This window comes from Bradyrhizobium sp. th-b2 (assembly GCF_000426785.1).
GTDB lineage: Bacteria > Pseudomonadota > Alphaproteobacteria > Rhizobiales > Xanthobacteraceae > Bradyrhizobium > Bradyrhizobium septentrionale.
The window spans coordinates 1-55,780 of record NZ_AUGA01000028.1 but is presented as its reverse complement, the minus strand read 5'-3'; the positions used below and the strand labels follow the sequence as shown (position 1 = coordinate 55,780).

The following is a 55,780-nucleotide window of genomic DNA, read 5'->3' as shown; positions in this document are numbered from 1 at the left end:
GCGCGCATCTACGGATTCTTCGTGAGCGGTGTGTTCTTCTTAGTCTGGCTGGATCGCAAGCATCAGTGCTTTGAACAATAGTGGCCTATTTCGCATCTGCGAATGGCGTTGCCCTTGTACCTAGCGGTCCGCTACCCGACATACACAATACCGGGGCATTGCTCTTTCCGGGGCTAGCGCAGCGCCACCAAGCATCATTCAGCTTGGGGGCGTTGTTTGGTTTGGTGGCCTATTTTGAAATGGCGCTGCCACAACGCAAAAGCCCGGCGCGTTGGTCAGCGCCGGGCGAATGCTAATATGCTCCTAGGGGGCAAGGCATGATGAAGCGCCCCGACTAGACCGCCGTCCACTCGTAGTCATACGGCTTACTGAAGTGGCCGGTTTTGTTTTGTTGAGTGGCCTATTTCGGCCAGTACCGAGTCAAGCCGCCGTTTCAAGCCGCCATGGGCGTTGGTTCGGGAGAGTTCCGAATGCTACGTCGTCAGGGACGCCGACGGCGTGACGCTTGCATGGCTTTATTGCCGCGACGGCGCGCAGCGCTACAGTTTCGGCGTCGGCCAGCTTTCCTCGGATGAAGCGCGCCGGATCGGCAAGGCGATCGCGCGCATTCCCGAATTCCTGATGCCACGCCTGGGCCTTTATCCACGCGGGAGTGCGGTGGCGCACCGACCGCCCGTATCATTTCGCCCTGGAGGATCGCTATATCCGAGAGCATTGGGATGAGATTGACGCCCTCTGCAGGCTCAACAGCCTGCCCTGCAATGCGACGGGTGAGGTCATACAGAGCGAGGGTGTTTGGAGAGTCTATGAGTTCACTTGGCAGATGGACGCCATTCTGTTCTGGGATCGCTTCGAGGGGCGCTGGCTGCGCGGCACCGAGTTTCACTATCCCGAGCGGCCTGAGAACCTGCCATCATTGAAGCCGCTCGAGAACTGGCCGAAGCCCAACCCGCGCGATTTGCGCTGATCGCTGGAGCACCATGAGTAGATCCCGTGTCCTAGTCTTGATGCTCCTGTTGCTGTCGAGAGCGGCGGTAGCCGACGATTTTGTCGGGCAGGCCAGCGTCATTGACGGCGACACTCTGGAGATCCACGGTACGCGCATCCGGCTCTGGGGGATCGACGCGCCGGAGAACAGCCAGTTCTGCCGAGGCGAAGACAGCTTGCAATATCGCTGTGGCGCGCAGGCAGCGAATGACCTCGACGCTTTCATTGCCAGGCGCCCGGTTGACTGTTCACCGTTCAGCCTCGATCCATATGGCCGCACGGTGGCGACCTGTTCGGTCGGTGGTGCCGATCTCGGGGAATGGCTTGTGCGCAATGGCCTTGCATTGGATTGGCCCCGGTATTCGAAAGGCCGATACGACAGCGCTCAACGCGACGCCGAGCGCGCCGGCCGAGGTATCTGGAAGGGGAGCTATGTGGAGCCGTGGCTCTTTCGCGCCTGCATCCGCTCGAACGGAAAGCCGTCCTCGTGCTCGGACGACGCGACCTCGCATCCCTGATCGATAGAGGCGGACAATCCGGGCGTTGGCAGAAGTGACGCTAGCCTGGTTTGGGCGACTCACGCTACCAAATCGCTCTCGATTGCCTTCACTGCACGACAGGGACGACATGGTTGCAGCCACTCGTAAATTGCCAGCTTCGGGTTACGCGCTTGAAGTCGATGGCCGACTGAAAGTCGAATTTGCAACCCGGGCCGGCGCCAGGGCCGGTGCAGAAGAGCTTAAGAAGCGTTTTCCGAGACTTCAGATTAGAATCTATGACGCGGAAACCAAGGCCCGGGAAGAGATCCGGATTCCCTGAACTCGCGTCTTCTCGGATCTTGTTTGTGCGCGTGCGGCTGACGCCGCAGCGGGCCCTCGTGAACCGAGCCGCGCGGCGTCTCGGTAGGGTAGGCGTGGAACACCTCCGCGGAGGATGTTCCTACGCCTCCCCCCAAACCGTGCGGGCACCTTTGCGATGCACACGGCTTTCCATATGCGAGTGCTCTCGACCGGAAACGGTCGCCCGGCACGACGGGCACAAGACGATGGTCTTGCGCCGCCAGCCAGATCGTTTCCAGACTATCAGCGACCCACTTCGCAGGTCTCGAACACGGCGGAGGTGATGCATCTCGAACGGCCCTGTCGTGCCGCTGCATGCTTCGCATCGGCGAGCATTCAACCGGTCGATTAGGTCATTCGAGTTTCTGACCCACCACGCACCCCTTGTGACATCGTCAATTACTGGACTTATCCAGAAGGTTCGCGTGAGGTGCTTCAGTCTCCACAGTTTGATTGTGCGAAGCTTGCCCCGGACTACAGAACTAACCTCGTAGTCCGTGCCTTTCCACAGACGGGCCATGATCCGCGCCCTCGTCGTTCGATGTCGCAACGCCAGCGTCTTGATGAGGCTGCGGAACACAACAAGCTCCAACACTCCCAAGGCGCGTTTGTTGTCATCGGCAAACGAGTAATAGTTCGCAAAACCACGGAACTCTGAGTTGTAGGCGAGCACGGTCGCAGAGTCGCTGGTGACCAGGAACTGCTCACGAGCACGGCCGGTCTTCCTGGCGAGGTCGCCATAGCCGTTCCGTTTGCAGAACTCGGTTATCCGCTTTCGCGGCACACGTAGGCTAATATTACCGGTAGTCGGCCGGCGCGTGATACGCCATGTCCGTGCTGCCGGTCCCTTGCGGTTGGACCTTCGCCCACCCCCGTAGGACGTGTACGCTGCGATACGGTAACCGAGGAAGGTCACTCCCTTTGAAGCGGCCTGAATCCCACTCTTCTCGGGCGAGATCGCGAGCTTCAGCGTCTCCGTCAAGAATCGTTCGACAGAGGCCATGGCTTCACGAGCCTCCGCCTTGCTGCCGATAATGCCGATCAGGAAGTCGTCGGCGTATCGACAGTAGCGGAGCCTTTTGAAGTTGGGGTCCATTGGATCGACGGAAGGCACTTTCCGTCTCTCCTTGTTGATGGCTTTGATCTCTGCCATTGCGGCATTGATCTCGGCCAGCTCCGCGCCATCGGTGCGCAGCCGCTCAATCTTCCGGCGGAGACCAAGGACGCGCCTTTGCAGCGCCGCGTACGGCGGGAATGCGCGTCGGTCGCGACCTTTATCGAATCCCGCCTTCATTTTCTGCATGTGCTGGTCCAGCTCGTGCAGATAGATGTTGGCGAGCAAGGGCGATACTACTCCGCCCTGCGGCGTGCCGCTGTACGTGCGTCCAAGGACCCGATCTTCCATGTAGCCTGCTTTCAGCATTCCTTCGATCAGACCGATGAATCTATCATCATCGATCCGCTTCTTGAGAAGCGTGAGCAGAACGTCATGGTCGATGTTGTCAAAGAACCCACGCACGTCCACTTCGATCAGCCACTTGCAACCCGTCCAAGTCTTCTTGATGAGGTTTAGAGCGGTGTGACAGGACCTCCTCGGGCGGAACCCATGCGACTCATCGAGGAACACAGGTTCATAGATCGCTTCGAGGATGATCCTGACCGCCTCCTGAACGAGCCGGTCTTCCACCGTGGGAATTCCCAGCGGTCGTGTCTTGCCGTTGCCCTTCGGGATGTGAACCCGGCGGACTGGCCGGAAACGATAAGTGCCATCTGCTACGCGCCTGGCAATGTCGGCGAGCTTCGTCAGCGACATGCCGTCGAAGGTCTTGCCATCAACACCTGGCGTCAGTGCTCCCTTGTTGAGGGAGACCTTTTCGTAGGCCCGCTCGAAGAGATACGGAGATCTCATCAAGCGGTGAAGGCCATTTATGCGCTTACCCGACCGCGACAAAGTCGGCAGTGATTCAATTCTCCTCTGGATGATGACGGCCTGCATCAGCAGAACCTTTCCGTCGAAGAATCTTCTCTACGCATACTGCAAATGCCGTTATTGGCGGCATCGTCCTTCCCCCGATCGGAGGCGCTTTCAATCCGGTCACCCGGCCTTATACGCATGATCATCCGCCTTGCGGCGGCTGTCCCGGCCATTACGCTGGGCATTTGGGTACTACGACGGCTCCGTCGCCATACAGGTTCGCGAACGAACCTGCTGCAGGCGATCCCGTAGTTACGTGTGTGGGGAGTTGCGGTGTGTTTAGGTGTCCCATTCGCTTCCTTGACCCTCCGATGGAGGTCGTCCCACGCGGACTGGTGGCAGATCGCACTGGCCGGTGCGATTTGCCCCGCGTGGCGTAGCGTGTCAGCCGCGTTCGCTACCGCCAACCCTTTAGCAACTGGAAACTTGGATTCAGGCAATACAGCTTTCACCATGCACACCTTACTCTGTGCTCTCCACCGGGCTGCGGCGCCCGATTTCGAGACGTTTCCCGACATGCTCTGGTCCCGTTCCTCTTTCGAGGTCTCAGTCGTTTCCGACACCGGTAAGTCGGGCAAGTAAGAGCCAAACCAGTAGGCTCCATTCTTTCGAACACTCCCTTCTTCTTCACGCCACAACGGCGCACGCCATTCGGCTTCGATCCCTCGCGCAAGGACTTTCGGAGCTCCTCGCCGGGGGCACTCGGGCAAGGGGCTCGCCTTCGGCGATCGCTATCACTGCCCCGTTCCCGGGTGCCGCTGTTAACCGGTCTCGTCGCTGCACTCGGACCCGCGTGCCCCTTCGGGTCGCTATGCTCACGCTCTCCGGGTGCCATTTCCCGTCGAGGCGATGCGCCCTTGGCGCACGCCCGGTCGGGCCTGCGGCCCCAGGCATCTCAGTGCTTAGTTTTACGAAAACTTGGGACGGAAGGCGGACCGGGTCGCCCATGTCCCATTCTGAATTAGAGGCTGAGAGTAAGAGTGTCGCGCGGTTTTGCCATGACGGGTTACATGCTGCGAGAGAGGCTCGCGGCGCCCGTCGCGGAGATCCGCGATGTCCAGACAATATTCTCGGGCGCGCGCCGGTGAGGACCGGACAAGCCTTTATAACGAAATCACCCACAAGATCATCGACGAGCTGGAGGCTGGCCGAGTGCCGTGGGTGCAGCCTTGGGGCACCGCGGCGGCGAAGGCGCCTTTGGCCATGCCAAAGAGTGCTGCGACCGGCCATCAATATAGCGGCATCAACATTCTAATCCTCTGGGGGGCCGCCACTGAGCGCGCATTCACCGGTCAGAGCTGGCTTACCTTCCGCCAGGCGCTGTCCCTCGGTGGCCATGTCCGCAAGGGCGAGCGCGGCACGACCGTCGTCTATGCCGACCGATTTGTGCCGGTCGCCGAACAGCGCCGCGCACACGAGACCGGCGAGGAGGCACAAGCTGTTCCATTCCTCAAGCGCTTTACGGTCTTCAACACTGATCAGTGCGACGGTTTGCCTGCGGACATCGCAACAACGGCGCCGCCTCCGCCGCCAGGACTGATCGAGCCGCAGGTCGAAAAGCTCATCAAGGCGACCGGCATCGACTTCCGCATCGGCGGCAACCGGGCCTTCTATGTGCCGGCAGATGACTATGTCCAGGTGCCGCCACCGCAGGCCTATTTCGAACCGGTCAATTGGCACCGAACGGCCTTGCACGAGCTGGCGCATGCCAGCGGCCATCCGTCACGCCTCAATCGCGCCTTGTCGGGCAGCTTTGGTACCAAGAAGTATGCCTTTGAGGAGCTGGTTGCCGAGATCGCCTCTGCGTTCGGTTGCGCTTCACTCGGCATCGTGCCCACGGTGCGGCACGCCGACTATATCGGCTCGTGGCTTGAAGTCTTGCGCGAGGACAATCGTGCAATTGTCCGGGCCGCTTCCCACGCCAGCAAGGTCGCGGACTACCTGCTTGGCTTTCTCCCAAAATCCTCTGTCGATATGCCGGAGGACCAGCAGGCGGCCTGAGGTTCTGCTCGGTGGCCGCGGGCACGAGAGTGAGAGGCGGGCTCGTTTTCCGCGACGGGTTGGAGGCCGAGAGAGAGGCTCTCGGCTGCCCGTCGTGGAGAATCGATATGACGAAGGCTGTCCAAAAGATCACACTGTCCCCCTCACGAGACATTCCATTCAACAAGCTGGTGCTGAGCCAGTCCAACGTCCGGCATGTGAAGGCGGGCATTTCCATCGAGCAACTCGCCGAAAGTATCGCGCAGCGTACGCTCCTGCAAAGTCTCAACGTGCGGGCGGTTGTGGACGCCGAAGGCAATGAGACCGGCATGTTCGAGGTGCCGGCCGGCGGCCGGCGCTATCGCGCGCTGGAACTTCTCGTAAAGCGGAAGCGGATGGCGAAGACGCAGGCCGTTCCTTGTGTCGTGCGCGAGGGAGGCATCGCTGAAGACGACTCGCTTGCAGAGAATGACGAGCGGATAGGGCTTCATCCGCTCGATCAGTTCCGAGCATTCCAGACCTTGAGCGGCACCGGATTATCTGACGAGGATATCGCTGCCCGGCACTTCGTGACACCGGCCGTCGTGAAGCAACGACTCCGGATGGCGTCCGTGTCGCCAAAGCTGCACGATGTCTATGCCGAAGACGGCATGACTCTCGAGCAGCTCATGGCCTTCTCGGTCACGGCGGATCACACGCGCCAGGAGCAGGTTTGGGAAAACGTCAGCCGATCCGGCTATGACGAGCCCTATCAGATCCGACGAATGCTCACCGAAAATACCGTGCGCGTCACAGATCGCCGCGTTCAGTTCATTGGGCTGGATGCTTACGGGCAGGCAGGCGGCGGCGTTTTGCGGGATCTGTTCGAGCACGATGATGGCGGCTGGCTCCAGGACGTTGCTTTGCTCGACCGTCTTGTGACGGAGAAGCTCAAAGCCGAAGCCGAGACGATTGCTGCGGAGGCCTGGAAGTGGATTTCGGTCGCCGTCGATTTCCCCTACGGCCACACGGACGGCCTGCGTGAGCTGGAGGGCAAACCTGTCGATCTCTCCCCAGAGGAGCAGACCACCATCGACGCACTCAACGCCGAACAAGCCAAGCTTAAATCCGATTATCAGGATGCCGACGAGTTGCCCGATGAGGTCGATCAGCGTCTCGGCGAAATCGAGGCGGCACTGGGCGCGTTCGAAGACCGGCCGATGATTTACGATCCGGCCGAGATCGGCCGCGCTGGCGTCTTCGTCAGCATCGATTCCGAAGGGCGCCTCTCGGTGGACCGGGGTTACGTCCGGCCGGAGGACGACGTGTCGGCAGACGATCCTGATGTCGGGCAGCGCGCCGACACACAGCCGATCGAGGGAAAGGCGGCTGGTACTTCCGTCCAGCGCGCCGTCATCGCGGTCGCGGGTGACGCTGCTGATAATGAAGAAGGTGATGAGGACGGGACGAAACCTCTGCCGGATCGGCTGATTACTGAGCTGACAGCGCATCGCACGCTGGCGTTGCGGGATGCGTTGGCAGAAAATCCTGCGATTGCGTTCCAGGCGGTGCTGCACAACTTCGTGCTGACGGCCTTTTACCGGTTCGCATCATCCGGAAGCTGCCTTGAGATCGGCCTTCGCACGCCGACCTTTCCGGCTCAAGCGCCTGGCTTGAGGGAAAGCGCGTCCGCGAAGGCCGTTGAGACGCGGCATGAATCCTGGAAAGCACGGTTGCCGAAGGGCGAGCACGATCTCTGGAGTGCGCTCACAGCCCTCAATGGCACCGCACAGGCATCCCTGTTCGCTCACTGTGCGTCATTTGCGGTCAACGCTCTCTACGAGCCGGCCAACCGCTACAATCAGGGCCGCGTCTCCGCCCACGGCGTACGCACCAGGCTCGACCAAGCTGATGTGCTGGCAGGTGCCGTCGGCCTCGACATGGTTCAAGTGGGTTGGAAGCCCGCCGTCGACAACTATCTCGGCCGGGTCACCAAGCCTCGCATTCTGGAAGCAGTGCGGGAAGCAAGAGGCGAATCGTCCGCGCAATTGATCGACCACCTGAAGAAGGCCGACATGGCCAAGGAGGCTGAGCGTCTTCTCGATGGTTCGGGCTGGTTGCCGGAGCCGCTGCGTCTCGTCGATCCCAATGCGGCGTCAGGGGAGCAGGGGAGTGAAGCGGGCCCGCTGCCCGAATTCCTCGGCGAGGACGAGGATCGGGACAACGCGAACGACGATGATCCGCAGCAGGTCGACGCGGCTGAGTGACATCGTAGAAGGGACGGCTCCGGCCGTCCGGCAATTGCTTGGGGACCGGCGTGTCGCGCCGGTCCCATTCTTATGGGCGAGGGCTGAGAGGGAGAGCCGGGCCGGGAAGGGTTTGAATCGCCGTGGTCTTAAGGAGAGCGACCGGCGGTTCGACCCATTCCTGCTCTCCGAAAGAACCCTGTCATGACCGAATCTCTCGCCGGCGGCGCTGCCGCCGCGCCGCTCTCGATGCGCGCCGCTGCAACTCTCACCTCCGCCGCCGTCAGGGCCGCGCGACAGCTCGTGATTGATCTCGAGCGCGGCCGTCGCATCGATGCCGCTGTCCTGCGTAACGCCATGGAAGCTGCCTTCGGCGCTTCCGACGCCACTGGCGTCTGGAACTGGAAGACCGCCTATGATGTCTGCGAGGCGGCAACCGTTCTGTTCCTTCGCAAGTTTGGCCCGGCTATCCGTGTCAAGGCTGGCTCGACTGCCGCGATGCTGCCGATGCTCGCGAGAATCGCGCGCTGTCTGCCGACCCACACGCGGCGCTCCGAGGACAGCCAAGCCCTTCAACAATTCTCGACGCCGATTCCGCTTGGGCTCGCCGCATGCACCGCGGCCGGCATCACGCTGTCTGACCGGGTTTTGGAGCCTTCCGCCGGGACCGGCTTGCTCGCCATCTTTGCCGAGCTTGCCGGCGGCGCTTTGGTATTGAACGAGCTGGCCGAGGCTCGCGCGGCATTGCTCGATCAAATGTTCGCAAATGTTAAGATGACGCGATTCGACGCCGCCCAGATCGATGATCACCTCGATGCGGGTGTCGTACCGAGCGTCGTCCTGATGAACCCGCCGTTCTCGGCATTGGCGAACGTCGATCGACGGATGGCGGACGCGGCTTTCCGGCACATCGCCTCATCCTTTGCGCGTCTTTGCGACGGTGGGCGTCTGGTCGCGATTACCGGCGCGAGCCTTACGCCCGACAATCCGGCTTGGCGAGATGCCTTCGTTCGCCTCCAGGAGCGCGGGCGGGTGGTGTTTTCTGCCGGAATCGACGGCGCGGTCTACGCGAAACATGGAACGCAGACCGACACGAGGCTGCTCGTGATCGACAAGCAGCCCGCGACAGACCCGAGGATATTTCCGGCCTCGACAGGCATGGCGGCCGATGTCGCTACCTTGCTCGGCTGGGTGACCCAGCACGTGCCCCCGAGGCTGCCCATTGCCACCCTCCTCGCGCTCGACGCCGTCAGGCGCCCCGCGACGCCGCGGCCGGTCGGGGCCTTCGCGCCACGGCCGTCGTCCACTCCGAAAGATGGTGCGCCGGAGGGTATCGAACTCGCGTATGAGACCGTCGAGTGGACGCCTCCGGAAGGCGCTGGGCTCAGCGACGCGCTGTATGAGGAATACGCACTGCAGGCGATCCGTATTCTGGACGTGCATGCGCATCCGACCAAACTCGTGCAGTCCGCCGCGATGGCCTCGGTCGCGCCGCCGAAGCCATCTTACCGGCCACATCTGCCGGCCAATGTCGTGGCGGATGGCATCCTGTCCGACGCCCAGCTTGAGAGCGTCATCTATGCCGGAGAGGCGCACTCCGAATTTCTTGCGGGCTCCTGGACGGTCGATGCGACCTTTGATGTTGTGGCGGCCGCACGCGACGATGCAGAAAGTGCCGTGCGTTTTCGCCGCGGCTGGTTTTTGGGCGACGGCACCGGCGCGGGCAAGGGGCGGCAAGTCGCCGGCATCCTGCTCGACAACTGGCTCAAGGGCCGCCGTCGCGCGGTCTGGATCAGTAAGTCCGACAAGCTGATCGAGGATGCGCAGCGCGACTGGTCCGCGCTCGGCATGGAGCGGCTGCTCGTGACGCCGCTGTCACGTTTCCGGCAGGGCACACCGATCCGGCTCGCGGAAGGCGTCCTTTTCACCACCTACGCTACGCTGCGCACCGATGAGCGTGGCGAGAAGCTTTCGCGCGTGCGGCAGATCGTTGAATGGTTGGGCCCCGACTTCGACGGAGTGATTGTCTTCGACGAGAGCCACGCGATGCAGAACGCGGCAGGCCAGAAGGGCGAGCGCGGCGACCAGGCGGCCTCCCAGCAGGGGCGTGCGGGGCTCAGGCTCCAGCACGCGTTGCCGAATGGCCGCGTCGTCTATGTCTCGGCGACGGGCGCCACGACCGTGCACAATCTGGCTTACGCCCAGCGGCTGGGATTGTGGGGTGGAGATGATTTCCCGTTTGCCACCCGCGCCGAGTTTATCGAGGCGATCGAGGAGGGCGGCGTCGCGGCGATGGAGGTGCTGGCGCGCGACCTCAAGGCGCTCGGTCTCTACGCGGCGAGGTCCCTATCTTACGAGGGCGTCAAGTACGAGCTCATTGAGCACGAGCTCACGCCCGAACAGGTTCGCATCTACGACGCCTACGCCGGCGCGTTCAGCGTCATCCATAACAATCTCGATGCCGCGATGCGGGCCGCCAACATCACCGGCGAGACCGGCACGTTGAACGGCCAGGCCAAATCGGCCGCGCGATCCGCGTTCGAGAGCGCCAAGCAGCGCTTCTTTGGCCACCTCCTGACCTCGATGAAGACGCCGTCGCTGATCCGCTCGATCGAGTGCGACCTCGACGCCGGCCACGCCGCTGTCATCCAGATCGTCTCGACCGGCGAGGCGGTGATGGAGCGCCGGCTCGCCGAGATTCCGACCGAGGATTGGGGCGACGTCCAGGTCGACATCACCCCACGCGAGTATGTTCTCGACTATCTCGCCCACTCCTTCCCGGTCCAGCTCTACGAGCCCTTCACGGACTCGGAGGGCAACCTCTGCTCCCGGCCTGTCTATCGTGACGGGCAGCCGGTCGAGAGCCGGGAGGCGGTCGCCCGCCGCGACCGCTTGATCGAGAAGCTCGCCTCGCTGCCGCCGGTCCCTGGTGCGTTGGACCAGGTCGTCCAGCGCTTCAGCACCGACATGGTCGCGGAGGTCACAGGCCGCTCACGCCGCATCGTTCGCAAGGGTGACCGGCTGGTGGTCGAAAACCGGCCCGGTTCGGCCAACCTCGCCGAGACCTCGGCGTTCATGGATGACGTCAAGCGGATCCTCGTGTTCTCCGACGCGGGCGGCACGGGGAGGAGCTACCATGCCGAACTCTCGGCCCGGAATCGCCGCCTGCGGGTCCATTATTTGCTCGAGCCCGGCTGGAAGGCGGACGCCGCGATCCAGGGTCTCGGACGCACCAACCGGACCAATCAGGCGCAGCCGCCGCTGTTTCGTCCCATCGCGACCGACGTGAAGGCCGAAAAGCGCTTCCTTAGCACCATCGCCCGCCGGCTCGATACGTTGGGCGCGATCACGCGCGGCCAGCGCCAGACCGGAGGGCAGGGCTTGTTCCGGCCCGAGGACAATCTCGAAAGCCAATACGGCCGCGACGCCTTGCGCCAGCTCTATACGCTGCTGGCGCGCGGCAAGGTCGATGGCTGCTCGCTCGAAAGGTTCGAGGATTCGACCGGCTTGAAGCTCACGGATGCCAATGGGCTCAGGGATGACCTGCCGCCGATCACGACGTTCCTGAACCGGTTGCTGGCGCTCACGATCGATCTTCAGAATGTGCTGTTCACCGTCTTCGAGCAGCTGTCGACCGCTCGGATCGAGGGCGCGGTCGCATCTGGCACCTATGACGCCGGGCTGGAAACGCTCCGCGCCGAGAGCTTTGTCGTCACCGACCGGCGGACGATCTACGTCCATCCCGGCACAGGCGCCGAGACCCGGCTTCTCACGATCACCCAGCGCCAGCGCAATCATCCTGTGAATCTGGATGGTGCTCTCGCTCATCTTTCCGATCTTCGCGCCATCCTGTTGATCAATGAGCGCTCGGGACGAGCCGCGGTGCAGGTCCCAGCCCCGAGCTTCATGCTTGATGACGGCGAGATCGAGCAGCGCGTCCGCCTGATCCGGCCCATGGAACAGCATAGCGTTCCCTTGAAGATCATGGCGGAAAGCCATTGGGCCGAGGCGGATCGTAAGCGTTTTGCCGCAGTCTGGTCGGCGGAGCTTGCCGAGATCCCCGAGTTCACGGAAAGAACGATCCACGTCGTAGCCGGCTTGCTGCTGCCTATCTGGAAGCGGCTGCCGAACGAGTCGACCCGCGTCTATCGGCTGCAGACCGACGCGGGCGAGCGGATCATCGGCCGCAAGGTCTCGGCGACCTGGGTCGCGAACGTCCTTGCAGCGGACGCGCCGGTGTTGACGCCGGACGCTGCCTTTGCCGCGCTCGTGGAGGGACGGACCGTCCTCGAGCTTGCGGAGGGGCTCCAGCTTCGTCGCGTCCGGGTGATGGGCGCACACCGCATCGAACTCTCGGGTTTCAGCGACACCATGCGCGATCGATTGCGGGCCTACGGCCTCTTTGCAGAGATCATCTCCTGGAAGCTGCGCATGTTTGTGCCCAGGGACGCGAGCGGTGTCGAGATCCTGTCGAAGGTGCTCGACCGCTATCCAGTCGAGCGTGCCAGTGAGCGGGAGGCAGCCTGATGCCCCGCGATGCGTCCGAACTGGCACGCCGCCTCGCGCGCGAGGCCGAGGCGGTGTGCCGACACTATCTCTCCAATGGGAAGCGGGAGGGGCGGTACTGGCTGGTCGGCGACGTCCACAACACGCCAGGCCGCTCACTGTTCGTGCGGCTTCAGGAATCGCCGAAGGGCCCTGCGGGTAAATGGACGGACGCTGCGACTGGCGAGCATGGCGATCTCCTGGACGTCATCCGCGAAACCTGCGGCTTGCGCGAATTCCGCGAAGTCGCCCAGGAGGCAGAACGCTTTCTGAAGTTGCCTCGTATCGAGCCTGAATCGGTCTCGAAAGCCGATCGTCCAGCGGTGCTAGCCGGATCCCAAGAGGCCGCCCGCCGGCTCTTTGCGATATCTAGCCCGATCCACGGGACCGTGGTTGAGACATATCTGCAGCGTCGCGGGATCGCCCGCGTACATCATGGTGGCAGCTTACGTTACCACCCACGCTGCTGGTGAGATTCCACCGAAGTCAGCATTGGGGTCACAACCGGCTATGTCTGACTGTGCTGAGTGACATCCGCTCTACCTTGACGAGCTGACGTACCGATTGTCAAACCGACCTTCGGCTATGGGCCAAAACCGGCCCTGGGCAATCGCAGCAAAACAGCAACCTGCTCGATCACCTCGTCGGCGCGGCCGCGTAGCGGGAACGGAATGGGGTGGGGGTGAGATCAGGCGTCTTGGCGATCTTGAGGTTGTTGACCAGATCAAACTTTCGCTCAGTCCTTTTCTGAACGCTCAAAGTCTTCTCGGACGCAAAAGCCACACAACTCGTTGTCAGCGATGTCCTATTGCCACATGAGCTTCGATTGGTGCGGCGAGGCCATCGCCAACGCGGTAGGCGGCAAGTGCATCTCTTACGTCGGTGGCAATCTTTGCTTGTGCCTCCTTATCCAAGCCAGCAACTGCTGCTGCGACAGGGGTTGCTGAAATATAGGCCGGCACATATTCAGCCATTGATTCGCGTCGAATGGTTTCGCGTTCGATTCGAATTTCGACGCCCCCGAAATCCCGCAGCAACAATGAGCTGGTGTAACTGGTCAGCGTCACCAAAGCTGAATGCTGATCGGATTTGCGCAGCGTGTTCTCTCCCCATATTACGCTCAACTGCGTCAGCGATCGCCGATTGCCACGGGCAATGCTCGATTGAACGCCAGACGCTGACAACTATCCGACCTCGATCGGCCAACACTCTATGCATTTCGGAAACCGCTGCGGCTTTGCTAGGAATGAATTGCAGGCCATGTTGGCAAATGACACAGTCGAAAGTCGCATCAGCAAACGGCATTTCTGTAGCGTTGCCCAACCGCCATTCGATCGCGGCAGCTGTTTCACGAGAAGCGTGTGCTCGCGCGAGCATGCCCGCGTTGAGATCGAAGCCGACAACCTGTCCTGCAGAACCGACCTTGTTTGCTACGAGTCGGGTCACAACGCCAGTCCCGCACGCGACGTCCAGCACGCGATCGCCAGGTTTAATCGCGGCGACATCCACAAGTCGGCGCGAGTAGGCCTGTAAGAAGACGTCGACGATATGTGTGTCGTAGGCGAGGGGAGCGTTACCCTCAAGCTGCCAACCTGGGGCGCCGGAGCTGCTTTGTGACATTTTCGTCTCCATCATACGCAGTAACGTGCGGGCCTCGTCGCGTCGCTCGCGCGGCCGGGTGGCATCCTCACGGGCCTCTCGAGCCAATCAATGATCTTACCGGCAAGCGCCTCCTGAGGCTTAGGGCCGCACATTAGCATACCGTTGCGGAACAACGCCGCTGTGCATCACAGCAAATATTGCGCGATGATGTCGCAGACGGGTCAAGCTCGAAAGTCTAACGCTCAACCGAGACTGTCCACTTCACCACGAACACCCGACATTCGACAACCAGCTTGGCATGACCGAAATGTGCCAACACCCTGCCGACATCGGTATTCCTATTGCCGGTGGATCAGGCGTTCAGTTCACGTCGGATTTTGTTTTCCGGTTCCCCTCAGGGCTCGGGTCAATTCTCGGACATCCTTTAACTCTTCAAGCCCATCGACGAGTGACACGACGCGCTCAGCGCCGACCTTGCTAACGACAGGAACCGCGAAGTTCGTGAATTTGCGTTCGAGTGACGATCGCGACAGCGGGCGTTCCGCGTCGCCTTCGGGAACTTCCACGGTCTCACGCAAGGACTGACCGTCTGCAAAGACAATCTCTATGCTTGCACCGCGCCCCTTGGGGAGTTTGGCGATGAGTGCCTCTCCGGGCTTCACTGACGTCTTTTCGACCAGCGCCATCACGTCCTGGGACCGCCAGCGGTCTTTCTCGAATTGAGCGACGGTCACATCGCCGTCGAGAAGGGCCATGGCGAGGCAGACGGGCAGACTGTGATCGGCGGTACCCTTTGTCTGCGGCTTGAATTTCGCCGGATCCGCAACACGTTCAATTATTCCCGGATAGCTCTCAACCGCGATCACCCGGATATCCTGCCCGCGACCTTTGATCTTCCGAGAGAGTGATGCGCCGGCCTCTGCCACGGCTTGCAACTCAATCTGAATCGGGAAGCGCTTGAATGCCACCCGGGGCAGCCGGTATCGCGCAAGCTCAAGATCAACGGCGAACCCCTCCTTGACGGGCTTCATTTTTGACGCCAGCCATTCCAGCGTGCCGGAAGGGCCGGTGAAGCCCTGGGCTGCGAGCCGGGTCGCGAAAACGCCGTCAGCCGCCGTGGCGGCAAGTCCCATGGCTTTCATCATGCTAATCGCGCCGCTATTCACTACAAAACTCGTGAAGCCACGTGCGCCCGATATTCCAACCGCATTTGCGAGGGCTTCCTTAGGAAGCCCCCAGATCTTGCCCGCAATCAGAGGGACGCCGTAGGAGGCCGCACACAAGGGATGGAAGCCACGTTCAATAAAGGAGATGGCGTCATTAACGCGCATGCTGGCCTCATAGCCCACGACGATCGCTTCGATGAGTTCGCGGCCCGATCGTCCATTCTCCTCGCAGAGAGCAATCGCCGTCGGCAGCAGCTCGCTCGGATGAAGTGGCTCGGTGCCAATATAGGTATCGTTCAGGTCGAGGGAGCGAACGAGAACGCCATTGACGAATAGCGCGCCTTCTACGGTAGCACATCGCGGATAGCCGATCACTGTGGCCGTATTGCCCTCCCCGAAAGTCTTGCGAATCGTCGTCTCAGCTATATTTGCGGGCTCGGATCCTACTGATCCGAATGCGCATCCGAGAGTGTCGAGAAGGACGCGCTTGGCCGAGCCGATAACGTCAGCAGTGAGAGCTTCATATTTGATGGAAAGTGCAAATTCGGCAAATTTCTGCTCGAGCGTCGCTTTCTGTCGGTCTCCCTCGCCAGCGGCTAGCGCTGAACCGGCGAAGCGATAACCGTCGGATCGAACGCTCCCCAGAATGAGACTCGCGGAAACGGCAGTTGCGGATCGCGCCAGGAATTCACGACGTTCCATGAATGTCTCCAATATGAAATCGCAGCAACGGTCATCACATCAAAGCATGCAGCGCTGCTATCGGGCTAGGGCAATGTCTGAGATGGATCCAAACTCGGAAGTCGGAACGCGCAACCGTGAGATCCGCTTCACCCCCAACATCGGACTTTCGACAGTCCGCGCGGCGCTTCCGAAAAGGGCCAGGAACGGAAGGCGTCGATTCAAGTTACCGGCAACAGTTCCTATCGAGCTCCGGTTCTCGCGACGCGGACGCTCATATAGGTCATTCGATTGGGGTTGCCGGACCATAGCCGCGCGGCAGATCGGAGGGTTTCAGGGCGTCGGCTATATGCGCCACCGCGCAGCATATGCACCTCGCAATTTCCTGTCGTCTGGGCCGCTCCGTCTGACGGCGCGTCAATGTAGCTTTCGCTTCCGCAATCCTCGACCCAGTCGTAGACGTTACCGTGGACTTGAAAGAACCCCCAAGGGTTCGGGGCAAATGAATCGACCAAAACTGTTCTAGCTGCCATCGACCCCGGATGATCGGTCGAATAGGCACTGTTGGCCTGAAGGGCTCTAAAATCATCGCCCCACCAATATGCAGTCGATGTTCCCGCCCGCGTAACATATTCGCGCTCGGCTTCGCTCAATAACCGATAAGGTCGCCCTGTCTTGCGCGATAGCCACTCCACGTATTCTTTGGCGTCATCCCAACGTATATTAATTACAGGTCGTTTTCCGCGCCCCCAATTTTGATCAGAGGGTCGATAGCTGCAACCCTTTGCAGCTATGCAAGCGTTCCATTCATCGAATGTCACCGCGAAACGACCTACGGCGAAAGTTCTTGTGAAAATCACAAGATGCTGTGGTCTTTCATCTGGCGTGCTCCCGACCTCGTTCTCGCTGGCTCCCATCGTAAACTGTCCCACGGGAACGACGATCATCTCCGGACAGGATTTGCATTCTTTGAAATGGTCCATTGGTCTTAGAGCAGTATTTTCGTTGCGTGATAGCGGTTGCGGAAGACGCGCTTCCAGCAACAGGCTGCTCCTCGTCGGTGGCAACGATGGTCGAGCACTCGGACCGCTCTGCCCATTTTCGGCAAGCACAACTTGCACAAGCGTCAAGACAGCTATCGTCCCAATCGCCGAAATCGCTCCAAACCTGATCATCCGGAAACGATGCGCCCTATAAGCCGCAGTGCACAGCGATTTGTTGTCGCATATGGGTCAAACTCGGAAGTCGGAACACGCAACCGTGAGGTCCGCTTCATCCCCAACATCGGACTTTCGATAGCCAGCGCGTCACGGAGCGGTCCTCAGCATCAGAAGCGGAAGCCAGAAGTGCCATGTGCCGACGTCCGAGCGTCAGTACCTTTCAGCCAACAGACGGAGAACGCGAATCAGATTTCCCGCCTCGTCAGTTACCTTCATCCGCCATTCCAGGCCTGGCTTCAGCGTACCATCCAGGTCCCCAAGGAGTTGTCCAGCGGTGATGGTAGCTTCCTTCCAGGCGGCGTCCTTGTCGGGAAGGTCTTCGCCGATTTCGTCGGGGAGATCCCGCTCCCCGTGCTGGATGTGAAAAAAATACCGAGGCATTTCGAGGCACGTGATCGAGCTACTGCGCTGGATTCGTGGATAATTTTTGACTCCTGCACTCGTTCCAAGCGTATAGTGGGGAGAACCGGCTTCCTGGCTCGAACGGTTGACAAGGAACCTCAGATGCCGATCGAGATGATGATCCGCAAGTTGCGGCAGCATTCCGAGTTGCCCAATGAAGATATCGGAGCCCTCCGGTCCATCGTAACGTCGGTGAAGAATTTGCCGGTAGATGCGCCGATCATTCGCGACGGGCAGCTTAGCACCCAATGCTGCGTGATCCTGAGCGGCTTCGCCTATCGATCGAAAGTTTCGGAGGACGGCAAGCGGCAGATCCTGTCGTTCCACATCGCGGGCGATATACCCGACCTTCACGGCCTGCCGCTGAAGCGGATGGACCACGACCTGACCACGCTGTCGAAAGCGCAGCTCGGGTTTATTGATCACGATGCGCTCGAACGGACCCTAAATACGCGACCGGCTTTGGCACGAGCGCTCTGGCGGGAGTCGCTTGTTGACGCCGCGTTGTTCCGGCGATGGATCATCAATCTGGGCACGCGATCGGCATCGGGACGCATGGCCTATTTGATTGCCGAATTACGCCAGCGGCTTGGAGCGATGGATATGGTCGCTAACGAGCAGTTTGACTTTCCGATCACTCAATCGAAACTCGCCGACGCGCTTGGACTGAGCGTCGTGCATGTCAACCGCGTCCTTCAAGCGTTCCGAGCCCAAGGCATCCTTGATTTAAAGCGCCAAATCGTCACGCTTGGCGACTTCGAAAAGATCGTCCAACTCGGGGGATTTGACAGCCTTGAGGACAATATTAGCGCTGAGTAGCGCATGCTGCGGTTACATGTTGAACAGGATTAGAAGGCCGAACATCGCCAGCAAACCGACGCGTATCCGGCGATGGCAACCCGTCGTAGCGCATGCTCTCACGTTAAGCCCTGCATCATCTTGATCTAGGTCAAGAGCACCGTCCTGCGGCAAGTTTTGGGTCTGGGTGCGCTCTCTGGCGGCTTCCGGTGGAGCCGTGAGATCAGGCGGCCGGCAGCAGGCAAGAAAAGAGACCGCCAACTAGCAGCCTTCGACTTCTGTCAGATTGCGGATGCCGCTTGATGATCTACATGCGTGGGGCGGTTACTATAGCTGTGGGGCTACTGGCGTTGACGCTCGCTCTGTCGCGCGAGCGTCGGACTGATCAAATTAGGCGCGGTGAGGCCTGTCTGATCAAAGCAGAACATGTTCGCTAATTTAGGGTCCGTTCGCCTTCATCGTGCGTTCGACTTCATCAGCCAGCCCCCGATGATGCGCGGCCAGCTTGGCGAACAGTTCTTTCTTGGTCGTATTGGTCGCGAGCTTACTGATTAGCTCGCACTCCTCAGCCTCTACCCGCAGCTTTTCCAAATGCGCTTGCATGTCCTTCATGGAATATATCCCCTGCAACTGGAGCGGGATTATCCCATGTGGAACCTGCCGGAGTATAGTGGTCTTGTGGAGAACCAATATCGGCCATTTTGGGGTCAAACTCGGAAGTCGGAACGCGCAACCGAAACTGGTCCGCTTCACCGCACCTGACATTCGACAGTCAGTTGGCATGACCGGGCCAATAGCTGTATTTTTCCGGTATCGGTTCCCGCTAGAAACGTTCTAACAGTCACCTACGATACGGCATGTAGGTGAGGAATATGTCCTTTGACCCGATGGCCGCTGCGGTTGATTGGCTAGACGCCTACCGCGCTGGCGATATTGAAACTCTGCTTGGCATGTATGCCGATGATGCGGTGATCTATTGTGAATGCGGGGGTACGAAAACCCTGACCGGCCGAGCAGCGCTTCGCGCCTATTGGGTTGATCGCTTCAAGAGTTCGCCAGCATTCGCTCGAATCGCCCGTGCAACATATGTGGTATCGATTTCTCGAGAAACTCTGAACCGAAGCCCCGCCGGGCCGGCTGGTGCGCGATGGGGCTCGTCCGCTCGCGCCAGCGGAGTTGGAACTCATTTTCATTGCCTCGGTCATGAGCGTCCCACGATATATCAATATGACCGTTCTCCATGGAGAGAGCGCCGTGTTTAACGGCGTTTGTGGCGAGCTCGTGTATTGCATCGACAACACCTCGGCCTGTTTTGCCGGAATCGAGATCGCGGGGCCGCGCTGCTTAAGGTTCTCGCCCTCGACAGCGCCGTGCACTGAGAGCTCCTGAGAGAGTACCTCGCGGATATCGATCGTGCTCGTATGGGTCCGACTTAACAAAGCATGAGTGCGCGCAATCGCAGCCAATCGGTCCTCAAAAGCTTTTGCAAACTCGTCAAGGTTCTGGCTCTTGGCGCGCGTCCTCCGCGCGATGGCTTGGATAGTCGCCAGCATGTTATTGATGCGATGCTGAAGCTTGACCGAGCATTTCCTGCCTGAGCGCCCGCTCCGCCAATTCTCGCTGGATCCTCACTCGGTCGATAGCAGAAGCCAACAGATTGGCGTAGTTCTGAAGAAAATCGATATCGTCCTGCTCGAATTTCCGGAGCTGCCGCGAGTCAACCTCCAGCACACAGAATGGGCCGTCCTCGCCGCGAATAACAACATTGACGGTGCTCCTGACGCTATGCTCGATCAAGAGCTTGGGAATTTCGAACCGAACCTCCCTCTGGGTATCTTCGGTAATCACCGGCTGGTTTGTGTGCAAGGCATAGCCAGCCGGCGAGCCCTCATGCGCGGGTATTTCGGCGTGCCCTACCACGCCGGGGTTCCAGTTCACCCCGGCGCGGACGAGCAAATTCTCGCCGCCTGGGACGAGCTCCAGCACTTTCACTAGCTCGACCTCGATGGCATCAGAGACAAGCCTAGTTGCCTCTTGTAGAAGACCATCTATGTCATCGCTCCGCAAAGCTCGCTTGCCGAACTCGGACAATGTGGAGACTTGTCTCCGGAGCTTATGCGCTTCCGAATGAGGCACTTTCGCAGTCTCCCATCGTAAATCGGATAAATGCTTACCGCCCGCTGCGGGTTCCAATGACGAATCTCCTAGCAGTTTAGCCACAGGGGTGAACCGATCTGCGCCAGATGAGAGGTTAGAGCGTTGCCGCGCCCAACAAGCGGCACCTTGCTGCTGGCCGCGCTAATCCTTGCCCGATAGAGGGGCGCGCGCGGACACCAATGGATTTGGCCCGCTGCCAAAGTCACTTCTGGTTGGCGCCTGCCTCAAAAATCTGATCGACCCACAAAAGAGCTATCGCGCCGACGGCGCTGAAAGCAACGACTCTTTAGCTTCGTCGCCGCGGCTGAATTCAGCCGCGAAACGTTTTCCGATAGCTGCTGCTACCGCCATCCAGTCTCGCAGCAGTCCTCTGTCCTCCTTTGAGAACGCGGCCCGCCGCTTGAGATCATCCAGTGTGTCGCCGGGATGGCATCGCTCGTAATCCGGACGGATCAGCGATTCCAATTCTTCGTCGCTAGATGATTGGAGATGGTGGTTGGAGGTGATCGGCAGCACTACGAGCATCCCAAAAGGCGTTCTGCGTATACGGTCAAATTAGGAAGAGCGAGCGACTTTTCAATCCTCAGAGAAAACCGCACGCAAGCTCTTGGGATCAGTGAAGCGGAGCATCCTTTAGCTATCGCACAGTTCCGGAGACTCGCGAGCGAGCTTTGTCGTGCGGTCAGCGGCAGGCTACAGGTCGGGACTTCGTTCTACGAGGAAGCGTGAATTCAGCCAAAAGACAGAAGCGCTCACGCGGCCATCAACCGCCGCCGTTGCTATTTTGCGGAGGGCTTTGCGCGTTGCCCGACGGGCCGGCTTTCGGCCTCTCAAGTTGCTCGAGGATCTCAATGGCCTTCGAGATTGAAATCAGATCGGCGACAGCCTTGCTGCTGTAGATCGTCGCAAGCCTGCTAACAGCTTTCTCCCGTCTAGCGATCAGAATCGCCTTAGCGTCTCTCGCCGCGTCGGACTGCTTTTGAGCCATCTCTCAGCCCCCGGCGCAATGAAGCCGGGGAAAAGCGCCTCCGGCTTTTTGCGTTGGAAGGGCATGCCTAGGACCAGTCGGAGTACAAGCTGCTTCTGGTCCCGGCCCACATGGCGATCAATGAAATCCTGCAGATGTGCGGGCACATCGGTCAGCTGCAGGTCACAGTGTCGCTGGATCTCGCGGGCTACGTCCTCCGGTACGTCCTCAGCCGGCCGGCATCAATAGGAACGACCGTGCCGTCACTTGGGCAGGGTGCGCTTTTCCCCCTAATCGCACGCTGTCCCGCAGCCGGAATACGGCTCCAGCTCCAACAGGCTCGGGCCGTTTTCTTGGCTGACTAGGAACAATCTAGGTCCGCGAGAGGTTGGCGTTCGGTGAATGACCGGTACTGCCCAGCTTGTCGTTCACGTAAAAGTCCCAGCGCCTATCCCCCGATAGCGCTGGGATTTTCTTGATGACCAGCTAGTGCCTGAGAAAAGCCGAGCCCGATCCCGCTTGCATAGTCAGGGAATCCGTGAGCGTCTGCTTTACGTGTTCGGCCTGTTCTTTCGTCAGCTTCTCGGCGAAGCGGCCATCCGTTTTTAACTGCGCTGGCCCCTTGAGTTCGCGATCATAAACCATCCAGTCAATGCTGCCTCTCCGAACGAGGAACCTGGATTGTAAAGGGGCTGTGCCGTTCATCGATACCTCTCAATTTGGTCGGGCCGCTTGTCTCAAAAATACAGTCCCCGCGACTGTTTGTTCCTAAAGCAGATACTGCAATCCCGGCTCACGCCGATAGAGCACGCCCTCGCGAAAAACGGTGGGAAGTCTCGCGCCAACGTCGATTTCTAGGATGCAGTCTTTTCGCGAGATTGCTTCGCTCTTTGCGAAGCAAGTCCAACGTATACCGCATCTCTCCACTGAAGCTGCCCACTTGAACGAGGGTTGCGATTGTGACTTCTTGCGGTGTGCGCTGGCGCAGATCCTGCAGTAAATCGGTGACGCGCGCATAGTCGAGCGGCGGTCATCGTGGCGGCTGGAGGCCCTGAGAGGTCAGCCACTCGCTTATATGCGAGCCGGTCTCGGCCTGTCGGGCCTTCTTCAAAATGGCTCCCCATCCACCCCAGGCGCGACCGCATCAGCCTGCGCACGCAGACGCATTGCCCTGTCAGCCAGACGTTCTTCTAATGATCGGGTTTGCTTGAAACGACGCCGCGGGGCGCTAGAAGTGTTTTCCAAGCATCTCCTTCAGCGTCGAGGCGTCTAGCATCGACTCCGCCAGCAGCTTCTTGAGCTTCCGGTTCTCCTCCTCCAGGGCCTTCAGCTTGCGCGCGCCGGAGATCTCCATCCCGCCATAGCGTGAACGCCACCTTGTAGAACGTCGCATCGCTGATGCCATGCTTGCGGCACAGATCACTCGCCGACATCCCGGCAGCGTGTTCCTTCAGGACGTTGATGATCTGCTCTTCGGTGAACCTGCCTTTACGCATCGTCCGTCTCCTGACTGGAGAACAGAACCCTAACTCAAAACCGGGGGCGTTTCAGGGGAGCAGGTCACATCTAGTCCCGGCCCTGATCGCCTGCGGCATCCTTGCCGCCTGACGTCGACGTACCGCCACCGCTACTCGAACTTTGGGACATGCCTGTCGTTCCGCTAGGATCTTTTGAGGGCGTCATCGAACTCGCGGCCGGATCGCCCGTGACAGCGCCTCGGCCGTTCGGGCCGCCGTCCGACTGCGCGGACGCGGGCGACGCGAGAAGAATCAGGATCGTAAGGCAAACAGCGTCTTCATTGGCATCTTCCTCTTTACACTATCGGCGGCCCGCGCCGCGCTCGTTAGCGGGTAGCCGTTTGGACGCGAGGCAGCAGGACAATAGGAACCGTCATACCTCCGATCGGTTGACAGCGGCCGCATGCCGAAAGGAGTCCGCATGGAAAGCACCGTCGTCGCAGATTTCGACACCCGACGCGCGGCGGAACTTGCGGCCGAGTACGTCGTCCAGGAACGCGGGGTTCCGAGGGGCGATATCTTCGTGCAGCCTACGGGCGCCGCCAACACTGCCGGCGACCGCCCGGCCGGCGCCGACGCGAAGGCCGCACCGGCGCCGGAGCAGAGCGGAAAGCTAAAGGGGCCGATCAAGGGGTCGCTCGACCTTCAGGGCGACGATCCGAAGTGCGTCGCCGATGCTCTGAAAGACGCCGGTGCCAAGGCCGTTCGGACAAAGTGAGGCGCGGTCCATGCCCGACTATCCCAAGCCGCCATATCCAAGCCAGCGTCAGCCTATGCCCGGCTCGACCGCGAAGATGCATCCGCGTCCGGACCACGGCGAAACGAGCTATAAGGGCTCGGGACGGCTTCAAGGCAAGCGCGCCATCATCACCGGAGGCGACAGCGGCATCGGGCGCGCGGTCGCCATCGCCTTCGCCCGCGAGGGCGCCGACATCCTTATTGCCTACCTTGACGAGACCGACGATGCCAAGGAAGTCGCAGCGATCATCGAAAAGGAGGGACGCAAAGCCGCCTTGGTCGAGGGCGACCTGCGCTCGCCCGACCATTGCCGCGCCGTGGTCGATCGTGCCGTACGGGATCTCGGCGGCGTCGACATCCTCGTAAACAACGCCGCGCATCAGGCGACATTCGCCGACATTGGGGACATCAGCGACGAAGAATGGCGCATCACGTTCGAAGTGAACATCCACGCGGTGTTTTTCCTCGCGAAAGCCGCAGTGCCTCACATGACGCCCGGCAGCTCCATCATCAACACGGCGTCGGTGAACGCCGACATGCCGAACCCAATCCTGCTCGCCTACGCGACGACGAAGGGCGCCATTCAGAACTTCACCGGCGGCCTGGCCCAGATGCTGGCGGAAAAGGGTATCCGCGTGAACGCGGTGGCGCCCGGGCCGATCTGGACGCCGCTCATCCCGTCGACGATGCCGGACGACGCGGTGAAGAACTTCGGCAAGCAAGTGCCAATGAAGCGCGCCGGTCAACCAGCGGAGCTCGCTACGGCCTATGTGATGCTCGCGGACCCTTTGTCGAGCTACACCTCAGGCACGACCATCGCCGTCACCGGAGGCAAGCCGTTCATCTGAGGTATGGCAGGTATCAAGCATCCGGTGACACCGGACGGGCGCTATTTCGTCGTCAAGGGCAAGCTCTGGCGCTTAAGCAATCCGGACATCGAGCCGCGCGACAGGGTGCGTCTCGTGAAGGCGCTCATGGACGCACGGCGCGCCGCCAAGGATGCCAAAAACGCGGGAGACCGCGACGTCGAGTTGGAAGCCCATCGCAGGGTCGACGAGGCGAAGCGCAGCCTAGGCGAGCGCGGGCCGGTCTGGTGGGACGACGGCGCCCCTGACTACAACCGGCACGCCGTCAAAAACACCCCGTACGCCGGGTGGTACGCCAAGGCTAGGCGATGGGGCTGATCCGCGGCGACGCGACTAGGCCTCGGACTTGAGGGCCCGAAGCCGTTTGTGGAGGAAGGCGAGAACCATGATCTCGTGCGAGGTCAGCTTCGCGTACTGTCGCTTGAACTTCTGCGCGATCTTGGCGTCGATCATCTTGATGAGATCGCCGGACATATAGGCGCTCAGGATCTCCGGATGGACGTAGCTCTTGCGGCAGATGGCAGGCGTATTGCCGAGTTGCTTGGCCACCTTTTCGATGCCGCGACGACGTTACGCTTGGCTTCGGCCTGGCTGTCGTACTTCTTGAACTCCGAGAGCGCGAGGGCCGCAAGCACCGTGCCGGCCCAGGTACGAAAGTCCTTGGCGCTGAAATCCTGTCCCGTGATATCCTTGATGTAGCCGTTGACGTCGCCGGAATCGACCGTTCGGGATGCTCCATCGTCATCGAGGTACTTGAAGAGTTCGTGCCCTGGAATCTCGGCGCAGCGCTTTACGATGGCGGCGATTCGCCTGTCCTCGACCTGGAGCTTCCATTGTTTGCCGGACTTTCCTGTAAAGTCGAAGCGCAGCACGCCTCGGCCGATCGCCACGTGCTTGCGCCGCATCGTGGTGAGCCCGTACGATTTGTTCTTCTCGGCGTATTCGGCGTTGCCGACGCGGATGAGCGTCTTTTCAAGCAAGCTGACGATCGTCGCAACCTTCTCGCGGGGGAGACCGTCCAGCTTCATGTCCGAAGCGACGCGTGCACGCAAGGCCGGCAAGGCCGCCGCAAATTGCATGATATGCTCGTACTTGTTTTGCTCCCGAAGCTCTCGCCACTTCGGGTGATAGCGGTACTGCTTGCGCCCGCGCGCATCGAGCCCCGTCGCCTGGATGTGTCCGTTGGGAGACGGACAGATCCAGACGAACTGCCTTGCGTAAGTCCTCGCCATCCAAAAACATCAGATCAAACGCGCAATACAGGAGCTTTGCTTCGTGACGTAATGCGTTCTGCAGCAGTTGGAAGTGCGAAACGCCGTCCTCGCCGATGGCGACCAGCTCGCCGTCGATCACCGCGTCGCTCTTCACGTCTTCGAGCGCCTTCGCTACCTCGGTGTATTGAGTGGCTGATGATCTTGCCGCTGCGGCTGTAGAGCGCTACTTTGCCGCCGCGGATCTCCGAAACCATTCGGAAGCCGTCGTACTTGTCCTCGAACACCCAATCTGGGTCGTCGAACGGGGCGTCGGTCAGCGTCGCCAGCATTGGCTGCAGGCGTTTCGGCAGTGTGGACCTGCGATTCATCTCCGCGCGGACTTGGGGTCAAGGACCGGCTTGGCGGCCGGAGCGCGCTTCCATGAGGATGATGCGATCGGCTTTCGATCACTGGGAAGGCCAATCACAGTTTTGAGGATCCGCCATGCGCGCGTTCGGACGAAAACGAACCCTTCCCAGAGCTTGGCAAACCAGGGAATCGTCAGAAGCTTTGGCTTCACGATCACGAAAAGCCGCTCGACGGCCAGGAGACTGAACGCGTAGCAGGCGACCATCATCGCCGTGCCGGTGATCCAGTGGCCTTTTCCGGCTACGGCTACCGCAGCGAGCTTCAGCGGCTCGACGGTGGCGGTCGGCACCGCCAGCAAGAGCAGGGATGGATAGGGTCCAAGACCTTCGATCGTCCGTCTCAGCCTCATGCGAAAGGACTCCACCGGCGATTAACCGCGGCGGCAATCAGATGTTCCGGAGGAGGAACATCCGGCCTCTTGGCTTGTTTTAAGCGCGCGAGCAGTTTGGGAGGAGACGACATGTGCGCGACCATCGATCGAACGGCTCAGAGAGTAACTGAATTTTTGAATCTGGAGGCCGAGGTCCAGACCCGGCGGCGCAAGCCCACCCGGCAACCGGTTTCCATGACCGGCAAAGGCGCCGTCGTCCGCATCCGCCGGCGCGTGCGGTCGTCGTCGTTGTCGGGTTTGTCGGTAGTCCGCGCGCTCTTAGCCACAGCTGATTAGCGGTGCAAAAGCGCCGCGAATGGCAGACACGGCGAAAGCAGACGCGAAAAAACAGGGTAAGGATGAGGCACGCGTGGTGGTCCATCGCACGGGCGAGCAGAAGCCGCTGCCGCTAGGGGCCGGCGCTCGGATGAATGCCAGGGTCGTATTTGCGCTCGTCCTGGTCGCCCTCGCGTTGTGGACAGCCTCAAGCTTTCTGCCGCCTCTCATCTGGGCCACTATTCTGGCCGTCGCGCTGTGGCCCCTATATCTGAAGTTCGCTATGCGGTTCATGGCCGGTCCATCGGCATCGGCGGCGTTCGTCTTCACGGTGCTCGTCGCGCTGATTCTGGTTACGCCGATCTCGCTCGCCGTCTATATGATCACCCAGCAGAGCGACATGCTCATCGATTGGCTGAAGAAGGCTCGGGAGGGCGGGGTCGAAGTGCCGGACTGGGTTGCGCGCTTGCCCATCGCAGCCGAAAGCATGGACCAATGGTGGCGCGCCAATCTTTCCGATCCGAAGGCAGCCACTGCCTGGCTGAAGACGCTAAATGCCGACAACTTGTCCGATCTATTCACTACTTTTGGCGCCCAACTGATCCACCGCTTGTTCCTGCTGTTCTTCTCGCTGCTTGCCTTGTACGCCTTGCTCCGTAGCGGTCGAGCGGTCGCCGGCCGCGTCCTCGAGACGTGTGATCGTCTGTTCGGCGAAGCGGGAGAGGGCCTCGTGGAAAAGATGGTCGACGCGACGCGGGCAACCGTGAACGGAACGGTGCTGGTCGCCCTGGGCGAGGGACTTGCGATCGGCGTCGCCTATTTCGTAGCCGACGTCCCGAATGCACTGACGTTCCTGATCTTCACGACCGCCTTCGCGATGATCCCGTTCGGCGCCTGGCTGGCTTTCACCGTAGCGTCAATCGTGACGATCTCGGGAGGCGGAAGCGGGATCGCGGCGGCCGGCGTGTTTCTGTGGGGCTCCATAGTCATGCTCGCCGGCGACAATTTCGTCTGGCCGTCGCTGGTCAGCGGCTCGGCGAGGCTTCCTTTCCTGCTCGCGTTCGTGGGAATCTTCGGCGGGCTGGCCGCGTTCGGCCTGATCGGATTGTTCATCGGACCGGTCATCATGGCGGCGCTGCTGGCGATGTGGCGCGAATGGATATTCCGACCGGCGCCACAGGCGTGAAGAGCCGCCCGGCCCCGCAGCTCCGGGGTCACTTGGCCAGTCCCGCGTCAATCTCAATCTTCCTTCCTTAGAGGGTCGACGGGCCAGCGCTGTGACCGCGGTGCACCCAAAGGTTGGCGGCTCTGATCCCGCTCGATCTGATTTTTACGCATCAGGTCAACCTCGGCTTGAACTCTGGTCGTGTCTTCATTCAGCCGCTTCAATTCAATCAGGAGCGCCTCGGCGAGTTGCTTTTCGCCTTCGACCACATCGAGCTCAATCTGCCTTAGCTCGTCCATGATCGCGTCCTTGTGCATCATCACGGGTTCCACTGTGCCAAGTCGATATACGCGCTCCCTGTGTTCTCCAACCGCTTGAAAAAGCAATCGGTTCCTAGCGATCCTCGACAGTGCGCGGGTTAAAGGAAGCTTCGTCCGGTGATAGGTCGTCCTTGGGAAAGTCCGGCAATAGGAACGCTGAAGAGACGGCGCGGTTGTTGCGTTTCCAGCGCCTATACGCGCTGGGACGACCAAAGTGGAGACTTGGCTTCAGCGCGTCCCCTCTCGCTGAGGTCGTTTTTTTCAGCAACAAGTGGCAAGCTCGTTGGACATTTTCTGATGAGGTGAGTGATGACATCGGCCTCAGCGCTTTCCGCATGTTCATTGAGGGCGCCTATTACGCAAAGGGCAGCGCGAGGCGAAAGAGCAGCCGGATTACGTTCGTCCCGCGCGACGCTCTGCGATCGAGGCTGCAGCTCTGGCGGCGGGTCGTGGCACATGGTGCGGTTTGACTGGTGACATGCTGAATGCTGACGTCCAAAGCGAACCTGATCCGCGCCCGGAACGTCGATCAGCTCGGTAATATGGCGCAAACGCCACAAGCTAAATTTGTCTGGCTGAAGCCACCTTTTAAGTGAACGGTCCCGGTCGGGGCTGGGGGGCAAAAACCGGGACCGATAGGCGGGCAGATAGGCGGGGCCATAGATGTTGCCGTGTTGGCCCAAATCCATTCCGAGGAGGCGGCATTCCGGCTGAGTAGAATGTTAGGGATGGATTAGTTTGTTCGCCTTTTAGGCCGGACATCAGTCGGCAATATGCCGCTGCCAACACCCGGTGAAGTCCACCGACTAATATGATGGTGGATACCGATCTCTGCGCGGCGCAAACGGCTGAAACACTCTTCTGCCTGATTAGTGCACGCACCATCCAAGGAGTAAGCTTCTTGGTGGTTGATTCGTTTCATTTCAAAACGTTCGTGTAATCCATTCCAAGAAGCGGCTTCGTCGGCATGAACGACAGTCCCCTTCGTAATGCGGGCACGGATGAAAGCGGCGGCTTGGCTTTCAGAGCCAAACACTGCTGGCACCGAATTTCTGCCGCGCTCACGGACGACGACGACGACCTTCCGTTTCCCATTTTGATTGCGGGCATATCGGCGGTCGCGGCGATATTCTTTCTGGTTTGCTGGCTTTACGTAACCGCCAAAATAGCCGCCATCCACTTCCGCCACTTTACCTTCGCCGCCGACGACACGACCCTTCATTTCCTCGGCCATTGCTTCACGTAGCTTATGCAGGAGGACCAACGCAGACTTGTAGGACAGGCCCATGTCGTTGCACCGTTGATTTGTCTAGCATTTTCGCGCTTTTCGGCAAATGGTTTTCCAAAAATTCCCCCGAGTTTTCCAAAACTCGCCTCGCTATTTCTTTCTTTAAAGTCGCTGCAACTGGGCTATATCGTCGGTTGGAAATTCCAGAACAAATCGGTGATGGAAATGCTGACGCACAAAGAGGTCCGAAGTTTTTTGCGGGATTTAGTGCGTCAATCGAACTCGACCAGTTGCGAGTTGATGCGCTGCGTAGTTTGGCATTCCATAGACTGTACGACGACCACTTATGGCGAGTTTGGCGGCGTGACCATACCGACTTTTTCGGGACACATCTCAAAAGCGTTGACGAAGTATCGTCCTCGGTACTGTTTGAGATAACTGAGGTCGCCTGCAAGTATGATCCAGGAACGATCAGAGCGGTCGTATTGGATGTCTGTGGCGAGGAAGTCATGTGCGGAATTGATGAAAGGTAATATTCGCACAGCGGAGGCGTTTTTCGCGGAATTGATCGGTGTGATCGACCACCGAAAGTTGGACAGGTCGACGTATCGTGATCCCGGGCAATCGATCTGCGGATGGTTCGCCGTTTGCGATCCGCTGCAGATCTCGAACGATCCGGAATGCCAGTACGGGATGCCGGTGGGGTGCGTGAACTAGTAGCATCTTATTTTACCGGTATCCGGCCCAAAGAGACGGCTAAAATACTGAAGGCGACCGACCCCTTGAGTGGCGCTCCCATCGCATGAATGCGCACCGTCGTTAAGTTCTGACAGCATAGGTGCCGCTAGGCTCCCCGCAGCGAATCCGCATCCTTTTTGATTGTACCCTCGGAGACGGAATCCGGAGCGGGACAGTCGCCAGCTTGGCCATAAGGCGTACCCTTCGGTCCAGGTCGGATGAAGCGCATCCGCTCCGTCCCTAGGATACGCCGGGATAGACCGCCGACTTCAGCAGGCCCGCAAGATGCGCGGCGTTGGAAGCAAGCATCGCGGTGGTCTGCATCGTCTTGTCGTATGGCTTCTCGAGATCCTTGTAGTCGGTCGATGCCATCGCTTCGCCGACCCAATAGGTTCCGCCGCCGGCCGGAATGGTGAAGCCGACGTCGTTCAGCGCCTGAAACAGGTCGGCATGGCAGTGGTGTGCGCCGTCTTCATTGCCGACAACGGCGACGATCGCGACCTTGCCGAAGGATGGCATGCGGTTCTTGCTGTCGGTTGCATCCAGGAATGCATCCATGCGCTCCATCACCCGCTTGGCGACGCTTGACGGCTGGCCGAGCCAGATCGGGGTCCCCACAATCAGAATGTCGGAGGCGAGGATCTTGCGGCGCAATTCGGGCCATTCATCGCCGGCGCCTTCATCCGACGTGACGCCGGGCTTGATATTGAGATCGACGACACGAACGACCTCACCGGAGACCCGATGCTGCCTGAGGGCATCGAGCAACTCTCCGAGCAGCTTGTCGGTCGAGGAGGGGTCCTTGCCGCGCTTAAGGGTGCAATTGAGGGCGATGGCTTTCAGAGTATTGGGCGGCATTGCTTCGGCTCCTTTCTTTCGGAGCCAATGCGAGGCGGAATTGTTCGTTCCTATCGCCTGGGTTGCCGTGGAAGCGCCGATCCAAGCGTTGCGCAAAGCCGTCGGGCGTCGGCCGGCGCCGCGCCTTTCTGGTCATTGTCGAAATAGACATAGACGTCACACCCCTGCCGCTTCCGGCCGCGGATGCGCTTTGCCCAATTGGCGAGCTCGGCCGGCTTGTAGTGCCCGCTGTATCGTCCCCCAGGACCATGGCCGCGGATGTAGACAAAGTCGGCGGTCCGCTTCCAGGGCGCCGGCGCGTCGTGATGATCGGAAATGCACAATGCGATGGCGCGCCGCAAGGAGTTTGAGGATGCGCGGCTCGTACCCGCTGGGATGGCGGAATTCGAACGCATATCGCCGCCGCCGTTTTAACAGCTTGAGGAACGAGGCCAGGCGCTCGGTGTCGATCGGGAAGTTCGGCGGGAGCTGAAACAGGATCGGACCGGCCTGTGCCAGCAGCGACAGCCCGTCTTCGAGCAGTTCAAGACTGTTGACCGAGTTTTCGGACAGGCGCTTCCAGTGCGCGATGAACTTCGACGCCTTCCAGGCAAAGACGAAATCCGCATCGGCATCGCGCCAGCCTGTGACCGCCTTTTCCGTCGGTGTGCGGTAGAATACGCCGTTCAGCTCCGTGGTGGCGAACTTGGTCGCGTAATAGTCGAGCTGCCGCTTGAGCGGCAATCCCTTGGGGAAGAACCGCCCGCGCCAGGATTCATAGTGCCAGCCGAAGGTGCCAATCAATACGCGCGCCATGCTGTGGACCGAACTATTGAACAGAGCTGTCGATCTAGGATTTGGACTTGGTGATCCCCTCGGGCGCGGCAAGGTTGGCTTCCCAGCCAAACACCGAGCGGCCCTCGAGCGCAGGGGAGCGGGCGCGTTCGTTCGCGACGAATGCCTCGAATGACGGGCCGGCGGCAGTTCGTTCCAACCCGCGGGCCTGATCGTCCAGCCGCTTCAATGCCTGCATCTGCTCGTCGCGGCCGAGTTTTGCCTGCTGCACGGCCGATTTGAGCACGCGGATGGTTTCGTCATAGACCTTGATCGGCACCGGAAAGGGATGACGGTCCTTGCCGCCGTGGGCGAGCGAGAAGCGTGCCGGGTCGCGGAAGCGATAGGGTGTCCCATGAACGACCTCGGCGACCATTGCGAGCGACTGCACCGTGCGGGCGCCTACGCCAGGCGTGAGGAGCAGTTCGGGAAAGTCTAGCGGACCGCGATCGGCAGCCGCGGCCAAGGTGCCATGCAAACGGCGGACGAACACGTCGCTTGAGCGCAGGTCGTGATGCGCGGGCATCACCAAATGCAGCAGATCCGGTTGCGAAGTCGCGCTCTGCGTCAGCTCGGCATATTCGCGCGCGATGCCATCGGGCCCCCGGGGGGTGAGCAGATCGAGCTGCGCATGCCGCGAGCCTTCGGCGCGATGATCAGTGAGATTGATGATCTCGCCCTGCGTCGGGCCGTCGATCGCGCTGTGCGGTTCGTCGACAAAGCTGCGAAGGCCCTCAGAGTGCCAGTGATAGCGGCGGGCCTGCCGCTTGTCGCCGTTCATACCCTGTTGGACGACGGTCCATTTGCCGTCGTCGGTAACGAAGAAGCCATGCAGGTAGAGCTCGAACCCGTCCTGCATTGCAGCACTATCGACCTTGGCGACCAGCCGGCTGGACCGGGTGAGGGCACCACCATCGAACCCGACGCGGTCGCCAAGGGCGGCCAGTTCTTCGGGCGTTCGTCGCGAGTGCTTGCCGCGCCCGCCGCAGACGTAAATTCCGAGCTCGCTTTGCAGCGGTGCAAGACCCCGCTTCAGCGCGCCGATGACGCTGGTGGTGATGCCGGAGGAGTGCCAGTCCATGCCCATCACTGCGCCGAACGACTGGAACCAAAATGGATGCGAAAGCCGTTGCAGGAAGGCGTCCCGGCCGTAGTGATGAACGATGGCCTGCGTGATGATGCCGCCCAGCATCGACATGCGCGCCGCCAGCCATGGAGGCACCCGGCCGCCATGAAGCGGAAGGTCGGCGCTGCCGGTGCGTCTGGCCATCGGGTGTTCCAGTCATGAATCAGGACGCAATCTACCAGCAACGCGCTCGCGAGCACAGAAGGTAGCGTCTACTCCCTGCCTGGAAGGATCGTATCCAATACCTTTGCCGCGCCGCTGCATGGCGCGGCGCGCGTTTCAAGTCGGAATACTTACCGCTGGTACGCCCGTTCTCCGCAGTATCCGACCTGTTGAAGCGCGTGCGCGAAGCCGGCGTCAAGATCGCAATCGGCACATCGGCCAAGAAGGACGAACTCGGCAGATACCTCGACATCGCGCGCATCGCCGACCTCGTCGACGTGACGGCTTCGTCCGAAGATGCCGAAAAATCGAAGCCGGCACCCGACATCTTTGAGGTCGTGCTGAAGAAGCTGAAGATCGAAGGCCGCGACGCCGTCGCGATCGGCGACACGCCCTACGACGTGTTGCAGTTGCTCATATTGCTGAGGGAGATCACGGTGAATTACATGGCACCGCTACAGGCTAGATTCCTCGTTCGGAGAGGAAGCACTGACTGGATGGTTTATGATCGAGAACGCAAGGGCGCAGCGCAGTTGAAGGATTACAGCTTGGCCGAGAAGCTGACGAAGGAGCAGGCTGAGCAGATTAAGCAGAGGCTGGCGACTGGGAGCTGTCAGCCCACTTGAACTAGCCAGAGACGCCCTTCGCGAAGTCAATCACCTGAACCATTCTCGCGGGACTATCCCTGCACTGAAATGGCCGGGACCACCCCGGCCATTGTGGTTTCAGTGCTGCGCGCGCCTACGCAGACTTCTTGAAGATAGGGCGAGGCGGCTTGCCACGACTGTCGAGGAGCGTCGCAGTTTGAGCAAAGGCGCTAGCCGCAAAGAGCAATGCGACGAGTCCAATTAGCGGCTTCATGATTCCTTCCCCTCTGCTGTCGAACGCGGGTTCACTTCCCCTTCCCCTTCGCCTTCAGCCCCAATCTCCACTGCCGATGCTTCATCGCAGCAACGATCGGAGGTAGATCGAAGCTAGCACCGACAACAGAAACGCAATTATCGCCGCCAGGAAGACCGGGGTCCCGGAAGGTGCCAACGCATCCCGAATTCGCCGGAGAAACCTCATTTCATGGCCCTCAGCCCGACATCATCAAACGCAGCAACAGCCTAACACGTCGGTCCCTCAAAGATGGTCAGTCTTCAAACCCGTGATCAACCCGTGATGCCACCTTGGAACTTAGGAGTTCCCTTTCTTCGCGGCAAAAGTTCCGATGGTGAAACGCCGTAGTTCCCGGAGTCCCGCAATTGTTGAAAACGCTAGTCCCACTCTTGCCGGAGCTAGATTTTACCCCGAATAGATTTTCGAAACTAAACCGGCAAGGGGCCGCGAGTGCAGCGGCCCCTTTCGATTCCGATCAAGCGCCGTTTTGGTTTGGCGCGCGGCCCAAACTAGTAAGTCCCGGCGCTCTGGGGAGGAGCGCCGGGGCTTTGGGGGCACTAAATGAATGCGCCAACTTGGGGGAAAACGCATCCTGTTGCCTAATTCTCCCGAGCCTGGAATCGTTCCTAATCAGCGGCCTGTTTTGGAACGGTGACGAGCGGGGCTTGCGGGCATATGCCGATGATCGCGCCGATCGCGAGCGGAGAAAAGCCGCTAGGGATCGCGGCGAGTGGGCGCGAGCGAACGAGGAATTGGTGGCCTGGAATTAAACGGTAGTTGGTCAGTTTGATATGGCAGCGCTCCGTCCTTGGTTTAGGCCCCGCGCAAGCGCATATTGGCGGGATGACAGAAACACATGTAATTTTCCAAGCTGAGAAGGTTTCCAAAGACGGGTGGAGGATCGTGTGCCATTGCCCTGATGGAAAGACCGATTTCGTAACCGGGTTTTTGGACGAACAATCCACCGTAAATTGGCTCAAAACCGAGCACTGCGCCCATTGGCTCAAGGTAAGGGGCTATCTCCCGTGACGACCATCCCAAGCGTCCCAGGAGACTCCAACCAGCTCGCTAAGTCGCATAGTGCGCGGACAAGACGGGCATGGAAACGCGCTCATCTCCCACTAGTGGTCTTCCTGATCGCGTTTTGTCACGCGGTGGCTCCCGTTTGGGCAGTGAAAACCGATAAGCTGGAGGAAACGCGGAAGTCCTTTCGGCCTTCGACTATAGCCGCTCTACCGAAGAGTCGATCAGCGAGTTGACCGGTTCACCTGCGCGCGCGAAATAGCCCAAGAGGAAACGGCCCCAGCACCTCTGGGGGCCTGGGGAGGGCCGGTGGCTGGGGCCGTCACTTGATCCGCCGATCTATCTCTTGGAGGTCGGCAGCTTCGATACTGCGCCCCTCTCTGCCTCCCGCAATAGCGCCATGCGCGTCATCTGGGTTGTCGCAGCAACTATGCTCGGTATCATGCAGATGCAGTCCATTCGTGCCGCTGAGGCGCTGTCACGCGCGCCGACATTCAACGTCTAACTCGGCCCTAGCTTGTATCCCCTCGCTGGCTTTTTGGAGTGAGCCCTGTCTAGCAGCGTCAAGTATAGGCATCACCAGTTCAAAGAATCGCTCAACGTCGGAGTGACTTCTTAGACCGGCGGCCTAGATGGTCGACGAGAACCCAAACTACCCCGATCACGACAGCAGCGACTGCTATTGCATCGATGATCAAAAGCACTGGTATTTGGCGCAAGAATTTTACCCCTAATGAAAAAGGCCGCAGTGCGCAGGTGCACTGCGGCCTGTCCGGGAAAATTGCCTGTCAGTGCAATGATAATACTTCCAGCCCCGGTTGAGATCGAAGCTGCCTCACGGATTTAGGGGAGTGGAGTCTAAACTGCTGTTCCAGTATACGGAACATCACGCGTGTTGCTGGGCGGTGACAGGAAATCCACGAGGCGATCGACAGCCTTTCTGCGCGGACAGTCGATTGTCCCCGGCCGCATCGGTCAGCCAGAGACGCCCTTGGCGAAGTTGATCACCTCGCCCCAGTCGAGCCGCGTGTTGACCCAGCCGAGCTTCCCGCACGCGGTGCACTTGAGGTGAGCCGAGATGTCGTACCAGTCCCAATCGGGAGGATCGGCGAGCTTCAGCCGGCCCGTTGTGGTGCCCACAGCCAACAAAGACCAGTACGGTCTTGAAGCCGGCGTTGCGATCGACGGGGCCAGACCAGTAGCGGAGGAAGCGAGCGGGCTTTTTTACGCCAAGGCATGCGCCCATGATCGCGCCGGTCGCGCGCGGAGAGAAGCCGCTAGCAATCGCGGTGATGACGGCTTGCTCACCCAGAGATTGGTCAAGGCGCGGAATTAAAGGCCGTCACGCGGCGGCGTCGACGGTCGCAATTACACCGCGCATGTCGCAGGCTAGTTGGCGATAGGTGCGCTCCGAGGCGCAGGTATAGTGCTCGCTTGCTTCCGTCCGCCTCCCGGCTAGCGATCAAGTCGCACTCCGTGGCGAGACTCTCAAATCGTTCCAGCTTGGCCAGCAATGGAGTCATGGGCAGATTTCCCTGAACGCGTACTGAGGGACCAACCACGCTACTATTTGGATTAGCTCTTGGTGAACATCGTTATTAGGCAGAATTATTTTTGTTGGCGGATCGACTGCCCGATCTCAATCCGCCGGCGGCTCAGCTGGCATTTTGCGCCTGCTCTCTCGTGGCCGGGAGCCAAGAAGATCTGACCAGAAGGATCGATCCCAAAAAGTACGCCGCCGGTCTCAAAAATACACGCCCGGCGGCGTTTTCTCCCCGAACCGGGACACTGAAATTCCCAGTACAGCTTGGATTGCAGGGCCCGTGCCACCAGCCTATGACGTTGGGATCTGACGGCACGTCGTTAAGACGAACCCGGATTTGCTGCACTGCCAATCATTGCCGAGCGCTCCACTCGAGACGGAATGGGGAGCGGCCATCGCGAACAATATCGCCGCGCAGGTCAACGAAGCCGCGGTCACCGCGAAACGAGCTTTACGCATCCACACTGAATTCATCATCATGGCCGTTGTCCTTCTGGATGATCGAAGGCTAGGCCGACTGTGTTTCAAGACCGCTTCGCGGCTTTCGGAAATGGTTTCGTTCGCAGCCGCGAAGCGGCTGGCTAGGAACCTTTCGTGTTTTTCAGCCTAGAGATTTGGGGCAACTTTTCGTTTGGCGGAGGTGGAAAGATGTTGAAGCGCTCCTGGACCGCCGAAGAAATCGAAAAGTCAAAAGCTTTGGCGGGCAAATTACCCACTGGCAAAATCGCCGAGCAATTGGGCCGCGGTCCGGTGGCGATCACAATGAAGGCGCGCCAGCTCCAGATCTCTTTGCGAACCCACGGCGCCAGTTCCCCGTCGCAAATATTCAAAGAAACGGCCCCAGCGAGGGGTACAAGCTGAGGCCGAGGCCGAGTTGGCGCGATTGGTTCATCGGCCGGTACCGCTGGCCGGCACCGAATCTGCGATACGGTAGCCGTCGCGCCCATGTTCCAAATAGAAACGTTCAGCAGTTCTGGGGCCATGGGGCCCGGTGCAGGGGCCGTCACTGCGTTCAGCTGGGCGGCGCCACCACCGAGGTACTGGATGCTCACCCGGAGGTCGGTGAACTTCGCCGACCGGCTCTTGCCGGCGGAACTCCGGACGTCTCCCGGTGGCCGCACGGGTTGGCCTTTTTTATTGAGGGCAAATTGTCAAACCCTAAGGTCAATTGAAATCTTTCAATAGTGGTGACTTTCCAAAAAAATCGAGGGCTCCCTGTCTAGTTCGCCATCGAGGAACGGTGCCATCCGGCATCGGTTGGTCCTGCGCGCCATCACCGCCGCGATGGCGCGGCTCCGCCCCCGGCGACACACACACACCTCCCGCACGCCGGGCGGCGGAGCTTGCCTTCGGCGCGAGGTGTCCGGTATGGGGAATGCAACTACTGTCATAGGCGTGCTCTTGGTGCTCGCCGGCTTCTGGCTGATTTTCGGTATGCGCTAGTGGGGCTGAGGCGAAAAATTCCTCAGATCGAGGTGCGCACGTTGGCAGTTGGCCGCACATCGTGCAAATGCCACAGCCTTGGTTCCACCGACATGCCGTCCTTTCACGTCAGGGAACCGGAAACTTACGCGCGGGTCGGGGCTTGTTTCCGGGGAGGAGACGGTGATGACAATGCAAGCGTACGGAATAACGGAAGGTGGTTCGCTCAGGCATCGTAATCGGCACGGCGGCACGCCGCTGGTGATTGCAGCCGCGGTTGCGATCCTTGGCGTGCTGGGCATGCTGATCGTCGACCACGGTCCGTGGAGCAAGCCGCAGGTGCAGCCGGCCGCTTCGGCCAACTCGTCGACGACCGGCGAGGCCGCGCGTTCGGCTGGCGCAACGGTAATGCCGACCAAGCCGAAGGCGCCGATTGAGCCCGTTCCACCTGGCCCGAAGCCAGCGCAACCGGCAAACCCAATCCCGCCGCAATAGATGCGGACGTTCGTGGAGATGCCCCCGATGACGCGGAGCACAGGAATTATTCCGTCCCGCTAAGGGGAACGGTCTCGACCCGAACCTCACCTCTAAGTCCGACGTGGCAAACATTGCGACGGCGCGCCTCAATCTCGGCATTCGCCAGGTGATCGATTTGAGCGGCCCAAGCATTCGACATCGACACGCTTTGCGTGGGCGTGACCGGCTGAAGATGAATATGCCCGGTCTCCCGTGAACGAAGGATGCTTGACGGCAGAAAATGGTAATTGATCAAAGGAACGTCTCGGTTTTTTTCTGCGTTATTGGCGCGGATGAAAGGAGATCCACGATGCGTAAACTTGCTTTTGCTCTGGCCGCAGTCGGCGCCCTGTCTACTGCTACCGTCTCATCCGCTGAAGCCCGCGGCTTTCATGGTGGATGGCGTGGTGGTTGGGGACCGGGAATCGGTTTCGGTCTTGCTGCCGGCGCTCTAACCGCTGGCGCTATTGCGGCCTCGCCTTACTACTACGGGCCGGGCTACGGATATTACGGGCCTCGCTATTATGCCCCGAGATACGCCTACTATGGGCCGGGGTATTATCGGCCGTACTATCGCCCGTGGGGCTACTGGTAATAGGAAGGCCCGGTCATTCCGGGCCTTTCTTTTGTCACTCACCGTCCCTTGCCCCGCCTAAAGGCCGCGAGACGTTCTGCTTGGCCTATTTGTTCACCATTGTCCCACGCCCACTCTGGCGTGTGTTCTATAGTCTTTTGTTGAAGAGGTGCAGTTGGGGCAGTGCGACGCTATTTAGCGCTTGCATTGTCATCGAGGCTGTCAAATCCGCCGAGTTGGACAATCTTTTCTAGGTCGCCAAGCGTGACGACGTGGCGCTTCAAATCAAGAATGCCTTGGGCTCGGAATGCCTGAAGGACGCGGTTGACATGCACGACGCTCAGTCCAAGCGCGTCGGCGAGTTTCGATTGAGTGATTGGAAAGTCAAACTGCTCGTTAGCGACCAGATCCATCGCGCCAAGCCGCTGGCGCAGTTCGGCAATCAAATAGGCCATGCGTCCCGATGCCGATCGTGTGCCCAGATTGACGATCCATTGCCGGAACAAGGCGGCGTCAACAAGCGATTCGACCGCTTGAATGGATCAGAGACCGCCGCGCGCGCGGTCGGTGGCGTTCATCATGAGGTGGTGCCTGCGACATAGCGACACCAAGTCCCATCAAACCAAAGAAACCTTCATGAGCACCGGCAGTTGCCATCCGCCATTTGCGTCTAGCCAAGGGAAGGACAGTAATGGGACGGCTATGGCGGATCTTGAAGGCGGCGGTTTCCGGCTTCCTGGCCAATGACGCCTTGAGCCGTGGGGCAGCAATCGCCTTTTATGCCGCGACCTCCCTCGCGCCTGTACTTCTCATCGTCGTTGCAATCGCCGGGCTCGTCTTCGGTCAGGACTCCGCGCGTGTCGCGATCAGTGACCAGCTTGGTCAACTCCTAGGACCCGCAGGTGGCGATTTCATCAAATCCATCCTCGAGCGGTCAAGCGATCCCGCCGCGGGGGCATTAGCAACGGTTCTCGGCGTGCTCACTGTTTTGGTCACTGCTTCGGGCGTTTTTGGCGAGATGCACACGGCGCTAAACGCGACGTTCAAGGCCAAGCCGATCGATGAGCCGATCTTTTCCCTGATCCGGACCCGTGCCGCCAGTCTGGGCCTCGTCGCCGCCCTTGGTTTCATGCTGATAGTATCGTTGGCCGCAAGCACCGCGCTATCCGCTCTGGGACAGGCCTTTCAGGGGTGGTTTGCCGGGAAGATTCTGTTGGCGGCCCTCAACACCGGCGTATCCCTGGCGATCTTTACGCTCCTGTTCACGGCGATCTACAAAGTCCTGCCCGATTCAGCGATACCGTGGCGCGAGCTTATGCTGGGCGCATTCGTCACAGCCGTGCTCTTTACGGTCGGCAAATCGCTCATCGGCATTTACCTCGGGCGGGCGGCGCCGAGCTCGGCCTATGGCGCGGCGGGTGCGCTGATCGTTCTGATGTTTTGGACCTACTATTCCGCCCAGATATTCCTGTTTGGCGCCGAGCTGACCAAGGCCATCGCCGACGAGCGCACGTCCGCGGGCCAAGCTGCCAGAGGAACGATTCAATAAAGCGTGAGTTCGCTTTCAAACAAGAGATCGGTGACAGCCATGACAAGATCCGTTGAGGAATTGAGGCGCGAGTCCGAGCGGAGCCGCGCGCAGCTTTCGGCGACGGTCGATCGGTTAAGAGAGCAGATCACCGATACCGCAGAAGACTTGCGCTACAAGGTCTCCCCGCAGGGGATCAAGTCAGGAGTCTCCGAATTCGTGGGTCGGAAAACCCAAGGCTGGCTCGACTTGCTGAAGCAGCAAGCCATGGAAAACCCGATGCAGACAATCGCTGCGGGGACTGCGGTTGCGGTGCCTGTCCTGCGGCTGGTCCGGGGCTTTCCACTTCCCCTTCTCATGATCGGTGCCGGCCTTGCGCTGACGTCGAAGACCGTTCGCAGCGGAGCCCTTGAGAGCGCGACGCCAACGATCGAAAAGGCCAAGGAAATAAGAGGTGAGGCCGCCGAACGCGCTCAATCCTTCGGAAAAGATATGGCGGATGGGATATCCGCAACCGGGCGAAAGGCCGCCGATCTGGCGAGCGAAGCCCAAGCCACGGCGACCGGGCTTGCCGGCGACCTGAAAGACCGGGTAGCCCAGACTGTCGATCGAGTGAAGGCAGGCATCGATACCGCCTCGGACGGGGCAAAAAATAGCATCGATCGAGCCCGTTCGACCGCGCGCGAAAAAGCAACCGCCGCACCGGAAGCCGTGCGCCAGGTCTTCCACGACAACGCCGCCTTGATCGCCGGTGTGGGGGTCGCGATCGGAGCGATTATTGCGGCCTCTCTTCCCAACACAAGGGCTGAAGTCTCTGCAATCGGCGAGGCGAGTGATGGTGTCAAACGTGCGGCAGGCAAGGCAGCTCAGTCGGGATTCGAGACGGCCAAGGACGCGGTACTGTCGGCTGCCGATGCCGCTGCCAAGAGCGTGTCGGATGCGGATCTCGGCAAACACGCCAGCCGGATGACCCGGGATTTGTCCGAAAGACTGAAGGAAGCAGCCGACGACATGGTGACGGCGGCATTCAATCCCTCTCGAACCGAAGAGAAATCGTCATGAGCGAATTTGAGACCCATATTCGACAAGCCGCGTCTTCTCAGGCACACGACTCGACCGCCTCTAACACTCTGAAGGACCAAATCGCCGAAGCAGGCGCCGACGTCAAACAACGCGCGGGCGATGCGCTGCGGGCCTCAACCGAGGCCGCGCGTGACAAGTTCAAGGAGGCGGCTGACGCGGCACGGGACGTGGCGGAGGGAGCCGCGGATCGCTTCCAGGACAAGGCCGAGGAGCAGCAGCGCTCGGGGGCAGATTTCGTGACTCGGCTCGCCGGAAACATTCGGCAAGCCGGCCATGCTTTCGAAAGCGACGCGCCATTTGCCGCGCGCGGCATCAATTCCGCAGCTGACTACGTCGAAGACGCTGCCGAGAAGATCCGCAATGGAACTTTTCGTGATCTCGTGGACGGGGCGTCCGACTTCGCGAAACGGCAGCCGGCTGCCTTTCTCGGATTGTCGGTGCTCGCTGGCTTCGCCGCTATACGCTTCTTCAAGGCGTCAGGAAGTCAGACATCCTCGGGCGGCGAGGATGCATCATGAAGACTAAATCGGATCTTCAGGCGATTTCGACCCTCCTTGGCGAGGCGCTCTCGCAGTTCGCCAAGCTCTTCCAGAATGAGATTGATCTCGCCAAGGCCGAAGCCGGCGAGAAGGTGCAGCAGATCGGCAGCGCTGCAGGCTTCTTCGCCGCGGGCGCCGTTCTAGTCATTCCCGCGCTCGTCATGGCGCTTTTTGCGCTGTCAGCAGCCTTGATCTCGGCCGGCTGGTCGCAGCCGGGTTCATACCTTGTCTCGGCCATCGTTGCGGGAGCGGTTGCCGGCGTGTTGTTCGCCGTCGGCATGAACCGCTTAGACGCCCGCAATTTGGCGCCTCGCGAAACGATGCGTCAGCTAGAGAAGGACAAGATTATTGTGAAGGAAATGGTGAGATGAGCGGCACGCAAACAGGTTTTCTGGACAATCTGAGGGACGCGGTTCGGGAAAATCCGCTTGCTGCCGCGCTGATCGGCGGAGGCGCGATATGGCTCTTGTTGGGTAACGAGACGCTGAAGAACGCGGCAAAATCGGTGAGTGGGGCAACAGCACCGCTCGCCGATATTGGAGCCAATCTGCGGCCGAGCGCGTCAAAATTCACGAGCAGTCCGCCGACCGCTCCGGAAACGGAAAATGGATTATCACAACACTTGGGCGACACCGTGCGCCATGCGAAAAGCACGGCGTCGGCTGCCGTGTCGAGCGCCGCGGATGCGGTCAAGCAAGGGTTAGATGAAGGCGTTACCTTTGCACAGGAAAACTTGGGCAAGCTCGGCGATGCGCTGCCGCGAAAGGAGACGATCGCACAGGTCCAATCGTCCTTCTCGGCGCTGCTCGAGAGACAACCGCTTCTGATCGGCGCAATAGGTTTGACGGTCGGAGCGGCGGTTGCCGGCGCCTTCAGCGGGTCAGAATTCGAAAACAAATGGGCCGGAGAGCTCAGCGACAGCGTCAAAGAGGACCTGAATGCGCGTGCGGAAGCGGTAACCCAAAGCGTGCGCGAAGCCTCCGACACGCTTAAGGCGGAAGTTAACGACATCGGCACCGAAACTCTTGAGCGGCTGCAAGAAACTGGCCGGACCGGGGCAAATGTGGTGCGGGAGCATCTAACGACGCGTTAGGCCGCGGAGGTTGGCGGCCCGAAGCTTCGCAACCTGCCGCAGCGCGTTGGCGTTTTTGCTTGGCGCTGCTTTCGCCGGCGAAGCTTCCGCCTTGCCTCCCACGCGGGTGGAGATCGGTCCGATATCTTTTTTCAGTGCGGGCGGAATGCCCCCCTAGCAATCTTTACCAATGAGCGCGCCCGTTTGTGACCGGTGCATTTTGCCTCTTTCTCGGCCCGGGGTCGCCAGCGCCAGACTCCCAGTGTTGACTAATAAAAGGAACGCGTTCTGGATCACAAGAGACGACTTGCCTTCGAGCACGCCGTCTCCCAACTACGCAATGGACGCGATGGAAATATTGCGAAGCCTCGTGCATTCACGTTCGCCGCGACAAGCTGCAAAAGCTCTTAATACGCTCGTTACTTACAAAACGAAGGGCTGCCCGACCGGGCCGGGCAGCCGTTGCTCTCCCTCTCACACGCTTTACTACGCTGCCTTGCGGTTCACGCTCTTCAGCGCCATCGTGTTCAGCTTGCTGTCCGTTGCTTTTTCCTCGTCGAGATTCTGCTGCAGGACGGAGGCGCAGTCGCTGCGGCCAAGCATGTTCGCCCATGCGATCAGGGTGCCGTAGCGCGTGATTTCATAGTGTTCGACGGCCTGGGCTGCCGCGATTAGCGCGGCGTCCAGCACGCTCTTATCGTCAACGTCGCCGGCAACTTCGCTGGCTTCCTTCAGGATGCCGTCGATGGCGGGGCAGTTGACGCCCTTGGCTTCGACGCCATGCATCTGGAAGACCTTTTCAAGCCGGGCGATCTGGCCCTTGGTCTCGGCGAGGTGAGTTTCAAAACCGTTCTTCAGGGACTGGTCGGTCGCCTTCTCGAGCATGTCGGGGAGGTTCTTGGCTATCTGCTGCTCCGCGTAATAGATGTCCCGCAGCGTGTGGACGAAGAGATCATCAAGGGTTTTGATGTCTTTTGTAAAAAAGCCCATAGCTTCCTCCGTAGGGGTTCACTTGAGGAGCAAACCATTCTGCGAAAATAGGGTTCCTGTGGCGTTCTGATCGGGCGCTCATGATGTTCCCGCGCCCCCGGGGCAGCTGCCTCAGCAAGGTTCGGGTGGTCTTGGTTCAACCTGCTCCCCAAAGCGGTTCAAATAAACATTCATCATGACGTTGTTGGGTTTCGTCCGGCCGAGCTGATAGCAGCTCGGCGGTGCATTTCACGCAGCGCAGGCGGCCGGCGAGATCGTGCAATCGCCTATGAGATCTTTGGGTAGCGTCTGAATTCCATCGTCGCTTGACCCGCCTGCCGCTCAGCTTGAATTTGGCGGATCGTCACTCGCTACGGGAAACCGGACACCGTTGCACGCAAGCTATGCGGGAGGCTCAGAGAGGGGCGCAGTATCGCGGGAGCCGGCCTCCAAGAGTTAAATCGGCGGATCAGGAAACGGCCCTAGCACCGGCCCCTTGGCCCCCAGAGGTGCTGGGGCCGGCACCGGTTTCTCGAGCACGGTACTGGCCGAAATAGGCCACTCGCCGGCACTGGCGGAAGAAGCGCCTGTCCCGCTGCCGAAAGTCCGGACGAACGAGGCCGCGAAGGAAGCGGAGGACTGTTCGAAGCAGGTGTGGCCACATTTCACGCAGGCCTGCCTACGCGCCGAAGGTAAGGGGATCGCTGCCGTCCGCCTGGTTACCCCCGAACGTCGCTAACGATTTCGGATCCTTCGGGTCTGCGCTCCACTCAGGAACAAGTGGCAACGGGGGAACGTTGGAGGGGCGGGCATCCGAAGGGCTGCCGGCTCACGTTGGAGGAGATGATCGATGAAAAGCTTACTTGCCGTTGCTCTGATTGGGGCTGCCGTGATCGGCGGCTCTGCGTTCGCGCAATCCACTCAGCCGGCGGATCGCGTTGCGCCGGCAGCGACCAGCCGGCCGACCGACGCCAAGATGGCGCTTAAGGGAAGCTGGCGCGCCTCAAAGCTGATGGGCCTGAATGTCTACAACGAGGCTAACGAGAAGCTCGGCGACATCAACGAGCTGCTGGTCGATAAGAGCGGCAAGATCGAAGCCGTCGTTATCGGCATCGGCGGCTTCTTGGGAATGGGCGAACACGACATCGCCGTCTCCATGGACAAGTTGAAGTTCGTCGAAGAGCCGGTTAGGACGAGCTCGACCAGCAGCTCGACCACCGCGCGCGATACGACCACGGGGACTGCGTCGACCAACACCTCGAATCGCAACGCGAACGATTGGGTGCCTGACCACGCCGTCATGAGCGGCAACAAGGAACAGCTGAAGGCGCTGCCGCAGTTCAAATACTCGGATTACAACTGAACAGAAGCAAACGCTCGCGTTCAGGTTCGGCACCTATAGCTGGTGATCGACGCTTTTCGGCATGGGCCCGCCTCATGACACGCGGCCCCTGCCGTTCGCGCCTGCGAACATGCCAATTCAGGTCGCCTGGACGTTCGGCGCCGACATTATTCGTGGAGCTGTGGAGAATCATCGCATGGATGCGGCGATCGAACCAAAGGTTCAGAAGCGAAAGACGTTCCGCGTCCGCAACTTGATATCCACGCTGGGACCAGGCCTCATCACCGGGGCATCCGACGACGATCCGTCCGGGATAGGCACCTACAGCCAGGCCGGGGCGCAACTCGGTTTCGGCATCGGTTGGACCATGCTGCTCTCTTATCCGCTCATGGCCGCGATCCAGGAGATTTCGGGACGGATAGGGCGAGTAACCGGCCACGGTATTGCCGGCAACGTTTGCAGAAATTTCGGCCCGGCCTACATCTGGAGTCTGGTGGGACTGCTATTCGTCGCCAACACGATCAATATCGCCGCTGATCTCGGAGCCATGGCGGATGCTCTCAAGCTCTTGATCGGCGGCCCCGGCATTGCCTACGTGGTACTATTCGGCGCCGTTTCAGTCCTCGCCCAAATCTTCTTCGACTACGAGCGGTACGTGTCGGTGCTGAAGTGGCTGACGCTCAGCCTGTTCGCCTACGTGATCGCGCTCGCCGTCGTGGAGGTGCCTTGGGGAGAGGCGCTGAAGGGTGTCTTAATCCCCCGCGCCAGCTGGGACGCCGCGTTTTTGACGACGCTCGTTGCCATCTTGGGTACGACGATATCGCCATACCTTTTCGTCTGGCAGTCGTCGCAAGAAGCCGAGGAGCAGCGGATTGATGCCGACAAAAAGCCTTTGAGGAAGGATTCGTCCGACGCGCCGGAAGAATTTCGACGGATCCGGCTGGACACGATGATCGGCATGGCCTTTTCCAACCTTATCGCGCTTTCCATCATCGTCACGACGGCAGCGACGCTTCATGCCCAGGGCAAAACCGACATCGAAAGTTCGGCGCAAGCGGCAGAAGCCTTGAAGCCGATCGCAGGTCCGTTCGCCGAGCTCATCTTCGCGCTCGGCATCGTCGGGACCGGGCTGTTGGCGATCCCTGTCCTGGCCGGCTCAACTGCATACGCCATTGGAGAGGGGCGTCGCTGGAAGGTCGGTCTGTCCCGTAAGCCGAAGGAGGCCATCGCATTCTACTCCGTGCTGGCACTTTCGGGTCTCTGCGGAATCGGGCTCAACTTCACCCCGATTGATCCGATCAAAGCGCTCTACTGGAGCGCCGTGGTCAACGGGGTGCTCGCCGCGCCCGTGATGGTGCTCTTGATGGTGCTCGTCCGGCGACCGAAGGTCATGGGCAAGCTTGTCGTCACCGGGCCGTTGTACTGGCTGGGCTGGGCTGCGACCGCCGCGATGGCTCTCTGCATCGTGGGCATGGCCGCCACAATGTTCATGGGTTCGTCGTCCTAGAACTTGAGCGTGGTCCTGAGGCCGAACACGGATGCGTTTTTGAGAGACTTGCCCGCCACCGGCCCGGCAGGTAACGCGGCTCCGCCCCCTGGATGAACGATGTACTGGAAATTGGGTTGGACAGTCCAGCCGTCCTTGATCTGGTACTGGTAGACGGCCGTCAACAAACCTTCGAAGCTTCGCACTGGCCAATTTGGATTCACCAACGTCCGGTAATCCTCGTCGAGCGCCTGCGCCCGTTTGGACACATGGGCATAGCCCGCGGCGATCCCGAACTTGTCGTCGGGCCGGTCGTCACGAAGCCCAATGAACTCGACGCCGGCATCAGCGTAGAGATCAATCAGGTTGCGATCAGCGGGCGCGCCGGCGGCCCTTGCGAACACACCGATTCCACGATCATCGCTGTGAGGCACGCGGTAGATCTGTTGCTCGTAGACCGCCCAACCACCGATGTCTCCTGCCAGCAATAGGGGCTCGCCGCTGCTACCGGAAGCGGCGAGCGAGACGCCGTTCGACGCGAGCTGTTGATCGGCGAAAGAGCCGAAGTGCCGCCAGCCGCCGAACTTGATCTGGCCGGTCAGGTTGGGATCGCCCTTCTTGTTGTTCCAGGCGTACTGGATCTGACCTAGAAGCAACGGCGGATCGTTGACGCGGAAGTTCACGCCGTAACGATTGCGCTCCTGGGGGTCGCCCGATCCGGGTCCGGCCTGGTCGCCGTCGAAGATCCCGCCCAGAACGGAAAGCTGGTCGGTCACGTTGACCAGTAGCCTTGTGCCCATAGCCGCCAAAGGTGGCGACGGTCCGCCGCTGGGAAGATCGAGCGAGGTGATCGCGGGCCAACCCATCGACGCGTTGGTGAACACGTCGGTATATTTGGCGTTGAAGAATTCGCTGTCGGCGGCGAGCTGGCCGACTTTGAGTGAGACCCTCTTCGCGCCCCACTGCTTTTCGAAATAGGCTTCGTAGAGACGCGTTGAGGGCAGAGCCTCGATTCCGCTGACGACGAAGAAGTTCTGAAGATTGCTCCGGGACAGGCCGTCGCCATGGATCTGGAACATATTGGCGTGAAAAGTGAGCTTGTCGATGCCGACGAGCTTCTGCAGATCCACATCCACCGCGAGGTTGAGGCGGCCTTCGTAGATAGCGCCCTGTTTCAGGCCGCCGGAAGCGTTACCAAACGCCTCGCCAATGTAAGTGGCCGCGAATTTCACACCGTACTTCTGCAGCGGATTGGGAAGAAGGCCGAGCGTCTTTTCCTCCACGGTGCTCTCACCCGTATCCGGATCGGCCGGCTTGTCGTCATCGGTCTTCTTATCCTCCTGGGCCGCGGCACCGGCTGCCAAAAGTAAGACAACCGACATCGAAAGAACTACCTGCCTATAGGCTCGCTTGGTTCTCGACACGCGAGTTCCTGATCTCGAAGATAGCCGTACGAATTGCCCGATCTTGCAAAGCAGTCCAGCGGGGAGGTATTTTCCAAAAGGTCAGGTCAGACCAACTGGCCTATCGCAATCGTTAACATCGGCTCCGTGATAAGCTAAACGAATAAACCACCAAGCGCTGCATCGTCATTCGAAGCGGCCCCAGCAACCCTTGGAGGCCCGAGGGGCGATTGCTGAGGCCGCATGGCCAGTCCCGCGTCAATCGAGATTGGTCAACCTGATCGCACACCCGATTTGAAGATAAAACAAGCGCGAGTAGGTGCTCCCGGTCGTGACGCTGGGAAGGGGTGGCAATATTGTCTCACCTCGGATTCACATGGGTTATTTTATCTGGTGAGCGCCCACTCTTCCTCGCTTGAAGAGCGCCCGCTCATGTTCTGACTTCGCGGTGTCGAGTAAGGATAGGAGCTTATGACTATTTTGCTCCCGCGTATGAGCAGGCGCTGAAGCCCTGTCATGGCGCACCTCATCAGCAGATCTTAGAAGAGCATTTTGGAAGGGACAGTAGACGGAACCTAAATGCTGTTAACCGGTTAAGGGTTTAATTCATTGAGCATCATGCGGGATACCGTGCTTGATTTCAGATTTGAGCTCGCACCTAAAAAGGGGCGCTCGAAATCGTTCTAGTACATGTCGAGATATCGAAGTGCTCGGGAGGATCGATGACGACAGCGACCGAGGCGCCGTCAACTAATCGCAATTCTGTTTTGGCTACCCTCGGCGACTTCATTCGGGAGATCAGTGACGCCAACGACCTTGCCTTTGCCGCAGCGGAGTTGCTTGGCCGCAGCCTGAACGTAAGCAGGGCAGGCTACGGCACGATCGACACGTCCGCCGAAACCATTACCATTAACCGCGATTGGAACGCTCATGGCATCGCCAGCCTCGCGGGCGTGCTGCATTTTCGCGACTATGGTAGCTACATCGAAAACCTGAAGCGCGGCGAGACCGTTGTTTGTGCTGATGCGCGCAAGGACCCTCGCGTTGGCGACCGCGCCCCAGCACTCGAGGCAATATCTGCCCGCGCCCTCGTCAACATGCCGATCTCCGAGCCCGACGGGGTCGTAGCGCTGCTCTATCTCAACAATGCCACGCCACGAGAATGGAGTACCGTAGAGCTGGCGCTCATCCGGGAGGTCGCCGAGCGCACGCGCACAGCCGTTGAACGGCGCCGTGCAGAATCGTCCGTTCGAGAAAACGAAGCCCGGCTGCTCTTCCTCGACGAACTCAACAAAGAAACCGCCAGGACTCGGGATGCGGATGAGGTGCTGGCCGTCACGACCAGGATGTTGGGTGAGCATCTTGGTGTCTCAAGCTGCGCCTATGCCGATATGGATCCGGACCAGGATGGCTTCACCATACGCGGGGATTGGGCAGCGCCCGGAGTACAGCACATACTGGGTCACTACAGCTTGGCTGATTTCGGTCAAATGGCAGTTCGCGAGCTAGGGGCGGGTCGCCCCCTTATCATCAATGACAATCTAAGGGAGATCGAACCGGAGGAGGCCGCCACTTTCCAGAGTATCGGCATAGGTTCTACTATTTGTATGCCCTTCGTAAAAGAGGGACGCCTGACCGCTTTGATGGCTGTTCATCATCGCGGCCCGCATAGGTGGACGCGACGTGAGTTGGACTTGCTTACCGAGGTTACCCAACGTTCGTGGGCGCACATCGAGCGCGTCCGATCGGACCAAGCGGCCCGGGATGCTGTTGAGCGACTGAGCCTTGCGAACAAGGCGGCGGGGATAGGCACTTGGGACTTTGATCCGGTCAATAACATCCTGCAATGGGATAGTCGCTGCAAAGAGCTATTTGGCTTATCACCCGAGGCAGACGTAAGTTATGAAGGGGCTTTTCTGAAAGGGCTTCATCCGGACGACAGGGAGCGGGCACATGACGCCGTCTCCCGAGCCTTGGCACACAATTCTCCGGCACCTTACAACATCGAATACCGGACCATTGGTATCGAAGACGGTATAGAGCGCTGGATCGCCGCAACTGGCGATGCCCTTTTCGCGAACGGCCGGGCGATCCGCTTTATTGGCACTGTGCTGGATATCACCACGCAGAAGAAATCAGAGCGGCATCTGAGGCTCCTGAATGATGCCGGTGCTTCTGTTGCTCGAGAACGCGAGCTCGAGAGGATCGTTCAGATCGTGACGGATGCCGGCGTTGAACTGTCGGGAGCCCAATTTGGCGCGTTCTTCTACAATGTCCTCACGCCGGACGGTGGAAGCTACATGCTTTATTCGCTATCCGGCGTGCCACGGTCCGCCTTCGCAAATTTCCCGATGCCGCGTAACACGGCGGTGTTTGAGCCGACCTTCACTGGCACCGGCGTAGTTCGTTCCGACGATATCTTGCAGGACCATCGTTACGGCAAGAACGCCCCTCGCAAAGGGATGCCAGAGGGCCATCTTCCAGTACGGTCCTACTTGGCGGTGCCGGTGATTTCCCGAACCGGGGACGTGTTGGGCGGCTTGTTCTTTGGTCACGCCGAAAAATGCAGATTTCAAGTCGAGCATGAGACTGCGCTGCTGGGTATCGCGGGCCACGCGGCGACAGCGATAGACAACGCACGTCTTCTAATCCGCCTCCAGACGCTGAACGCCGAATTGGAGAAGCGAGTTGCTGACGAAATCAGCGAACGCATGAAAGCGGAGGAGCAATTGCGACAATCGCAGAAAATGGAAGCCGTCGGGCAACTGACGGGAGGTATCGCCCATGACTTCAACAACATGTTGGCTGTCATTATTGGTGGCCTAAATCTTGCCAAGCGGCGCCTCAGTCAGGGCGAGTCTAATATCGATCGGCTTATCGACGGCGCCATCGACGGTGCTAATCGGGCCGCCACGTTGACACAAAGATTGCTGGCTTTCTCCCGTCAACAACCCTTGGCGCCGGAGGTCATGGATCTCAACAAGATGATCGGAGGAATGAGGGACCTCCTCGACCGATCGCTCGGCGAGCTTATTCGACTTGAAGCGGTTCTGGCGGCTGGACTGTGGCGTGTCAAAGCCGACACGGCCCAACTCGAAAGCGCGATTCTGAACCTCGCCGTCAATGCGCGGGACGCGATGCCAACGGGCGGTAGGCTGACGATTGAAACCAGCAACTCCTTCATCGATGAGAAATATGCCCGCGATTACGCTTTGATGCAGGGGCAGTACGTTTTGGTTGCCGTCACGGATAACGGTGTCGGGATGGAGGAAGACGTGCTCGGAAAGGCGTTTGATCCGTTTTTCACCACCAAGGAAGTCGGCAAAGGCACAGGGCTGGGGCTCAGTCAGGTTTATGGCTTCGTGCGCCAGTCAGGTGGCCATGTGAAGATCTATTCGGAAATCGGCGTCGGCACTACCGTCAAAGTGTACCTTCCACGACATGTCGGGGATGAGGAACGTCCTGATACGCGAGAGGAAACTGCCCATGCTGGCGCAAGCCTGCAGAAGGAGACCATCCTTGTCGTTGAAGACGACGAGCGAGTTCGCGGCATTTCGTCGGAGACGTTACGAGATCTCGGCTACACGGTCATTGAAGTAGCGGGTGCGAGAGAAGCAATCAAGAAGATAGAAGAGGGTCTCATTCTAGATTTGCTGTTCACTGATGTCGTAATGCCGGAAATGACAGGCGCCGAACTCGCAGCAGAACTGTCGAAAAGGAAGCCTGGACTAAAAGTGCTTTTCACGACCGGCTACACCCGAAATGCGATCATTCACAACGGTATGCTCGACGCCGGCAAACATTTGCTTTCCAAGCCCTTCAATATCAACGACCTGGCTGAAAAAGTCCGCAACCTCCTCGACGAAATCTGATCACCCGGATGGGGTTGTTCGATCTCGAGCGCGATTTCATCGATTGGTCCAGTAGTGCAGTGCTCATTCTCAGCGACAAAGCCCGTCACTTCCTGCTGCGCACACTCTGTCGATTGCGTAAGTCTGAACGTTGGCCGCCGATTCGATATTGATGAAAGCGAACATTCCGGCCTGCCGCGATGTGTTGGAGGGTTTGGTCAACGCCTTGCCGTTCCGAAATCCGGTAACTGTTACCTTGACCATGAAGAAGCGTGCCGGCGGGCGAGTAGCAGATGATATTGTCGGCTCGGCAAGCCTTCGACTCTTCCGCGTGCGCCTGGAGACCAGGGTCCTGGGGCGTGCCGCGAAGGTGCATGGCAAGCGATTGCGTATGATCTATGTCTTGGAAATGAGTGCCGACTACCGGCTGCACTACCACTGCATTTGAACGCCCTACCACTGCTCCTATGAGCGTTTCGTGGCGATCATTCGACACCAGTGGTCGAAAACTGATTTCGGCTATCACGAGGTAGACATCCATGACCGCTCCGATGCCGGATGGACTGCGTACCTCCTGAAGCTGCGGCAGAAGCGGTCGCCGCTTGATTCCATACAGAGCACCGAAGGCGTAGATGGATTGGAACCGTGTCGAAGGCAATTGGAAGCAAGTCAAAGGTAAGGTCAAAGAGCAGTGGGGTAAGCTGACAGACGACGATCTCGACGTCATACGGATACGCGAAAGACCAAGCGCAAAAGGAAGTGAACGACTGGTCCGGTCGTCAGAAGTGGTGATCCTCGAAGGGCTCTGTGTAAGGCAGGGCCCTTTTTTCTTTTAGAGCTAAGCTTATTTGCGGAGAGATGAATGCCCGGCCCAACCGAAGAAGAGATCCGTCCCAGGGCTTATCAACTCTGGCAGGAAGCGGGCGAACCGGAAGATCAAGCCGACACGTTTTGGCATCAAGCTGAGAACGAGCTGCTTAGGCGAGATTCCGAGCTTGGTGAACCACCGCCAAGTCTGACGGACAATCTGCCAGTCTAGGTAAGCCCAACTTTGATTCGATAAAAGACTCGGGGGGGGGCGGGTGAGTACTGACAACGGCTGCGGGTGCGACCGCGATTCAGCGTGCTCCGCAAGCACGAAGCTCATTGAGTACTGTTATTGGAAGCCCGCGAATCTGACCGTTTTCGAACCCGTGCTGGGCCGGCATCTTGCCGGCAGGAAGCAAAAATTCGCCGGCCATCCGGAGAGTCTGACTCAAAATAGACCATTGAGAATCTCAAGCTCTGGCCAGTCGTCGGGAGAGCAGGCGGATGCTTGCGATAAGAACCCAAGCCTCCGCGCTGGCGATGGTTGCCTCGAAGTCCTTGGCAAGTCGTCGATTGCGCCCGAACCAGGCAAAGGTTCGCTCGACGACCCAACGTCGAGGTTCGGCCTTGAACGACCCAACGCTCTGCGAGCGGGTAACGATTTCAATCGTCCATTGGCGCAGATCAGCGATGGCATCGAGCAGCTTAGGGCCACGATAGACACGAGCGGCGAAGATGTGGCGCAGGTTGGGGAACAGGCGGCCGATGATCCGCAACAGCGGGGCTCCGTCGCGCCGATATTGTTTTTCGGGTGACTTCGGTCCAACACATATTGTGCTCCATCGAGTCTTCGCAAACACGAGGGAATCACAACGGACTGAAATCACTCACCTTTATTTTTGGGACAGGCTCGGAGAAGGCTCTCGTCGTGCAGTACTGAAGACATGTCGGCGCGCATCGATGTGCTGCTCGACCTCGGTCTCGCTATCTCACGCCCGAACGAAGCACGCCGACGCTGTCGCCGAGCGAACTGCAGCGGCTGCGCCTAGCGACGCAGGTGCGGTCCAGTTTGTTCGGCGTCGTCTACATTCTGGACGAGCCGTCGGCGGTTTGCATCCGGCGGACACGGCGGCCCTTCTGCGCGCCTTGGGCCGCCTGAAGTCATCCGGCAACTCGCTCTTCGTGGTTGAGCACGAGCTCGACGTCGTGCGGCACGCGGACTGGATCGTCGACGTCGGTCCCGACGCAGGCGTGCACGGGGGACGGATCTTGTACAGCGGCCCGTTGGCTGGCCTCGCCGACGTGCGAAACTCCCTGGCGGGCGTAAATCTGAGCCTGCCGATAGAGCGGCAGGTGATCGGCATATTTGGAGACCAGGACTTGGGCGACGGTGGCTTCGGTCGGCAAGCCTCCGCATCGTCTACATTCGAAAGTGCCCGAGTACATCATTGGAGCGGACCCACGCTCTTGGTTGCAGAATAAACCGCGTCGCATTCGCGGCATGAAAAATAAACAATCATCAATCATCCTCGCCACGTCCAAAGCGCCGCTTACGCCACATGGCCAGTCCCGCGTCAGTCGAGATTGGTCGGCTTGATCGCATACCGAATCCGGGGATGAGACAGCGTATCCGGGCCCGCAGCTTGGGTTTGCATCTTCCGACCCGCATGGAGGAGCGCAGACGAGTGAGAAGCTTGCTCAACGAGTCCAGCAATTAACCAAGTGGTTTATTTTCGGATCAGGCAGTTTGTTGGTAGCAGGTTAACCGCTGGGGCCTCTTTCCGGCCCCTTGCTTACCTCGGTCGTCGGATGAAGTCCGGCTCTTCGCGCCTCCATCTCCCCAATCGAAGCCGTAAGGCGCTCGATAGTAAGCGGGTCAAGACCACGCAATACGTGCCGCCGGAACTGCGCAATTTGCAGGGCGAGCTTGTCGCATTCCTCGCACATAGCATCACCGCGGGGTTGGGCGGGAAAGCGCTCTCAGTCACCGTTAGCCGATGGTCGATCGCTGATTATCATTTACATAGGTTAGTATTCTCGACCAAGCCCGCCGGTGGCAATTTCCTCGCGCGGTGCAGGTTCCACTCCCACTTACCCCCGCTACTACTTTGCGTTCGCTGTCGATGCCACAGGTGTCACGCGGGCAACCCAGAGACCACTGGCAACCTTCAGTAACGCGATTTATTATACCTTGATCACCGGCCGAGGCTCAGCCCGTAGGCGCCGGTGGCTGAGAGACGTTCCCGCGCCTGCAAAGGAAGAGCAGCGCTTCATGGAACGCTATTTCTTCGACATCCAACGCGATCTGTTCGCAGACGAGGAAGGCTTAAACCTGCCAAGTCAAAAAGCCGCCGAAGTCGAGGCGACGCAGACGCTCGCCGGGATGGCCAGGGATTC

At 59.8% G+C, this 55,780-nt stretch carries 49 protein-coding genes and 11 pseudogenes; 33 read left to right on the top strand and 27 right to left on the bottom strand.

Features of this window, described 5'->3' with window-relative positions; genetic code table 11:
• The first annotated feature begins 498 nt into the window (after positions 1–498).
• The 4 genes from K359_RS64680 (at position 499) to K359_RS0129555 (ending at position 1,806) form a co-directional block, all read left to right on the top strand.
• Positions 499–723 carry a hypothetical protein gene (locus tag K359_RS64680; protein WP_245284758.1) on the top strand — a complete coding sequence of 75 codons (225 nt, stop codon included), beginning with the start codon at positions 499–501 and terminating at the stop codon, positions 721–723.
• 100 nt (positions 724–823) lie between these two features.
• Complete coding sequence (locus K359_RS64675; RefSeq protein ID WP_245284757.1) at positions 824–967, top strand: hypothetical protein; 144 nt, start codon at positions 824–826, stop codon at positions 965–967.
• 40 nt (positions 968–1,007) lie between these two features.
• A complete protein-coding gene (locus tag K359_RS0129560) occupies positions 1,008–1,505 on the top strand; it encodes a thermonuclease family protein (protein WP_245284756.1) in 498 nt (165 codons plus the stop codon).
• 109 nt (positions 1,506–1,614) lie between these two features.
• Positions 1,615–1,806, top strand: coding sequence for a hypothetical protein (locus tag K359_RS0129555; RefSeq protein WP_029082553.1), 192 nt, complete (start codon positions 1,615–1,617; stop codon positions 1,804–1,806).
• A gap of 120 nt (positions 1,807–1,926) precedes the next feature.
• Here K359_RS0129555 and K359_RS63455 read toward each other — a convergent pair whose 3' ends face one another.
• On the bottom strand, positions 1,927–3,822 hold the full coding sequence (locus tag K359_RS63455) for a reverse transcriptase domain-containing protein (RefSeq protein ID WP_051346476.1): 1,896 nt from the start codon (positions 3,820–3,822) through the stop codon (positions 1,927–1,929).
• 1,032 nt (positions 3,823–4,854) lie between these two features.
• Here K359_RS63455 and K359_RS0129540 point away from each other — a divergent pair.
• From K359_RS0129540 to K359_RS53335, 4 genes and pseudogenes are all read left to right on the top strand, one after another.
• Positions 4,855–5,802, top strand: coding sequence for an ArdC family protein (locus K359_RS0129540; protein WP_029082552.1), 948 nt, complete (start codon positions 4,855–4,857; stop codon positions 5,800–5,802).
• 107 nt (positions 5,803–5,909) lie between these two features.
• The gene (locus K359_RS0129535) at positions 5,910–8,027 is read left to right on the top strand and encodes a ParB/RepB/Spo0J family partition protein (protein ID WP_029082551.1); all 2,118 of its coding nucleotides are present in this window, start codon (positions 5,910–5,912) and stop codon (positions 8,025–8,027) included.
• A gap of 183 nt (positions 8,028–8,210) precedes the next feature.
• The gene (locus K359_RS0129525) at positions 8,211–12,533 is read left to right on the top strand and encodes a strawberry notch-like NTP hydrolase domain-containing protein (RefSeq protein WP_029082549.1); all 4,323 of its coding nucleotides are present in this window, start codon (positions 8,211–8,213) and stop codon (positions 12,531–12,533) included.
• Positions 12,533–13,021, top strand: a pseudogene (locus K359_RS53335) (DNA primase); the annotation flags it as partial. The gene K359_RS0129525 and the pseudogene K359_RS53335, both read left to right, overlap by 1 nt.
• Before the next feature lie 324 nt (positions 13,022–13,345).
• Here K359_RS53335 and K359_RS61645 read toward each other — a convergent pair.
• From K359_RS61645 to K359_RS64670, 5 genes are all read right to left on the bottom strand, one after another.
• Positions 13,346–13,525, bottom strand: coding sequence for a hypothetical protein (locus K359_RS61645; protein ID WP_156928719.1), 180 nt, complete (start codon positions 13,523–13,525; stop codon positions 13,346–13,348).
• On the bottom strand, positions 13,518–14,171 hold the full coding sequence (locus K359_RS59200; RefSeq protein WP_198031197.1) for a class I SAM-dependent methyltransferase: 654 nt from the start codon (positions 14,169–14,171) through the stop codon (positions 13,518–13,520). Before K359_RS59200 ends, K359_RS61645 begins: the two co-directional genes overlap by 8 nt.
• A gap of 347 nt (positions 14,172–14,518) precedes the next feature.
• Positions 14,519–16,021, bottom strand: coding sequence for an MmgE/PrpD family protein (locus K359_RS0129510; protein WP_029082547.1), 1,503 nt, complete (start codon positions 16,019–16,021; stop codon positions 14,519–14,521).
• Positions 16,022–16,242: 221 nt separating this feature from the next.
• A complete protein-coding gene (locus tag K359_RS59195) occupies positions 16,243–17,043 on the bottom strand; it encodes an SUMF1/EgtB/PvdO family nonheme iron enzyme (protein ID WP_198031196.1) in 801 nt (266 codons plus the stop codon).
• A 327-nt stretch (positions 17,044–17,370) separates the two neighbouring features.
• Positions 17,371–17,763, bottom strand: coding sequence for a hypothetical protein (locus K359_RS64670; protein WP_245284755.1), 393 nt, complete (start codon positions 17,761–17,763; stop codon positions 17,371–17,373).
• Here K359_RS64670 and K359_RS0129500 point away from each other — a divergent pair.
• A complete protein-coding gene (locus tag K359_RS0129500) occupies positions 17,725–18,441 on the top strand; it encodes a Crp/Fnr family transcriptional regulator (protein ID WP_029082545.1) in 717 nt (238 codons plus the stop codon). The two genes, K359_RS64670 and K359_RS0129500, sit on opposite strands and share 39 nt — an antisense overlap.
• 417 nt (positions 18,442–18,858) lie before the next feature.
• Here K359_RS0129500 and K359_RS63450 read toward each other — a convergent pair whose 3' ends face one another.
• A complete protein-coding gene (locus K359_RS63450; protein ID WP_198031195.1) occupies positions 18,859–19,032 on the bottom strand; it encodes a hypothetical protein in 174 nt (57 codons plus the stop codon).
• Positions 19,033–19,292: 260 nt separating this feature from the next.
• Between K359_RS63450 and K359_RS63445 the strand changes: the two genes are divergently transcribed.
• Positions 19,293–19,682 carry a nuclear transport factor 2 family protein gene (locus K359_RS63445; RefSeq protein WP_198031199.1) on the top strand — a complete coding sequence of 130 codons (390 nt, stop codon included), beginning with the start codon at positions 19,293–19,295 and terminating at the stop codon, positions 19,680–19,682.
• A 129-nt stretch (positions 19,683–19,811) separates the two neighbouring features.
• Here K359_RS63445 and K359_RS64665 read toward each other — a convergent pair.
• The 6 genes and pseudogenes from K359_RS64665 to K359_RS53315 form a co-directional block, all read right to left on the bottom strand.
• Positions 19,812–19,973 (bottom strand): annotated as a pseudogene (locus K359_RS64665) (HWE histidine kinase domain-containing protein); the annotation flags it as partial.
• A 1-nt stretch (position 19,974) separates the two neighbouring features.
• Positions 19,975–20,511, bottom strand: a complete 537-nt coding sequence (locus K359_RS53325; protein WP_051346474.1) for a GAF domain-containing protein — start codon at positions 20,509–20,511, stop codon at positions 19,975–19,977.
• Between the two features lie 318 nt (positions 20,512–20,829).
• Positions 20,830–21,093: a hypothetical protein gene (locus tag K359_RS0129485; protein ID WP_029082544.1), complete on the bottom strand. Its 264-nt coding sequence runs from the start codon at positions 21,091–21,093 to the stop codon at positions 20,830–20,832.
• A gap of 247 nt (positions 21,094–21,340) precedes the next feature.
• The gene (locus K359_RS0129480) at positions 21,341–21,565 is read right to left on the bottom strand and encodes a hypothetical protein (RefSeq protein WP_029082543.1); all 225 of its coding nucleotides are present in this window, start codon (positions 21,563–21,565) and stop codon (positions 21,341–21,343) included.
• 465 nt (positions 21,566–22,030) lie between these two features.
• A complete protein-coding gene (locus K359_RS53320; RefSeq protein ID WP_051346472.1) occupies positions 22,031–22,249 on the bottom strand; it encodes a hypothetical protein in 219 nt (72 codons plus the stop codon).
• 532 nt (positions 22,250–22,781) lie between these two features.
• Positions 22,782–23,040 (bottom strand): annotated as a pseudogene (locus K359_RS53315) (transposase); the annotation flags it as partial.
• A gap of 442 nt (positions 23,041–23,482) precedes the next feature.
• Between K359_RS53315 and K359_RS0129455 the strand changes: the two are divergent.
• The 3 genes from K359_RS0129455 to K359_RS0129445 are packed head-to-tail and all read left to right on the top strand — an operon-like array spanning position 23,483 to position 24,983.
• Positions 23,483–23,779 (top strand): hypothetical protein, encoded by a 297-nt coding sequence (locus tag K359_RS0129455; RefSeq protein ID WP_029082541.1) that lies wholly within the window; start codon positions 23,483–23,485, stop codon positions 23,777–23,779.
• 10 nt (positions 23,780–23,789) lie between these two features.
• Positions 23,790–24,647: an SDR family oxidoreductase gene (locus K359_RS0129450; RefSeq protein WP_029082540.1), complete on the top strand. Its 858-nt coding sequence runs from the start codon at positions 23,790–23,792 to the stop codon at positions 24,645–24,647.
• A 3-nt stretch (positions 24,648–24,650) separates the two neighbouring features.
• The gene (locus K359_RS0129445) at positions 24,651–24,983 is read left to right on the top strand and encodes a hypothetical protein (RefSeq protein ID WP_035977326.1); all 333 of its coding nucleotides are present in this window, start codon (positions 24,651–24,653) and stop codon (positions 24,981–24,983) included.
• 15 nt (positions 24,984–24,998) lie between these two features.
• Here the strand turns inward: K359_RS0129445 and K359_RS53310 are convergent.
• The 3 genes and pseudogenes from K359_RS53310 to K359_RS64660 form a co-directional block, all read right to left on the bottom strand.
• Positions 24,999–25,870, bottom strand: a pseudogene (locus K359_RS53310) (DNA topoisomerase IB); the annotation flags it as partial.
• Positions 25,871–25,880: 10 nt separating this feature from the next.
• Positions 25,881–26,247 (bottom strand): annotated as a pseudogene (locus K359_RS59180) (DNA ligase); the annotation flags it as partial.
• On the bottom strand, positions 26,244–26,585 hold the full coding sequence (locus K359_RS64660) for a hypothetical protein (RefSeq protein ID WP_245284754.1): 342 nt from the start codon (positions 26,583–26,585) through the stop codon (positions 26,244–26,246). The gene K359_RS64660 and the pseudogene K359_RS59180, both read right to left, overlap by 4 nt.
• A 162-nt stretch (positions 26,586–26,747) precedes the next feature.
• On the opposite strand from K359_RS64660, the gene K359_RS61640 reads away from it, so the two are divergent.
• Together K359_RS61640 and K359_RS0129430 are read left to right on the top strand one after the other, a co-directional pair.
• A complete protein-coding gene (locus K359_RS61640; RefSeq protein WP_156928717.1) occupies positions 26,748–26,954 on the top strand; it encodes a hypothetical protein in 207 nt (68 codons plus the stop codon).
• A gap of 19 nt (positions 26,955–26,973) precedes the next feature.
• On the top strand, positions 26,974–28,119 hold the full coding sequence (locus K359_RS0129430) for an AI-2E family transporter (protein ID WP_029082538.1): 1,146 nt from the start codon (positions 26,974–26,976) through the stop codon (positions 28,117–28,119).
• A gap of 53 nt (positions 28,120–28,172) precedes the next feature.
• Here the strand turns inward: K359_RS0129430 and K359_RS53300 are convergent, their stop codons facing one another.
• Both K359_RS53300 and K359_RS59175 read right to left on the bottom strand, forming a co-directional pair.
• Positions 28,173–28,418 carry a hypothetical protein gene (locus tag K359_RS53300; protein ID WP_245284753.1) on the bottom strand — a complete coding sequence of 82 codons (246 nt, stop codon included), beginning with the start codon at positions 28,416–28,418 and terminating at the stop codon, positions 28,173–28,175.
• A 733-nt stretch (positions 28,419–29,151) separates the two neighbouring features.
• Positions 29,152–29,706: an IS1595 family transposase gene (locus K359_RS59175; RefSeq protein WP_084518542.1), complete on the bottom strand. Its 555-nt coding sequence runs from the start codon at positions 29,704–29,706 to the stop codon at positions 29,152–29,154.
• Between the two features lie 17 nt (positions 29,707–29,723).
• Between K359_RS59175 and K359_RS61635 the strand changes: the two genes are divergently transcribed.
• Positions 29,724–30,179, top strand: coding sequence for a hypothetical protein (locus tag K359_RS61635; protein WP_156928716.1), 456 nt, complete (start codon positions 29,724–29,726; stop codon positions 30,177–30,179).
• 445 nt (positions 30,180–30,624) lie between these two features.
• Here K359_RS61635 and K359_RS0129405 read toward each other — a convergent pair whose 3' ends face one another.
• The 3 genes and pseudogenes from K359_RS0129405 to K359_RS0129395 form a co-directional block, all read right to left on the bottom strand.
• Positions 30,625–31,242, bottom strand: a complete 618-nt coding sequence (locus K359_RS0129405) for a flavodoxin family protein (RefSeq protein ID WP_029082534.1) — start codon at positions 31,240–31,242, stop codon at positions 30,625–30,627.
• A 50-nt stretch (positions 31,243–31,292) separates the two neighbouring features.
• Positions 31,293–32,037: pseudogene (locus K359_RS53295) on the bottom strand (DUF72 domain-containing protein).
• Positions 32,038–32,071: 34 nt separating this feature from the next.
• On the bottom strand, positions 32,072–33,325 hold the full coding sequence (locus tag K359_RS0129395; protein WP_029082533.1) for a DUF763 domain-containing protein: 1,254 nt from the start codon (positions 33,323–33,325) through the stop codon (positions 32,072–32,074).
• 92 nt (positions 33,326–33,417) lie between these two features.
• Between K359_RS0129395 and K359_RS64655 the strand changes: the two genes are divergently transcribed.
• Positions 33,418–33,969, top strand: a complete 552-nt coding sequence (locus tag K359_RS64655) for an HAD family hydrolase (RefSeq protein WP_371261200.1) — start codon at positions 33,418–33,420, stop codon at positions 33,967–33,969.
• A 2,254-nt stretch (positions 33,970–36,223) separates the two neighbouring features.
• Here the strand turns inward: K359_RS64655 and K359_RS61630 are convergent.
• On the bottom strand, positions 36,224–36,388 hold the full coding sequence (locus tag K359_RS61630; RefSeq protein WP_156928715.1) for a hypothetical protein: 165 nt from the start codon (positions 36,386–36,388) through the stop codon (positions 36,224–36,226).
• Between the two features lie 997 nt (positions 36,389–37,385).
• On the opposite strand from K359_RS61630, the gene K359_RS0129365 reads away from it, so the two are divergent.
• From K359_RS0129365 to K359_RS64645, 3 genes are all read left to right on the top strand, one after another.
• Positions 37,386–37,652: a hypothetical protein gene (locus K359_RS0129365; protein WP_156928714.1), complete on the top strand. Its 267-nt coding sequence runs from the start codon at positions 37,386–37,388 to the stop codon at positions 37,650–37,652.
• A gap of 747 nt (positions 37,653–38,399) precedes the next feature.
• Positions 38,400–38,708: a hypothetical protein gene (locus K359_RS0129360; protein WP_035977324.1), complete on the top strand. Its 309-nt coding sequence runs from the start codon at positions 38,400–38,402 to the stop codon at positions 38,706–38,708.
• Positions 38,709–39,039: 331 nt separating this feature from the next.
• Entirely contained in the window at positions 39,040–39,324 is a 285-nt protein-coding gene (locus K359_RS64645) for a hypothetical protein (RefSeq protein WP_084518551.1), read from the top strand.
• A 170-nt stretch (positions 39,325–39,494) separates the two neighbouring features.
• On the opposite strand, the gene K359_RS53285 is transcribed toward K359_RS64645, so the two are convergent.
• On the bottom strand, positions 39,495–39,758 hold the full coding sequence (locus K359_RS53285; RefSeq protein WP_029082529.1) for a helix-turn-helix domain-containing protein: 264 nt from the start codon (positions 39,756–39,758) through the stop codon (positions 39,495–39,497).
• A 236-nt stretch (positions 39,759–39,994) separates the two neighbouring features.
• Between K359_RS53285 and K359_RS0129350 the strand changes: the two genes are divergently transcribed.
• From K359_RS0129350 to K359_RS0129330, 5 genes are read left to right on the top strand one after another with little or no spacing between them, the layout of a single operon-like run.
• A complete protein-coding gene (locus K359_RS0129350) occupies positions 39,995–40,852 on the top strand; it encodes a YihY/virulence factor BrkB family protein (protein WP_029082528.1) in 858 nt (285 codons plus the stop codon).
• 39 nt (positions 40,853–40,891) lie between these two features.
• Positions 40,892–41,893: a DUF3618 domain-containing protein gene (locus K359_RS0129345; RefSeq protein WP_029082527.1), complete on the top strand. Its 1,002-nt coding sequence runs from the start codon at positions 40,892–40,894 to the stop codon at positions 41,891–41,893.
• Positions 41,890–42,432, top strand: coding sequence for a hypothetical protein (locus tag K359_RS0129340; protein WP_029082526.1), 543 nt, complete (start codon positions 41,890–41,892; stop codon positions 42,430–42,432). The genes K359_RS0129345 and K359_RS0129340 overlap by 4 nt, the downstream gene beginning before the upstream one ends.
• Complete coding sequence (locus tag K359_RS0129335) at positions 42,429–42,824, top strand: phage holin family protein (RefSeq protein ID WP_029082525.1); 396 nt, start codon at positions 42,429–42,431, stop codon at positions 42,822–42,824. The genes K359_RS0129340 and K359_RS0129335 overlap by 4 nt, the downstream gene beginning before the upstream one ends.
• Positions 42,821–43,546: a hypothetical protein gene (locus K359_RS0129330; protein WP_029082524.1), complete on the top strand. Its 726-nt coding sequence runs from the start codon at positions 42,821–42,823 to the stop codon at positions 43,544–43,546. The genes K359_RS0129335 and K359_RS0129330 overlap by 4 nt, the downstream gene beginning before the upstream one ends.
• 465 nt (positions 43,547–44,011) lie before the next feature.
• Here K359_RS0129330 and K359_RS0129325 read toward each other — a convergent pair whose 3' ends face one another.
• Complete coding sequence (locus K359_RS0129325; RefSeq protein ID WP_029082523.1) at positions 44,012–44,515, bottom strand: ferritin-like domain-containing protein; 504 nt, start codon at positions 44,513–44,515, stop codon at positions 44,012–44,014.
• Positions 44,516–45,344: 829 nt separating this feature from the next.
• Between K359_RS0129325 and K359_RS0129320 the strand changes: the two genes are divergently transcribed.
• Positions 45,345–45,857 carry a PRC-barrel domain-containing protein gene (locus tag K359_RS0129320; RefSeq protein WP_029082522.1) on the top strand — a complete coding sequence of 171 codons (513 nt, stop codon included), beginning with the start codon at positions 45,345–45,347 and terminating at the stop codon, positions 45,855–45,857.
• A 175-nt stretch (positions 45,858–46,032) separates the two neighbouring features.
• Positions 46,033–47,343: an NRAMP family divalent metal transporter gene (locus K359_RS0129315; protein ID WP_051346484.1), complete on the top strand. Its 1,311-nt coding sequence runs from the start codon at positions 46,033–46,035 to the stop codon at positions 47,341–47,343.
• Here the strand turns inward: K359_RS0129315 and K359_RS0129310 are convergent.
• Positions 47,340–48,704 carry a carbohydrate porin gene (locus tag K359_RS0129310; protein WP_029082520.1) on the bottom strand — a complete coding sequence of 455 codons (1,365 nt, stop codon included), beginning with the start codon at positions 48,702–48,704 and terminating at the stop codon, positions 47,340–47,342. The genes K359_RS0129315 and K359_RS0129310 overlap by 4 nt on opposite strands.
• 743 nt (positions 48,705–49,447) lie before the next feature.
• Here K359_RS0129310 and K359_RS0129305 point away from each other — a divergent pair.
• From K359_RS0129305 to K359_RS59155, 4 genes and pseudogenes are all read left to right on the top strand, one after another.
• Positions 49,448–52,597, top strand: coding sequence for a GAF domain-containing protein (locus tag K359_RS0129305; protein WP_029082519.1), 3,150 nt, complete (start codon positions 49,448–49,450; stop codon positions 52,595–52,597).
• A 151-nt stretch (positions 52,598–52,748) separates the two neighbouring features.
• A complete protein-coding gene (locus K359_RS0129300; protein ID WP_156928713.1) occupies positions 52,749–53,024 on the top strand; it encodes a hypothetical protein in 276 nt (91 codons plus the stop codon).
• A 184-nt stretch (positions 53,025–53,208) separates the two neighbouring features.
• Positions 53,209–53,368: pseudogene (locus tag K359_RS59160) on the top strand (CsbD family protein).
• 70 nt (positions 53,369–53,438) lie between these two features.
• A complete protein-coding gene (locus K359_RS59155; protein ID WP_084518541.1) occupies positions 53,439–53,615 on the top strand; it encodes a DUF2934 domain-containing protein in 177 nt (58 codons plus the stop codon).
• A 238-nt stretch (positions 53,616–53,853) separates the two neighbouring features.
• Here K359_RS59155 and K359_RS59150 read toward each other — a convergent pair.
• Positions 53,854–54,177: pseudogene (locus tag K359_RS59150) on the bottom strand (transposase); the annotation flags it as partial.
• Between the two features lie 144 nt (positions 54,178–54,321).
• Here K359_RS59150 and K359_RS64640 point away from each other — a divergent pair.
• Positions 54,322–54,724: pseudogene (locus K359_RS64640) on the top strand (excinuclease ABC subunit A); the annotation flags it as partial.
• Here the strand turns inward: K359_RS64640 and K359_RS59140 are convergent.
• Positions 54,692–54,796 (bottom strand): annotated as a pseudogene (locus K359_RS59140) (transposase); the annotation flags it as partial. The pseudogenes K359_RS64640 and K359_RS59140 sit on opposite strands and share 33 nt — an antisense overlap.
• Before the next feature lie 859 nt (positions 54,797–55,655).
• Between K359_RS59140 and K359_RS66255 the strand changes: the two are divergent.
• A pseudogene (locus K359_RS66255) lies at positions 55,656–55,780 on the top strand (hypothetical protein); the annotation flags it as partial.

Bases quoted from the DNA above. Each gene is read 5' to 3' on its own strand.
- K359_RS64675 (WP_245284757.1), top strand. From the start codon at position 824: ATGGACGCCATTCTGTTCTGGGATCGCTTCGAGGGGCGCTGGCTGCGC.
- K359_RS0129560 (WP_245284756.1), top strand. From the start codon at position 1,008: ATGCTCCTGTTGCTGTCGAGAGCGGCGGTAGCCGACGATTTTGTCGGG.
- K359_RS0129555 (WP_029082553.1), top strand. From the start codon at position 1,615: ATGGTTGCAGCCACTCGTAAATTGCCAGCTTCGGGTTACGCGCTTGAA.
- K359_RS63455 (WP_051346476.1), bottom strand. From the start codon at position 3,822: ATGCAGGCCGTCATCATCCAGAGGAGAATTGAATCACTGCCGACTTTG.
- K359_RS0129540 (WP_029082552.1), top strand. From the start codon at position 4,855: ATGTCCAGACAATATTCTCGGGCGCGCGCCGGTGAGGACCGGACAAGC.
- K359_RS0129535 (WP_029082551.1), top strand. From the start codon at position 5,910: ATGACGAAGGCTGTCCAAAAGATCACACTGTCCCCCTCACGAGACATT.
- K359_RS0129525 (WP_029082549.1), top strand. From the start codon at position 8,211: ATGACCGAATCTCTCGCCGGCGGCGCTGCCGCCGCGCCGCTCTCGATG.
- K359_RS61645 (WP_156928719.1), bottom strand. From the start codon at position 13,525: ATGGCTGAATATGTGCCGGCCTATATTTCAGCAACCCCTGTCGCAGCA.
- K359_RS59200 (WP_198031197.1), bottom strand. From the start codon at position 14,171: ATGTCACAAAGCAGCTCCGGCGCCCCAGGTTGGCAGCTTGAGGGTAAC.
- K359_RS0129510 (WP_029082547.1), bottom strand. From the start codon at position 16,021: ATGGAACGTCGTGAATTCCTGGCGCGATCCGCAACTGCCGTTTCCGCG.
- K359_RS0129500 (WP_029082545.1), top strand. From the start codon at position 17,725: ATGCCGATCGAGATGATGATCCGCAAGTTGCGGCAGCATTCCGAGTTG.
- K359_RS64670 (WP_245284755.1), bottom strand. From the start codon at position 17,763: ATGCTGCCGCAACTTGCGGATCATCATCTCGATCGGCATCTGAGGTTC.
- K359_RS63450 (WP_198031195.1), bottom strand. From the start codon at position 19,032: ATGAAGGACATGCAAGCGCATTTGGAAAAGCTGCGGGTAGAGGCTGAG.
- K359_RS63445 (WP_198031199.1), top strand. From the start codon at position 19,293: ATGTCCTTTGACCCGATGGCCGCTGCGGTTGATTGGCTAGACGCCTAC.
- K359_RS0129480 (WP_029082543.1), bottom strand. From the start codon at position 21,565: ATGGCTCAAAAGCAGTCCGACGCGGCGAGAGACGCTAAGGCGATTCTG.
- K359_RS53320 (WP_051346472.1), bottom strand. From the start codon at position 22,249: ATGAACGGCACAGCCCCTTTACAATCCAGGTTCCTCGTTCGGAGAGGC.
- K359_RS0129455 (WP_029082541.1), top strand. From the start codon at position 23,483: ATGGAAAGCACCGTCGTCGCAGATTTCGACACCCGACGCGCGGCGGAA.
- K359_RS0129450 (WP_029082540.1), top strand. From the start codon at position 23,790: ATGCCCGACTATCCCAAGCCGCCATATCCAAGCCAGCGTCAGCCTATG.
- K359_RS0129445 (WP_035977326.1), top strand. From the start codon at position 24,651: ATGGCAGGTATCAAGCATCCGGTGACACCGGACGGGCGCTATTTCGTC.
- K359_RS61640 (WP_156928717.1), top strand. From the start codon at position 26,748: ATGTGCGCGACCATCGATCGAACGGCTCAGAGAGTAACTGAATTTTTG.
- K359_RS0129430 (WP_029082538.1), top strand. From the start codon at position 26,974: ATGGCAGACACGGCGAAAGCAGACGCGAAAAAACAGGGTAAGGATGAG.
- K359_RS53300 (WP_245284753.1), bottom strand. From the start codon at position 28,418: ATGATGCACAAGGACGCGATCATGGACGAGCTAAGGCAGATTGAGCTC.
- K359_RS59175 (WP_084518542.1), bottom strand. From the start codon at position 29,706: ATGGGCCTGTCCTACAAGTCTGCGTTGGTCCTCCTGCATAAGCTACGT.
- K359_RS0129405 (WP_029082534.1), bottom strand. From the start codon at position 31,242: ATGCCGCCCAATACTCTGAAAGCCATCGCCCTCAATTGCACCCTTAAG.
- K359_RS0129395 (WP_029082533.1), bottom strand. From the start codon at position 33,325: ATGGCCAGACGCACCGGCAGCGCCGACCTTCCGCTTCATGGCGGCCGG.
- K359_RS0129360 (WP_035977324.1), top strand. From the start codon at position 38,400: ATGACAATGCAAGCGTACGGAATAACGGAAGGTGGTTCGCTCAGGCAT.
- K359_RS64645 (WP_084518551.1), top strand. From the start codon at position 39,040: ATGCGTAAACTTGCTTTTGCTCTGGCCGCAGTCGGCGCCCTGTCTACT.
- K359_RS53285 (WP_029082529.1), bottom strand. From the start codon at position 39,758: ATGGCCTATTTGATTGCCGAACTGCGCCAGCGGCTTGGCGCGATGGAT.
- K359_RS0129350 (WP_029082528.1), top strand. From the start codon at position 39,995: ATGGGACGGCTATGGCGGATCTTGAAGGCGGCGGTTTCCGGCTTCCTG.
- K359_RS0129345 (WP_029082527.1), top strand. From the start codon at position 40,892: ATGACAAGATCCGTTGAGGAATTGAGGCGCGAGTCCGAGCGGAGCCGC.
- K359_RS0129340 (WP_029082526.1), top strand. From the start codon at position 41,890: ATGAGCGAATTTGAGACCCATATTCGACAAGCCGCGTCTTCTCAGGCA.
- K359_RS0129335 (WP_029082525.1), top strand. From the start codon at position 42,429: ATGAAGACTAAATCGGATCTTCAGGCGATTTCGACCCTCCTTGGCGAG.
- K359_RS0129330 (WP_029082524.1), top strand. From the start codon at position 42,821: ATGAGCGGCACGCAAACAGGTTTTCTGGACAATCTGAGGGACGCGGTT.
- K359_RS0129325 (WP_029082523.1), bottom strand. From the start codon at position 44,515: ATGGGCTTTTTTACAAAAGACATCAAAACCCTTGATGATCTCTTCGTC.
- K359_RS0129320 (WP_029082522.1), top strand. From the start codon at position 45,345: ATGAAAAGCTTACTTGCCGTTGCTCTGATTGGGGCTGCCGTGATCGGC.
- K359_RS0129315 (WP_051346484.1), top strand. From the start codon at position 46,033: ATGGATGCGGCGATCGAACCAAAGGTTCAGAAGCGAAAGACGTTCCGC.
- K359_RS0129310 (WP_029082520.1), bottom strand. From the start codon at position 48,704: ATGTCGGTTGTCTTACTTTTGGCAGCCGGTGCCGCGGCCCAGGAGGAT.
- K359_RS0129305 (WP_029082519.1), top strand. From the start codon at position 49,448: ATGACGACAGCGACCGAGGCGCCGTCAACTAATCGCAATTCTGTTTTG.
- K359_RS0129300 (WP_156928713.1), top strand. From the start codon at position 52,749: ATGAAAGCGAACATTCCGGCCTGCCGCGATGTGTTGGAGGGTTTGGTC.
- K359_RS59155 (WP_084518541.1), top strand. From the start codon at position 53,439: ATGCCCGGCCCAACCGAAGAAGAGATCCGTCCCAGGGCTTATCAACTC.